Origin of the sequence: Peribacillus sp. NPDC006672, assembly GCF_050274955.1 — a bacterium.
Lineage (GTDB): Bacteria > Bacillota > Bacilli > Bacillales > DSM-1321 > Peribacillus.
In genome coordinates this window covers 57,672-115,342 of the sequence record NZ_JBNNOR010000008.1, presented here as the reverse complement: position 1 = coordinate 115,342, position 57,671 = coordinate 57,672, and the positions used below count along the sequence as shown (strand labels likewise).

The following is a 57,671-nucleotide window of genomic DNA, read 5'->3' as shown; positions in this document are numbered from 1 at the left end:
TATCAAGCTCATTCAACAGCTTCTTCCTGCTTTCAGACATTTGATCGAGTTGATTTTTGAACTCTGCAGGGAAACTGGCGGTTTCGGATTCTCTTTTATTCAACCACTTATTTTTCAACTTCATTGCAAATTCCCCAGGCTGGATCATTTGATCGATCTTATCGTTGTAATCTCTCAAAAGCTGTTCATATTCCTCAGGATTATCTATTTCTTTCAAGAGTTGAATATTTTCACCAACCCCAATCACCAATATCCGCCCGCCGACTTTAACAAGCTGGACAGAACGATTTGCACCAAGGCTCGTGCCGCCTAAATTCTCAACTGAATTTGCTTTTTGATACGATTTACTTTTTTTATTGATGAACTTTAATAGGATATATAGAATAGACACCACAAAAATAGTAGCAAATATCATCCTAAGAAATTCCCAAACGGTTATTCCAATTTTATCCGGATTCGAAGCCTGTTTGGTAGATTGCGAGTCTTTTGATTCATCCTCATCCACTTTTAAATCATCATGCTTTTTATAAACATCCTTCACCGTTTTATCAAGATCTTCCGCATGGGCCTGTATGGCCCCAGAGAAGAATACTGCAATCATCAATGAGACCTGAAGCCATTTTTTAATAAAAAACAATATGAAGACACCCTCTTAACTTAATGCTTTATTTATGGCTTCCAATACCCGGTCTGCCTGGAATGGCTTCACGATAAAGTCTTTTGCACCCGCCTGGATTGCATCAATGACCATGGCTTGTTGACCCATCGCTGAACACATAATGACCTTGGCTTGAGGATTAACCTTTTTAATTTCCTTTAATGCAGTAATTCCATCCATTTCAGGCATGGTAATATCCATCGTTACAAGATCAGGAAGCGTTTCTTTATATTTGACCACTGCTTGGGCTCCATCTGCTGCTTCCCCGACAATTTCAAAGCCATTTTTAGAAAGGATATCCTTTATCATCATTCTCATAAATGCTGCATCGTCCACAATTAAAATTCTATTAGCCATTATTCTCGTCCCCCAAATTATCTGATTTTATTTAATCGGTCACTTTGACTCATGATATCCGTAACACGTACGCCAAAGTTTTCATCAATCACTACAACCTCACCTTTTGCTATCAAGCGACTGTTTACCAGGATATCCACTGGCTCGCCGGCTAATTTATCCAATTCGATGATAGATCCGGAGGACAGCTCCAAAATATCCTTGACAGAGCGCTTCGTTCTCCCGAGCTCCACAGTTACCTGTAGGGGGATATCCATCAGCATGCTAAGGTTTTTCGTTTCAGCCTCTTGAAGCTGGAAGGGCTGAAAACTAGTGAAACTAGCAGGCTGAACATTTACCGGCTGCCCTGCTGGTACGGATGAAACTCCAAAATGTTGCGGCACATTCGGTATTTGGTTCGTAGGGTGGGTTTGGTAACCGCCTTGCCCAAAAGATTCATTTGCCGATTGATTAGACCCGGCGTCTTGGAATGGTGCCGGCTCCTGAGGTGGAATGTTTGTTACTGGATCACTTAGTACTTTTTCCATTTTCGTATCGGTCGGTTCACTTTCGCCCGTTCCATTCAATAATTCAGAGACTAACCCTTTAGCAAATTCTAAAGGCAACAATTGCATAATACTGGAATCAATTAAGTTACCGACACGGAGTCGGAACGAGATTTTTGCAAATAAATCTTCGTCTGGTATCGCATTTTCCCCTTCACCATTTAAAAAGTTAAGTAAATCTATGCTAGGAGGGGAAATATCCACTTTTTTACTGAAAATGGTCGACATCGATGTAGCAGCAGACCCCATCATTTGGTTCATGGCCTCCTGGACCGCACTCAATTGAATTTCTCCGAGCATGTCAGAAGGATTCTCCCCATCACCGCCAAGCATCAAATCTGCAATGATTGCAGCATCGCTCTGCTTGATGACCAGCATATTAATACCTGAGAAACCCTCGGTATATTGCACTTGAATCGCTACATACGGATGAGGAAATTCTTCCGCAATCTGTCCCCTTTCAATTAAGGTAACCGTCGGGGTGGTGATATCCACTTTCTGATTCAACAAAGTGGATAAGGCAGTAGCCGAACTTCCGAAAGAGATATTACCAATTTCCCCGAGGGCGTCGAGTTCCATCATTGATAAATAATCGTCAATCATAAGAGATTTCATCTCATCTTCTATATCACTTGTACCTTTTAAAAGAGCATCTATTTCGTCTTGTGAAAGCATTTCACCACTTACCATCTTCGTCTCCCCCTTTCAAAATATCAAGAATCTGGATAGCGTGTTTTTTTCCAACTTTTCCTGGCTGCCCATTGAATTTTGGGACTCCTCCAATTTTAATGGTCAAAGGTTCATCAATTGCCTTATTTAAATCGATGATATCACCAACATCTAGCAGTAAAAAATCCTGGATGGTGATATCGGTAGAACCAAGTTCGGAAATAATGGGAAGGTCTGCGTTTCGGATACGCTTTTCCAAAACCATGATTTCCTCTGGAATTTTTTCCTTTTGGGAATTTTCCAACCAATAATGAGCAGATAACTTTGGAATGATTGGTTCTAATACGACGTGAGGAATACAAATATTAATCATTCCACTCGTTTCGCCGATTTGTGTATTCAAGGAAATGACAACAACAGTATCGTTGGGCGAAACCAATTGAAGAAATTGTGGATTCACCTCAAACTCTGTCATCACCGGTTCGATTTCAACAATCGTTCCCCAGGCCTCCTGTAAATTTTCAAAAGCCTTCTCGAATAAATTCGACATGATTTTCGTTTCTATTTCCGTTAAACTATCTACCTTATTCACGCTTATGCCCCGCCCGCCCAAAACTCGATCCATCATGGAATAAGCTATATTCGGGTTGACCTCAAGAATGATTCGGCCATCCAATGGCGGCACCTCAAACACATTCAGGATGGTAATTTTCGGGATCGATCGAATAAACTCTTCGTATGGTATTTGATCTGCAGAAGCAACGGATATTTGAACATATGTCCTAAGTTGAGCCGAAAAGTATGTGGTCAGCAACCTTGCAAAGTTCTCATGTATCCTAGTCAAACTTCGGATTTGATCCTTTGAAAACCGAAGTGCCCTTTTAAAGTCATACACTTTCACTCTTTTTTCTATTTCTTCTTTCTTTAAATCATCTGCATCCATTTCACCTGTGGAAATGGCCGATAATAAAGCATCGATTTCATTTTGCGATAATATTTCCCCGGACATTAACACTCACCTCCAAAGCTTCCCCTTCTTATTTAATGAAGCAAGGAAGTTCTTATTGAAGAATCGAGGAAGTTATATAAACCTTTTCAACTTTTCCTTCTTCCATTAATTCATTCATTCTAGTCTTTAGCTCTTCTTGAAGCTTTTCCTTGCCTTTTTTACCGGTTAACACTTCCGCTTTCATTTCGGATAGTTCGGTAATAATGATATTTTTCACTTGAAAACTTCTTTTTTCCAATTCTTCTTTTGCTTTTTTATTTTCTGTTTGGACCATAAATGAGATTTTGATATAATCATTGCCAGCAAGATTCGTTGTAATTTCGGGAATTTCAACTGATGATTTGACAATATCGTCAATGCTAGGTTTTTCTTCTGCTGATGTGGGGTCAGATAACTTTGTCACAACCACGAATGCTATGACACCAACAAGCGTTATGGCCACGAATATAATCAACATAATTGAAAATAGATTTTTTTTCATGATTTTTCCTCCACATCATTACGAAAACCGAGAATATTCACGGTACGATAAAATTGTATAATAGCTTCAACCATTTCCTCTTCTTTCTCAAGCACAACGATTTTCTTACCATTTGTAAAAGTAATGGTGGTATCTGGCAATGACTCGACTGTATCTATGTACAATGCATTTATATGAAAGCATTTTCCATTGAGCCTTGTGACTTTGATAATGATATTTAGGAGCCAGAGCAATAAGCACCTGGCTCCTCCCCCCTTAACCTATCGTTTTAAGTTAACCAATTCTTGTAAAATTTCATCCGATGTCGTGATGATCCGGGAATTCGACTGGAAACCACGTTGCGCAACGATCATTTCAGTAAACTCTTCCGATAAATCTACATTGGACATTTCCAAGGAACCTGATGCAATCAACCCCCGGCCCTCACCTGCGGTATTGATGTTTGCAGTACCTGAGTTGATTGATTCCTGAAAAGTATTACCACCTGTTTTCGTCAAGCCTGATGGATTAGAAAACTTGGCAACGGCCAGTTGGCCTAATGTTGTGATCATACCGTTGGAATAAACGCCATTTATTTCCCCTGATGCACCAATATTAAAGCTTTCCAGTTTCCCTTCTTTATTACCATTTGGATTGACAAGAGCAGTCGTAGCACCTTTAGATTGATTAAGTTTCGAGAAATCAAAATCCAATTTGATTTTTTGAACGCTTTCATCAGCATCCGTATCCGGGTCATTCTCTTTGCCACTTGAAATGTTAATGGTTAGACCTTCCTTAGTTTTATCAGCTTCCACTATCTGACCATTAGCATCGAAATTAACAGAAGTGAACGGTTTTGGTTTAGTAGCTGAAGTATCCTCTAAATCAGCAGGTTCTTCATCAAAAACACCCCATTTACCATCACTATTTTTTTGGAAATAGATAGTTGCCGTTTGTTCTTTACCCTTTGCATCCACGACTTTTATTTGCTGACTAAATACGGTACCATCAATTGCGTCAGCAGATAGATTTTCACCTACTGATATTTTAGTAGTTGTTACACCAGGTAATATTGCATTGACGTTAACCGCAACGTCACCGAGAATATTTGATCGTTTTCCGTTTTCATCAACCTTGTAAGCTTGTACCTTCAACCCATTCGAGTTGACAAGCGTACCATTAGCATCTAGATAAAAGTTTCCTGCACGTGTATACGAAACTGCATCGCCTTGTTTGACAATGAAATAGCCATCCCCAGATATCCCCAAGTCAAGATCGCGGCCGGTCGTTTGCAAGCTTGACTGTGTATGGATGGTATCGATTGTAGCAATCGTGGAACCCAACCCAATTTGTTTAGAATTGGTTCCGCCTCTATTGGCTGTTGCTGCACTTGCCCCAGATACCGTTTGATTCATGGCATCGCTGAATGTTACACGGCTTTTTTTGAAACCATAAGTATTTACATTGGCGACGTTATTACCGATAACATCCAATTTTGTTTGTAAGTTTTTTAACCCGCTTATTCCCGAATACATTGAACGAAGCATGTAAAAGCTCCCCTTTCATATAGCGACTGCTTCTGTCATTCCACAGTCTAGGCTTCCTATTCTAGGTCCAGCCTATTAATCCAAAATTATAGTTCCATTGATGTTCGTAAAAATTCGAGATGATGCTTCATCCCTGTCCATGACTGTGATGACTTTGTTTTTTTTCGTGCTTACTATGAGTGCCGCATTTTCTGTAAGGATAAGAGATTCGGTCACGCCCATCTTTTTGGCTTCATTAGCTTTATCGGTTATTTTTTCCCAGGTTTGTGGTGGTATTTCTATATTTCTTTCATTTATCCGCATTTGAGCATGTTTACTAATGGTCAATTTTTCATTAGTGGAAACAGCTAATTGAAATGCTGTTGGAAACCTTGTTGGATCATCTGCCCTTGCCTTAACGGCAATTTTGTTTGTGCCATCATCTGAGCGGAATTTGCTTGAAAACCAAGTTTATTCATATTCCCGCCCATTAAGCTTCAGCGATTTTAATCAATTGCTCTGATGATAGCCTGTTGTTGCTTTCATCATCCACTTCAATTTGCAGCTTGCCATTATTCATGGACACAGCGATAACGACAGCCGATGCCTCTCCATTTTTTTCATCCATCCAGGAAACACGTTTGCCAATTAATTCACTTGCCGCCGTTAAGCTATTTGCCGAGGAACTTGTTTGTTTCATTTCTGAAATATTGGCGGGTACAAGCTTCGTGCCATCTTCTAAAATGAAATAAACACCATCACCTTTATATTGGATCGACTTCACGATGCCTGTTCCTTCTTCTACCGCAAGATCATCATCACCATCACCTAATTTATGCCAAGTGACTTCCTTACCGACAAAAGAGTTAAAGTTCATGATACTATTTTGTTGATTGATATCGATTATTTCTTCCAATTGGGCTCCCATATTCATCATTTGTTCCAGAGTAGAAAAAGTGGCCATTTGGGCGATGAATTCCGTGTTGTCCATCGGATTTGACGGATCCTGGTTTTGAAGCTGGGTAAGCAACAATTTCAAGAAATCATCCTTTCCTAATGCATCCCCGTTTTTTCTGTTTTCAGTTTGATATTTTGATAATAATAGTGACGTATCAATGGTCGTCATTTTAACACCTACACTTCCAGATTTAACAACGCTTCGGCAAGGGATCCCGTAAACTCACTATCCGTCTCATCATTGCTTTCTTCCTTACTCTCTTGTTGTTTATTTTGTTCATCCGCATCTTTCTGGCTGAATTTCTCGGGGTTAAAAGCATTGAAGGCCTGTGATATTTCTATTTTTTCAATTTGAATGTTCTGACCGCTAAAGGCTTGTTTTAAGCCATGAATCTGTTTCTCCAGCATATCTTTGGCCTGAGCAGTAGTAGCCATAATCTTGGCTGAAAGCAAACCATCCTTTTGAATCAACTCGATTCTAAGTGACCCTAGATGTTCGGGATTCAATCTGATCAAAAGTTTATTTACACCGTTGGTTCCGCTAAAATTAGCCTTACTCAAAATATTTTCAAATTGTTTAACAAACTCTTCTTGACTGACAGTTTGCTCACCTTTGGAAGCTGTCAAGACGAATTGCTCCAACTTTGTCATGAGCAAAGGCAAACCAGGACCTTGATGGTTACCGCTATCAGCATTTTGCAAAGTCACACCGCTGCTGCTTGTCCTGCCTTTACTTACCTTGTCACTCCCAGCTAATTGCAAGAATGCGCTTTTCAATGTTTCTATTGTTTTATTTTGCCCATTTTCCAAAATGTTGGATTGACGATGTTCTGATTTTGATTCTGACTGATTGGAAAGCATTTTCTCCAGTTTCCCCGTTATCCCTTCAAGCAGGTTTTTCATTTGTTTCTGTATGGCCGCTTCATCTTGTGTCATATCCTTACTCTCCGAGAGAAGATCTTGAATCTTAGCCAGTTTCAAAAGATTCACCACACCAGATAATGGGAGCTCATGCCATTCTTCTTCACTCAATTCAGTAACTTTTTTTAGGATTGTATATAGTTCCATGACATTGGCAGATAACAAACTTTGTGAATTCAGGCTGAAGTCATCCATTTCTTGTTCTACATCCATTTCCTCTATGCTCGCAAAGAAATCCGTAAGGGCACCCTCATCATCTCCGGCTACATTTTTTAGTACCTGTAATAGAAGGGTGCTGAATTCTTCATGGTTGTTTACAGAAATATCTTCAACAACACTCTCTTCCCCAGTATCACTTAACCTTTCAAGTTTCAAAAAACCAAGCAAGTCCTTTATAACAGACAATCGTTCTTCGGTGATGTCGCCTAAATCCGATGGAGCGGGAAGTTCTGCCACTAAGGCGGATTGAAGGACCGAACCAAACCCGGAATTGGTTTGCTGATTTTGCTTAATTGGTGCCTTTTGACTTAATGATGCCAAGGGGAGTAAAGAATTAATGGCTGAATTCATATATTATTCACCTCCTTAATCTTTCCTCTTAAGGACTTTGTTCAGTTAGTTTCTTCGTTAACCTTGCAGCATCAGCCGTTGTCATTTGCTCCAATACCTTAGCTAAAGTGGCTGCTTTCATACTTGAGAGAATCTCCACTGCGTCTTCATCATTCATTTCAGTAATGATAGGTGCAGACTTCTTAGGAGCCATGGTTTCATAAGTGCGGATTATATTTTTGAACGCCTGTTTACTACCATTCTGACTACCCTTAAGTTGATTCATTTCAGTTTGAAGCTGCTGTTTTTCCGCTCCTGCCTTTTTAATGGCCTTGTCACGTGTATCAATGATGCCCTCAAGCTTGCCTATCTCTTTTTCCTTGTTTTCAATCTCAGCTTCTAATTTTTCGAGCTTCATCGAAACTTTCTCATTTTCCTTGGCTGAATTACCGTTCTCTTCATCCTTATGACCCGATTCAATGAAGGGTATCTTCCCAGACATTCCCTTGGCCTTTTCCACAACATTGACACCTGCAACTGTAAAAACGATCAACGCTACAGTTACCGCAAAGATTAAAGAAATGAAGATGACAAGGAACCATTGGAACTTACTTATCTGGCTTTTTTCCAATTCTTCCAATCCATTAGATTCACTTTTTTTACGCATTCTATCACCTAACGCCTTTGCTTAAGAATTGCCGGATAGAAATTTCATCCATTTGTTTATTCTCGGCTTCCTTTATGACATCAAGGAATTTAAGAAAATCATTTTCTTTCATTTTCTCGTACTTTTTAACCTCAATATTTCTATCCATTAATATATCCCGTTGAACATTCATCTTGTATCGCGCTTCAATGACTTCCTGTTGACAATGGCTTAAGAGTTTTTCCAAGTTGTCCATAAATAACTGATGATGGCGAATTTCCTGAACGGATAATCCATTTCGCAGCTTTTCCTGTTGAAACTCAAGCAACTCTTCTTTTTTCTTTAAAAGCCTATATAACTTTTCTGCCACTTCTTCAAATTTTTTTAGCGCAGTATTATATTTAGCTAATGCATCGTTTTTTTCTTTTTCCTTAATGGTCAGGATCTTCTCGAATTTATATTGATAAATCATAACTAATCACCTTTCCCCATCAATTCGACAAGGGCGTTAATACTATTATCTTTTGGAGCTTTTTCATGGGTGCCTTGCTTTAAAAATGAAATGATCTCAGGATAGCGTGTAATGGAGTTATCAATTTGTTTGGAAGAGCCCTTCTTATACGCTCCTATATTAATCAAATCTTCAGACTCCATATAGGTTGATAAACTTGCCCTTAATTTTTCTGCGGAATTTTTATGTATGTCCCCAACAATATTGTTCATGACACGACTTATACTCTTCAAGACATTGAGCGCTGGAAACTGTCCTTTATTGGCTAAGTTACGGTCTAGTATGAAGTGACCATCCAATATTCCCCTAACAGCATCAGCAATCGGCTCATTCATATCATCACCGTCGACGAGAACCGTATAAAACGCTGTAATGGTACCCAGCTGATTTGTTCCCGTTCTTTCGAGTAATCTTGGAAGGATGGCAAAAACGGAGGGCGTATAACCTTTGGTCGTGGGCGGTTCTCCGATAGCAAGCCCAATTTCCCTCTGGGCCATCGCGACCCTCGTGACCGAATCCATCATCAGCATCACATTCAATCCCTTATCACGAAAATATTCGGCGATAGCAGTTGCCGTTAAAGCGCCTTTTATCCTCATCAACGCTGGCTGATCAGATGTCGCCACAACAACGATTGATCGTGCCAGCCCTTCTGGTCCAAGATCTTTCTCAATGAATTCACGAACTTCACGGCCACGTTCTCCAACAAGACCGATTACGTTCAAGTCAGCCGTCGTATTCCTTGCTACCATGCCAAGCAACGTACTTTTCCCAACACCGCTCCCAGCAAAGATACCAACACGTTGACCTTTTCCAACTGTTAATAAACTATCAATCGCACGTACTCCTACATCTATCGGCTCATTAATGGGAGGGCGTTTCATCGGATTTGGCGGATCTTGATCCACTGGAACGGTAGCTAAACCCTTTGGAAGCAATGAATCATCAATGGGATGTCCCAATGGGTCGACTACCTTGCCAATGAGCCCTCCTCCCACCTTTATCTCAAGGCTCCGTCCGCTTCCTTCCACGATACATCCCGGTGCTATATCACTAACAGCTGTAAATGGCATTAAAATAACCATTTCATCACGGAAACCGACAACTTCGGCTAATATTCGGTTTTTCTTTTTTTGTATACCTGTATAGATATAACAAACGTCGCCAACTGAGCTTTCAGGGCCTTGAGATTCTATCATTAACCCTACGACACGTTTGACCCGTCCATAATGTTTGAATGGATCAACTTCATCAACTAAGGGCAATAGGTCTCTAGTTTTCATCTTTACTCCCCTTCCACAGCAACTCAGTTAGTTTCACTTTTATTTCCTGCAGCTGACTGTCGACACTTGCATCTATCCTTCCATTTTCGGATTCGATAATACAGCTGTTTTCTTCAATTTCATCATCTGGAAAGATATACAACTCAGTATCTTTTGGAAATATTGCAATCAACTCTTCCTTATGAGATAGAATCGATTGATATTGGGCCGGGTGGATGTGCAATTGCACTTCACGGTAATCCCTCGCCTCTTTGATGGCTCTCTTGACGATGGATAAAAAAGACTCTTCATCTTTTTCAAGCTGGTGCCCGATAATTTTCTCCGCCACCTTCACGGCAAGATTCAAAATAACGATTTCAGATGATTCGATATGTTGACGATAATCTTTTTTAGAGGACTCCACCACTTCTTTTGCAAAAGCTATTTCCGCTGCAATCTCGTTATAACCCTTTTGGAAGCCATCTTCGACTCCTTGCTGATACCCTTCTTTTTGAGCTTGTTCAATAAACATTACTTTTTCTTGGTTCTCCCAATGTTCTCGGTCTTGCTGGATTTCAGCAGCTATCGCTTGGGCTTTTTGTTTAGCATCCATTAATAACGTTTCGGCTTCCTGTTTAGCATCCCTCAGAAATTCATCAGATTGAAAATGGTGAAGGTTTATCCCCTCATCTGCATTTTCATTTTGAAGAAAGTCAAACGGGCGAACTTTTATCGCTATCTTTTTGCTTTTCTCCTGATGAGCTTGCTGGGATTTTATAATCCTAGACAATGATATCATCCCCTCCGCCGCGGGCAATCACGATGTCCCCAGTTTCTTCCAGACGGCGAATAACAGCAACGATTCTCGATTGTGCTTCTTCTACATCACGCAAACGTACAGGCCCCATATATTCCATTTCTTCCTGGAACGTTTCCACCATACGTTTTGACATGTTTCGGAAAACGATTTCCTTCACTTCATCACTTGCCACTTTAAGAGAAAGTTTAAGGTCTTCGTTATCAGATTCCCTGACTACACGCTGAATCGCTCTGCCATCAAGGGTCACGATATCCTCAAAAACAAACATGCGTTTCTTGATTTCCTCGGCAAGTTCTGGATCTTGAATTTCGAGCGCTTCCAAGATCGTTCGTTCCGTCGAGCGGTCAACACCATTCAACACATCTACAACAGCTTCTACTCCACCAGTCTGTGTATAATCTTGGGTCACGGTCGCGGAAAGTTTCCTTTCGAGTATTTGCTCCACTTCATTGATGATTTCCGGCGACGTGCTATCCATCAAAGCAATCCTTCTTGCAATATCGGCCTGCACCTCTTGCGGAAGTTCAGACAATATTTGTCCAGCCTGTGCAGGATCAAGATAGGATAAGATTAAGGCAATAGTCTGCGGATGCTCGTTCTGGATAAAATTCAAGATTTGTCCAGGATCCGCTTTTCGTGCAAAGTCGAATGGACGAACCTGTAAGGAAGAGGTTAAACGGTTAATGATGGCGGTTGCCTGTTCAGAGCCTAGTGCCTTTTCAAGTACCTGCTTTGCGTATCCTATCCCGCCCTGCGAGATGTAATCCTGTGCTAAAGCAATATTATGGAATTCTTCCAGAATTTCTTCTTTATCATGGGAGTCCACTTTTCTCACCCCCGAAATTTCAAGGGTCAATCTCTCAATTTCCTCTTCAGAAAGATGCTTATATACGGATGCAGAAACATCCGGGCCTAAGGAAATAAGAAGGATGGCAGCTTTTTGTTTGCCAGTCAATCCGGCCTTTTTTTTTCTATCTGTCACTTTCTAAAGCCTCCTAGTCTTCTGCTATCCAGCTTCTTAATAATTTTGCAAATTCATCTGGCTTTTCTTTTGCAAGTTTCTCAAGTTGTTTTCTTTTTAAAGATGCTTCCGTTTCCTTCTCTTTGTTTAAATCAGGAAGGTCGAATGCGACTTCCTCTTCTTCGACCACGTATTCCTCTTCCAATTCAACTTGCTTTCGGGAACGGAAGAATAAGATTAAGAGAATGATAATGGCAAGTAAAAGCACTCCACCAACGATGTATGCCCATATTGGTAACAATGGACGCGTTTCATCCTTTGGCAACGTCATTTTTCCGTTAAACGGTTGAACGGAAATCGCAATTTTATTATTAAGCTCCTCGTCCGTTAGTTCTTCCCCTTCAGCTTTTTTCTCGATTGTCGTGCGTATTATCGTGCCTAGGATTCGTGTAATATCATCCACACTCTGTTGAGTTAAAGAATTCGGATCGTCAGCGGTGGGCGGTTCGACCATGACCTGAATACCTAAATCCTTAACTTTATATGGGCTTTCGACTATTTCCTTCTTGATTCGGTTCACTTCACTATTTATCGTTTCATCCACTTTTTCATAATCACCGGATCCAGTTGTGCCTTCAACATAGCTTGATCCTAATGAATCAGAGGAATCCTCACTTTGCGGAACGCCTCCTGCACCTGCTGCATCCCCACTATACGATTCATTGATCCTTTGCGCAGATATCTCGATTCCAGCCATATTTTCTTCATCGACCGGTTCAACTAAATTCTCTTCTCGGTTTTCTTGAGTGAAATCAATGTCTGTCGTGACAGAAACAACCACTTTGTCTCGCCCCATTATCGTTCCAAGCATATTTTGTACCTGTCTTTGAATATCGCGTTCTATTTCTTTTTTAATTTCATTTTGAGTAGCAAATGCGGACGCGAAAGATGAATTTTCATTTTCAAGGTCAAAGTACTCAAAGTCTTGGTTCATAATGACGATATTATCTGTAGGAAGATTCGGTACACTTTTTGAGACCAGATGATAAAGTGAGTTGATTTGACTTTCTTCAAATTTATAACCATGTTTCGTTTTCAATACAATTGATGCGGACGCTTCCCCAGTCGTATCACTGACAAAAACTCCTTTATCAGGAAGAGTGATCATTACACTGGCATCTTCTACTCCATCAATCTTTTTTATTAAACTGGCCAATTCCGTTTGCATCGAGTCCAGTTTTATGACGTTGAATTCATTTTCAGTCATTCCGATACCAGCACTTTGACTAAAAAAAGAATAGTCGATACTCCCCGAGTCCGGAATTCCTTCCGCTGCCAATTCCACTTTAAGTGAATCCAGGCTTTCTTCAGGAACCTTTATGGTCGTACCATTTTCAGAAACTTCGTTTTTAATCCCTTTACTGTCTAAATTTTCTTTGATGCTCCCTGTCTCCGATGGAGTTAAATTGGAATATAAGGGCACCAGCGTCGTACGCGTCGTTAAAATTGAAACAGCCGTAATGATGATGATAATTAATGCTGCTGATCCAATCATCATGATTTTTTGTTTTTTACTGCGGCTCATCCAGTATGCAGCCACTTTATTTTTAAACACTAGTACTTCATTCATTTAAATCCCCCGGTCAGTCTATGAATTTATGAGTAGGGGATTCGTTTTCCCCCTGATCATTTTTTCTCTATATTAATGAGGTTTAAAAATGAATGCTATATGCTCATTCTCATCATTTCCTGGTAGGCTTCTACAACCTTATTCCGAACCTCTAATGTAGCCTGCATGGTAACGCTGGCTTTTTGTGAAGCTATCATCACCGAATGCAGCTCAACATCATCTCCATTAACCAGTTTGGTTGTAAGGTCATCAGATGCCGTTTGTGTTTCGTTAACTTTATTTATTGATTCTTTTAATACGGACGCAAAATTTTGCTGTGCTTCGTATGGTGTATTAGTCTTGTTCTGATCTTTTTTCAGCACATTACCTGCATTGTTCACTGCCGAAAGAGAAACTCCCTCCATATCAACACTCTCCTCTCAAACTGTTATTTTCCGATTTCCAACGCTTTCATCATCATTCCCTTTGATGCATTTAAAACTGTCACATTTGCTTCATATGAACGTGTTACACTCATTAAATCGACCATTTCCCTAAGCGGGTCGACATTCGGCATTTCAACATAACCATCTTCATTGGCATCTGGGTGTTCCGGATTATAATCCAGTTCAAAGGGTGTTCTGTCTTTTACTATTCCAGTCACCTTTACTCCATTCCCGACCCCGTTAGTTTTTCCGGCTGCTGCATTTAAGAAACTTGAAAAACCTTCTTCCTTACTTTGCAGCACAACCGCTTTTCTTGTGTATGGCTTCCATGTTTTCGACTCCGCGTCATATTCCGCCCTGGTCGTATCGGCATTAGCCATATTCGCAGAGATTACATCCATCCTTAACCTTTGACTGGTCAAGCTAGATCCAGTCATGTTCATACTTTGGAAGATTCCCATCACTTACCTCCTCTAATTACATTTTCCAATGATTGAAACTTTCCTGAAAGCCTCTCAGAGACTGCATTATAATAAATCTGATTTGCAGCAAGATCCGTCATTTCCTTATCAACGTCCACACTATTTCCGTTATTGTTATATTGGACATTTTTCTGAAATACGATGGGAGAAGCATGCCCCCCTTCTGATTTGAAGGTATAATGTCTTTCATCTGTCCGATATGACTTTAGGGAAGATCCCAGTTCTGCTTTAAATGATTGTGTTTTGTCGACCTCTTTAGCTTTATAGTTAGGCGTATCCGAATTGGCTATGTTCTGTGAAATGACTTTTTGTTTTGTATTAGAATAATTAAGAGCATTTTCTAGTGATTGAAAAGTATTTGAAAATAGTTCCATATCGATCACCTCTTTCAATATTTAGTAAATAGTTGATTTATCAATAAATTAACCCAATGCATTCATTGTTTAATTTTAAAGAAACATAATAACTATGTCCATAAAAACACAAAGACTTTAGACCTATTACAGTCGAAAAATGTCACAATTTGCTCAAATTTGACGTTTTTCTTAGTATTATTCAATGATTAATATTACGTTATATTACATTTTATCAGGTTATTCTACATTTTAACCAAATTTTACTTGTATTAGCTTATTTAGCATATCGAAAAACGAACCAATATACCTGATACTTTAGAACTAATTTTAGCATTTATTTTCAAGAAATTATTTCCATTTATCTGATTCCACCCTTTAAAACAAAGGATTTATAAAAAAAACAATGGTACATGCACTTTTTCTTTTTCAAAGTGGCAATCCATTCGACAAATTCCTCTTTAATATAAAGAATGGCCGCCCCGTTCTATTATCACTGTTTGTATCATTTCAAAAATTATAATAATATATTTACCCTTTCATAAAAAACCCCACGCATATATTTCCATTTAAGATCTTTAATCCGAATTACCACTTCTTCCTTTCGCTCACCACTATAGCTTGTCAGTCCTAGACACCTTACCATTCAATTTACGCACAAAAAAGGCAGCCCTATTTAAAGGACTGCCTTTTTTGTTTATTAATTATTTTTAAGCTTCTCTAACTCAAGTAGGAATTTATCGTTCAATACTTTTATATAAGTACCTTTCATTCCAAGAGAGCGTGATTCAATTACTCCTGCACTCTCTAGCTTCCTAAGCGCATTGACGATTACGGAACGAGTGATACCTACACGGTCTGCAATTTTTGAGGCTACAAGCAGGCCTTCATTACCTTTAAGCTCTTCAAAAATGTGCTCAATAGCTTCCAATTCACTGTACGATAACGAGGAAATTGCCATTTGAACGACAGCTTTACTACGAGCTTCTTCTTCAATCTCTTCTGATTTTTCACGAAGGATTTCCATACCTACCACTGTCGCGCCATACTCAGCCAAAATTAAATCATCATCGTGAAATTTTTCTTGTAATCGAGCAAGAACCAATGTTCCTAAACGTTCTCCCCCGCCCATAATCGGTACGATCGTTGTTAATCCCGTTGCGAAAAGCTCTTTGTTTTCAACTGGGAAAGCAGTGTATTCGCTTTCGATATCAAGATTGGAAGATGTTTCGGGAATATTGAATAGGTTTTTTGTGTACACTTCTGGGAATTGTTTATCTTCCAACATTTTGTACATGCGTTCATTTTCGATTTGCTGACTTACTGCTATGCCTAGTAACTTCCCGCGGCGGCTGACAACGAAAACATTCGCTTCGATAACTTCACTTAAACTTTCGGCCATTTCCTTAAAGTTAACTGCTTTACCTGCTGCTTTTTGGAGCATTGCATTGATTTTTCTTGTTTTTTCTAATAAGTTCATTTGATTTGTTCCTCCTAAAAATACCATGGTTCACAATAACTATGAAGTTGTATTTCCGTAATTTTATTTTCATTGCAAATTATTACCAATTGTTTCTTGATTAAAGGATAAACTGGCTTAAATCTTTGTTCCGGGCGATAGAACCAAGCTTTCCTTCGACATATTGGGGAGTAATTGTAATCTTCTCCATCGTAATTTCCGGTGCTTCAAACGATAAGTCTTCAAGCAGCCGTTCTAAAATGGTATGAAGTCTTCTTGCACCAATATTGTCTGTGTTTTGATTCACTTCGAAGGCAACTTCAGCTATCTTACGAACAGCATCGTCAGAAAATTCAATTTCTATACCTTCTGTTTCTAACAAAGCAACATATTGTTTTAACAAAGCATTATCCGGTTCATGAAGAATCCGTACAAAGTCGTCTACTGTCAGTTTGTTCAACTCTACACGGATCGGGAATCTACCTTGTAATTCAGGGATAAGGTCGGAAGGTTTAGCAATATGGAAGGCCCCTGCCGCAATGAATAAGACATGATCCGTTTTAACTGAACCATATTTAGTCACGACTGTCGAGCCTTCGACGATTGGCAGAATATCCCTTTGGACACCTTCCCTTGAAACATCCGCTGATGAACTTCCAGACTGCTTACTGGCAATTTTGTCGATTTCGTCAATGAAGATGATCCCATTTTGCTCAGCTCCGTATACTGCCTCAGAAGTGACTTCATCCATATCAATCAATTTTGCCGCTTCTTCATTTGTTAAAACGATTCTTGCTTCACTTACTTTCAATTTGCGCTTCTTGCTTTTTTTCGGCATCAGGCTTCCTAAAGCGTCCTGCATGTTCATCCCCATTTGTTCCATTCCCGAACCTTGGAGCATATCAAACATCGAAGCAGCCTGTTCTTCCACCTCAACCGTAATCATTTCACTTTCCAGCTCACCATTTGCCAGCTTTTCGGCGACGATTTTCCTTTTTTCCTGCAAGCTTAAATCTTCGGAATTATCTTCCGAATCCTGTTCGTCTTGATTGTTATTGCCACCAAAAAAGACTTCAAGAGGATTCTTGAAATTACTCTGTTTTTTTGTTGATGGCACTAATAGCTCTATTAAACGGCGATTTGCATTTTCTTCTGCCCGTTCCTTTACGCTGGCCATCTTTTCTTCCTTCACGAGGCGTACGGAAGTCTCCACCAAATCACGAACCATGGACTCCACATCCCGGCCGACATATCCGACTTCCGTAAATTTTGTTGCTTCAACTTTTATAAAAGGAGCACCTACCAATTTAGCCATTCTCCGAGCTATTTCTGTTTTCCCAACGCCTGTCGGTCCAATCATTAATATGTTCTTCGGAACGACTTCATCACGAAGTTGGTCCGAGAGAAGGGAACGTCGGTAGCGATTCCGAAGAGCCACTGCCACTGCCCGTTTTGCTTCACGCTGCCCTACGATATACTGATCCAGTTTTTCAACGATTTGCCTCGGTGTTAAATTAGCTTTTTTTGACATTTGCGCTCCTCCTTACAACTCTTCCACGATTATATTCGTATTCGTAAATACACAAATTTCCGCTGCAATTTGTAAAGATGATTGAGCGATTTCCTTTGCCGATAAATGGTCACTTGAAAATCGCATTAATGCCCTGCCGGCAGCCAGTGCATAATTCCCTCCAGATCCTATGGCGAGAATCCCGTCATCCGGCTCAATTACTTCCCCGGTACCAGAAACGAGCAGCAAATGGTTCTTATCCATCACAACTAGCATGGCTTCCAGCTTTCTCAGTACATTGTCACTTCTCCATTGCTTTGCCATTTCGACGGCAGCACGCTGAAGATTGCCATTATACTCTTCAAGTTTAGCTTCGAACATCTCAAATAAAGTGAATGCATCTGCAACAGAACCTGCAAATCCTGCAAGGACATTACCCTTAAAGATTTTTCTTACTTTCCTTGCTGTATGCTTCATCACTACTGAATTTCCTAAAGTAACCTGCCCATCACCGGACATGGCACATTCACCTTTATGATGCACTGCAAATATCGTTGTCATAAAGTGTCCCCTTTCAACATTTAAGGCCGCGGATGTGTTGCATTGTAGACTTTTTTTAATTGGTCTTTTGTAACATGCGTATACACTTGCGTTGATGAAATTTTAGAATGACCAAGCAATTCCTGAACCGTGCGAATGTCCGCCCCATTATTCAATAGGTGTGTAGCAAAGGAATGCCTTAGCATATGGGGATGAAGACTTCCATCTGCGGCTGACTTTTTAATCAATTCATTCAATATATAGCGAACTCCCCTAGGTGTCAGAGGGTCTCCACGAAAATTAACAAATAAATAAACATGCGCCTTAGCGTCAGACGAAGTCATTTCCATCCTGGCTGTACGTATGTATATATCTATCGCTTCTTGAGCATATCTACCAACCGGAACGTAGCGATCTTTTTTTCCTTTTCCATGAACCAATACTGTACCTAAGGAAAGATCGATATCCTGCAATTTAATCTCACAACATTCACTTACGCGAATGCCTGTCGCATACAATAATTCCAGTAATGCATTGTTCCTTATTCCTATCGGTGAATCTTTATTTAAAGAAGAAAACAACTGTTTCATTTCCTTCTCATACAGAAAACGTGGCAGTCTTTGATCCTTTTTAGGTAAAGAAACAAGAGAAAAAGGATTATCCTTCACATCACCTTCACGTAATAAAAATTTATAAAAGCTCCGCAAGCAAGAAGTTTTTCTTGCTACAGTGCGCTTAGAAAGTTTTTTCTCATATAAATTCGTTAAAAACAACCGGACATCAAAATATTCAACAGACGTGATATCGACGATACCCTGTTCATTTAGGAACAGGAAAAATTCGTGAATATCACGTTTGTAATTTTCAATGGTGTAATGTGAACTGTTTTTTTCAATTTGTAAATATTCGATGAAGGATGATAATGCCTTTTTTTGATTAATCATGGAAACACCTCGCAAAGGCTAATAAATAGTATCATACTTTAAAACAGCAGGCAAATATTTTACAAATTTTTCACAAAGTTCTGAATTGTGTCCAAAGCGCGTTTAGCATGTGTTTCGTTCCGTTCTTTTTTTGATTTGATTCTCACTTCAAGGTCTGGAAGCAATCCGAAGTTGGCGTTCATCGGCTGAAAGCTCTTTCCATTTGTCGATGTTATATACCTTGCCATGCTACCCATTGTCGTCTCCGCAGGAAAAATGGTAGGCTCCAATCCTTGGACGATCCTTGCAGCATTGATACCGGCAACCAATCCAGATGCTGCTGATTCTACATATCCTTCGACGCCAGTCATCTGACCTGCAAAGAATAAATCGTCCCGATTTTTGAATTGGTACGTAGGCTTCAGAACATTAGGTGAGTTTATGAAAGTGTTGCGATGCATAACTCCATAACGGACAATTTCCGCATTTTCCAATCCAGGTATGAGCTGCAATACTTCTTTTTGCGGCCCCCATTTCAAATGTGTCTGAAAACCAACAATGTTGTAGAGAGTTCCTGCCGCATCATCTTGGCGCAATTGAACTACTGCAAAAGGGCGCTTTCCTGTTTTCGGATCTTCTAATCCGACAGGCTTCAATGGACCAAATAACATCGTTTTCTTCCCACGTGATGCCATCACTTCAATCGGCATGCACCCTTCAAAAAAGATTTCTTTTTCAAATTCTTTAAGTGGGACTGTCTCGGCAGCAATCAACGCTTCATAAAAGCGGTCAAACTCCTCTTCCGTCATCGGACAGTTCAAATAAGCTGCTTCCCCTTTATCATAGCGGGATTTTAAGTATACTTTATCCATGTTGATGCTGTCTTTTTCAAGAATTGGAGCCGCAGCATCATAGAAATACAAGTATTCTTCATCCATGATTTGCTTTAAGCTGTCAGATAGTGACTGACTTGTAAGCGGACCTGTTGCAATGACGGTAGGGCCATCAGGAATTTCCGTCACTTCTTCATTAATGACCGTTACATTTGGATGATTTTTGACCTTTTCCGTCACAAGACCAGCAAATTCATGGCGATCGACAGCTAAAGCACCGCCAGCCGGTACTGCACAAGCATCTGCTGCGGACATGATGACCGAATCCAGTATACGCATTTCTTCTTTTAATACACCAACCGCATTTGTTAACGTATTTGCCCGAAGTGAATTGGAACAAACAAGTTCAGCGAATTTATCGGTATGATGTGCTGGCGTTTGTTTTACCGGGCGCATTTCGTATAGATCGACTTTGATTCCTCTTTTAGCTAACTGCCACGCCGCTTCACTTCCAGCAAGCCCAGCACCGATTACACTTACTTTTGTTTCTTTCATTTTTCGAACCTCCATGTATAGATATGATAAGACAGGAGCATTTATCATTAAAATTGCTTTCATAAGTGTTTCATTTTTAACGATATCTATGTATTTATGCCCAAAATGCCCATTCCTGCTACGATAATTTATAAGCATATGCCGTCAATCCAGCATTCCATCTTTACTAAAAGGGATAACGGACGCAAAGAGGAATTATATCTTTAAAAGAATGCACTTGTCCACTGAATTTTACATCACATCACCTAAATAAAAAAGTTTCAAGCTTTATCCATTTTCTTCAAACAAGTAAATCCACACGTTACCATAATATCATATTTCGCTTAACATAAAGAAACTCGGCAAATGCCGAGTCAATTTATATTTAGAGTTTCTCAATTGTACATAGGGAAGGTAAACGAGTTCACGACTTTTCTATGCTTGAGGAGTTTCTTTGAAGTCACAATCCATGCACTGGACCTGGACTCCTTTTTTGAGTTTTTTCTCAACAAGTGTACCTTCACATTTTGGACAACTCCGCGGTAGCGGCTTATCCCAAGAAATGAAGTCACATCCAGGGTAGGTATCACACCCGTAAAATATACGGCGTTTTTTACTTTTCCTTTCAATGATGTTCCCTTCTTTACATTTCGGGCATTTCACACCTATTTCTTTAACGATTGGTTTTGTGTTACGGCAATCCGGGAAATTACTGCATGCCATGAACTTACCATAACGCCCCATCTTAAAGACCATCTCATGTCCGCATTCTACACAATCTTCACCTGCAGGCTCATCTTTGATTTCAATTTTCTCCATTTCGACTTCGGCTTTAGCCAAATGAACAGCAAATTCTTTATAAAATTCATCGATGACCTTAATCCATTCGATGCTTCCTTCTTCGACGCTATCGAATTCCTGTTCCATCTTGGCAGTGAACTCTGCATCAAGAATATCCGGGAAGAATTCACGTATCAATTCAAGAACGATCTCACCAAGCTCTGTTGGGATGAACCGTTTATTATCCAAGGTAACATAACCACGTTTTTGAATCGTATCCAAGGTAGGAGCATATGTAGAAGGACGGCCTATTCCCAGTTCCTCTAGGGTTTTGACAAGACGTGCTTCTGTATATCTGGGTGGAGGCTGTGTGAAATGCTGCTTAGGCTCTACATCTTTTGAAAAGAATTGATCTCCTTTTTTCACATCAGGGAGAGCATTTTCCTTTTCTTCCACTGAGTCATCGGATCCCTCAACATATACCTTCATGAAGCCCGGAAATTTAATTTTTGAACCATTGGCCCTGAAGATGACATCTCCGTTATGCAGGTCGATGCTCATCGTATCCATGACCGCCGAAGACATTTGACTTGAAACGAATCGCTCCCAAATCAACTTATATAAACGGAATTGATCTCTAGATAAGAACTCCTTGACTACACCCGGTTCACGTAATGTGCTTGTTGGTCTGACCGCTTCATGGGCATCTTGGGCATTAGTCTGTTTTTTCTCTTTCCGCTGCTCAACCTGAACATAATCTTTACCATAACTATTTTGAATGAAGGTATGGGCTTCCTGTTTCGCAACATCGGAAATCCGGGTCGAATCCGTTCTCATATAAGTGATTAACCCGACTGTCCCTTCCTTTCCAAGCTCGATTCCTTCATAAAGCTGCTGAGCAAGCATCATTGTTTTCTTTGCACGGAAATTCAATTTTCGAGCCGCTTCTTGTTGCAGGGAAGAAGTCGTAAAAGGTGCAGCTGGATTACGCCTTCTTTCCTTTTTAGCGACTGCCCCTATCGTAAATTCGCCGCCATTTAAAGAACCGAGTACTTTTTTGACGTCCTCTTCTGTATTTAATTCTTTCCGCTCACCGCCCAGGCTGAAAAAGGAACCTTCAAACTGTTCTTTTCCTTTTACAAAATCCGCCTTGATTGTCCAATACTCTTCCGGGATAAAATCTTTGATTTCTTTCTCCCGGTCAATGATCATCCGTACAGCAACCGATTGGACCCGTCCCGCACTTAAGCCTTTTTTCACTTTTTTCCACAAAAGCGGGCTGATATTGTATCCGACCAAACGATCCAAGATCCTTCTTGCCTGTTGGGCATCAACCAATTTCATATTTATTGGCCTCGGTGATTTAAATGATTCTTTGATAGCCTCTTTCGTGATTTCGTTGAATACCACGCGGCAATCAGAATTAATGTCGACATCGAGACTGTGAGCCAAATGCCAGGCAATGGCTTCCCCTTCTCTGTCGGGGTCAGCCGCGAGATAGATTTTTTTCGCTTTTTTTGCAGCAGTTTTCAATTCTTTTAAAACCGGGCCTTTGCCGCGGATAGTTATATATTTAGGTTCATATTCATGTTCAACATCGACACCCATTTGGCTTTTAGGTAAATCGCGTACATGCCCCATGGAAGCCTTTACTTTATATTTTTTTCCCAAGTAACGTTCTATTGTTTTCGCCTTTGCAGGCGATTCCACAATCACTAAGTATTCTGACATCCAATAAATCCTCCTCAAAGAGGTAATATAAATCTTCACTATTATTAATCATTCAAAAATCATTTGTCAACACCTCTTTACTTTCCAAAGCATGTCATATTATTTATTTAATAGTATTTTGACAAGAGGTGCCATTTGCAAAACTTATAACAGTTTTACAATATTTTCAACCTTTTTGTCTAAAATTTCAACCATTCCTTTAAAAAAACACCTTTTTTTTCTATTTTTCCGTTTAATTCTCCGGCTATCTTCTATATTATATCGTTCAAAATTCTTCCTTAATCTGCTTAGAACTCAAAACAAGTTTGGCACCATCTTGAATCAATTGATTGGTCCCTAGTGATTCCGGACTCGTTACATTGCCAGGAAGCGCAAATACCTCCCTGCCATGTTCCAAAGCGGCTTGTGCCGTAATAAGGGAACCGCTTTTTTCTTTGGCCTCGACCACGAATACTCCCTTTGATAATCCACTAATGATTCGATTCCTAAGCGGAAACATCCAAGGTTCCGCTCTCATTTCCGGTGGAGTCTCAGATAAAAGTAACCCTTTATTGATGATTTCCCCGGCAAGGGAAATATTGGATTTTGGATATATTTGCAAAAGACCTCCTCCTAAAACCCCAATCGTATCTCCTCCTTCCTTCAAAGTGATTTTATGTGCCTCTGCATCGATACCAACCGCCACTCCACTTATGATCACAAATTTTTTCTTTACAAGAGGTAATAGAATCGTTTTTAAGGCCTCCAGTCCATACGAGGTTGGCTTACGTGTTCCAACAACACCTAGCGTGTTCCTCCTCGTTAGAAGCTTCTTATCGCCTTTAAAATAAAGAACCCATGGCGGATCGAATATTTGCTTCAGCAAAAAAGGATAATCATCATCGTAGATGGTCAAACAATGAATTTGGCAATCTTCGTATCGTTTAAGTTTATCGATGGTATTGAGTGAATGTAAATCTTTGAGAAAGAGGGTGAGCTTATTTGAAGGGATAGGGAGCATTTTTACCCATTCCTTGTGATTCATTGTGAAAAGGGAAGATAAGGACGGGTCATTTGACATGATAATTTGGATTGTTTTCCATCCTGCTCCGCGGCAATGATGGAGATGGATTAATTTTTCTGTTTTATTCAATTGGAAGCACCCCTAATCGGATATTTTTAAAGGTAGGTTGATTGTGATGGTCAATGTAATCGAAATGTGTATTCCGAGGAATTTGGAGTGAAATAAAGGCCGACCCAAAAAACAGGTCGGCCAAACTTAAATCAATGAGTTTTACAAGGTTCGTAGATTTCTTTTTCCTTTAGGACGGAGATCAATGTTTCACCCATTACGGATGGAGTCTCAGCAACTTTAATTCCACATTCGTTCATAACGCGGATTTTCTCGTCAGCTGTACCTTTTCCTCCTGAAATAATGGCACCAGCATGTCCCATACGTTTACCAGCTGGAGCTGTACGGCCACCAATGAAACCTACAACTGGCTTAGTCATATTTTCTTTCACCCAGATTGCCGCTTCTTCTTCTGCCGTGCCGCCGATTTCCCCGATCATGATCACCGCATGTGTTTCCGGATCTTCATTGAATGCTTTCAGTACATCAATGAAATCCGTTCCATTAACGGGATCCCCACCGATACCGACAGCCGTAGATTGCCCAATGCCTGCTTGTGATAATTGGTGAACGGCTTCGTACGTTAAAGTTCCAGAACGAGAAACTACACCTACATGGCCTTTTTTGTGGATATATCCTGGCATAATACCAATTTTACATTCTTCCGGACTAATGACGCCCGGGCAGTTTGGTCCGATCAAGCGAGTTTTTTTACCTTCCATGTAGCGCTTCACCTTGACCATATCCAGGACAGGAATATGTTCCGTGATACAAATAACAAGATCAAGTTCTGCGTCAACGGCCTCAAGAATCGCATCTGCAGCAAATGGAGCCGGTACGTAGATAACCGATGCATTCGCTCCGGTTTCAGTGACAGCTTCGGAAACTGTATTGAATACAGGTACCCCTTCCGCTTCTGTTCCGCCTTTACCTGGAGTGACTCCTCCAACTATTTTCGTGCCGTATTCCAACATTTGTTTGGTATGAAATAATGCTGTTGAACCAGTGATTCCCTGAACGATCACTTTCGTATCTTTATTAATATAAACGCTCATTATGTTCCCCCCCTGCCTATTATCCTACAAGTGATACTATTTTTTGTGCTCCATCTGCCATTGATTCAGCAGCCGTAATATTTAAACCTGACTCTTTAAGTATCTTTTTACCAAGGTCCACATTCGTACCTTCAAGACGAACAACAAGAGGGACATCCAGGCCAAGCTCTTTAGCAGCAGCTACGACGCCTGTCGCGATGATGTCACATTTCATGATCCCCCCGAAGATATTAACGAAGATGCCTTTAACATTTTGATCGGATAGGATGATTTTGAAAGCCTCTTTTACTTTTTCCTCAGTAGCGCCGCCACCAACGTCAAGGAAGTTAGCCGGATCTCCCATATAATGTTTAATGATGTCCATCGTTGCCATAGCAAGTCCGGCACCATTAACCATGCATCCGATATTTCCGTCTAGCGATATGTAACTAAGGCCATGTTTTGATGCTTCAATCTCTTTGGCATCCTCTTCATCCAGGTCACGATACTCCGCGATGTCTTTATGGCGGTAAATCGCATTATCATCGAAATTCAATTTAGCATCAAGTGCCATTACATTGCCATCACCCGTTACCACTAATGGGTTGATTTCAGCGATTGAGCAATCTTTTTCAACGAAAGCTGTATATAAGTTAACCATCAGTTTGGAAGCTTTATTTATAAGTGAAGCCGGAATATTGATATTGAATGCAATCCTACGTGCCTGGAAGCCAGTCAGGCCGACAACCGGATCGATTACTTCTTTGAAAATTTTCTCTGGTGTCTTTTCAGCCACTTCCTCAATTTCCGTTCCGCCTTCTTCAGACGCCATCAATACGACACTGTTCGTAGCACGGTCAAGGACCAGCCCGATATAATATTCTTTCGTAATGTCGCAGCCTTCTTCAATAAGTAAACGCTTAACTTCCTTGCCTGAAGGTCCTGTTTGATGGGTCACCAGCGTCTTACCAAGAATCTCTTCTGCATATGTACGTGCTTCATCAAGATTTTTCGCTACCTTAACTCCGCCGGCTTTCCCGCGGCCGCCCGCATGAATTTGAGCTTTGACGACAACAACTTCCGTACCTAACTCCTTCGCTGCTTCCACTGCTTCATCTACAGTAAAGGCAACCCGGCCATTTGGAACGGATACCCCGTATTGTCGCAATATCTCTTTTCCCTGATACTCATGGATATTCATTTCCCATCCTCCTTATCTACTAAAAAACCAACCTTGAAATTTAATGCGTGTTTTCTCTACCATATTACAACAAAATTCTACTTCGTGCATAATTTTCTTTCTCATAATTTTTAAAATATTATTATAATATACTTCCATATCCTTTTGTAAAATGGGAAAAACCTTCTTCACCGTTGTGTTTTTTCTTATTTAAATCATTTATTTTACCTCTGAAATTCTATTGCAAAAAAAGTTATTACAGCTATAAATCTATTAAAAACACTCCCGTGAAAGCCTTTTCACCATATTAACCCAGAGATCATTTCATGAAAAATTACGGTTATCCTTGTCTTGATTCAAAGGAAAAGCAAAAGGACAAAGCCGTGGCTTTGTCCTTTGCAAATAGTTTAGTATTTTTCTAATATAATGAAAATTCGTTGGTGATTTCCCTAATATTCTACATAAACCAACAGAAATCCGTTTGGTGAAATCACAAGGATAATCAGGCTCCTACCGATTCATGTCCTTGTCGACTTTATAAATGAATGCAAATACTTCCGCAACAGCTCCGTACAATTCTTCCGGAATCGTTTGATTTATATCCAATTGACCTAAAAGTGCAGCAAGCGACTCATCCTTTTGAACCGGTATATCCAGCTTCATAGCCCTTTCCAGGATATTTTCAGCCGTTTTACCTTTCCCCTTCGCCAATATGACGGGAGCTTTGGATGTCTTTTGATCATACTTTAAGGCAATCGCTTCTTTTCGCCTATCATTTTTCATATTCGAATATCCACTCCACTATATGAACCGGATTCTATAAAAGGAACGGATTTCAATCCGTGCTCCCTTTCTTTTCCATTCCCCATATTTACAAATGAAACCCCTGACAATCTGTAATCCATTTTTTCCAAATTCTCTCTCAGGAGTTCAAGATATTGATTAGCTGCCTCTTCAAGGACTGCACCATGCCCATTAATGACCGTCACCTTTATGATTCGATTTTGAACCTGCATATCGATGATAATCTCTTTAAGGCGTTCTAATTCTAAATAAAATAGGACACGGCAGTAATCCGGGTCTATCTTGCCATCTTTTGTTTTCCTTCCGCTCCATTGTAAAGTTAGGTCCGTTTGTGTAGAGCCCAGATTGAGTGGAAGTGTAAGGAGCAAATTCTGAACCGGCCCATTTTCCTGTGAAAGTATCTGTTGGGCAGTAATCCGATTTAGGATTTGTTCTGCGATTTCCTTAATAGCTGCCGGAGTTTGCTCATTCAGCAATTTAAGCAGCAGCGGTTTAAGTGTATCCAGATCCTTCGAGAACTCCATTTCATCTCCAGAAAGATTAACGAGTGCATGTTCCAGCTGAAGACCAAGGATCTTCGTCCACTCTTTTAGTTGGTGTGCAACAGATGGACCCATAGTGAAATCGATTGTTTGAAACTCATCTTCAAATACACGGGCAAGGACCAGCTTCTCATTATTCCTAACGTATTGGGCCTCAGGCAGCTGCTTAAGCGACTGAAATAGCAGTTCAGCCGTCTTACCCTTCGACTCAGCTACCTGCTCTCTATCCATATTCAAATAACCTAAAAGGTCATTCACTTCTACTTTTCCGCCTACTGCTTTTTTTCCGGCTGTTGCTTCTGTTTCTGTAAAAGTATTCTCAAGCAAATGAAAGGCAAGAGGGGAAAGTTTTTCTGCAGAAATTTTTTTCTGCATCGATTGGATATCAGTTGGCATTTTTGCCCCTTTATGTTCATAGCCGTTCAATATCCGATTTATATTAATTTCGATTTCGTCAATTTTTCCAAATGCTCCGCTTTTTGCCTCGGAAAGTAAATGTAATCCTCGGTGTAATTTTTCAATCGCTGAATTCTTAGGAATTCCGGACCTCGCCTCAGCTCCATCAATTAACTTTTCCAGAAAGACAGATTCTGTAATTCCCTTTGGGACGAAACCTGTCTTTTGAAGCAGGGAAAATGCGCCGGATTTCATTTCGGGTGTTGAATCCGAATCCAGCCAAATGGTCACTAGTTTTTGCAAACCGAATTGTTGAAGCTGACTCTGTTTAGCCACATGCAAGGAGTCCAATACCTTCATAAGCTTGATAGCCGTCTTCGTTTCCACCCCCCCATCCTGCAGGTGCTGCTTGAGGCCGCTTAGCAATTTGTGGAAAGGTTCGCCTTTGGCCTGTGAAAATAATGCATCAAATACATCTTTTACAAAAGGCAATTGCTGAATGAACATTGTTTTTATCAGAGGCAGACCAACTTCTGCATCATCAGCAGTTTTCAGCCATTGCAAAGCGGACTGAAAAGTTTCCTTGGTTATCGGGAGACGGTTTTTCAGGAGATATTCGGCAAGCTTTGCTGCCGCAGGTTCGGGCGTTATGCCGAGATGAGCGATCAATTGTGCAGCTGTGCCATCTAAGCTGGAACAGCTCAAATTCGGGGAATCTAAAGCTTTTAACACGACCTTCCCCTCATTTTGTGGCTGCATTTGAAACCAATACCTTTCTCCTGCCCGAAGCGGGATATCGAGAGTGGCAATCATTTTTTGATGGCCAATTTGTACCTCGGCCGTTTGGTTAGGAAAAACCTTATTCACTTTCCCGAAAAGGATTTGACCGTTTTTCAAACTCGCAGTTCCTTGTATTTCAATTGGTGAAGATACGGGTTGACCGCTTGTTATGGATTGCATCACTCATCCTCCCTTAGTCCTTCGTTCGTGCAGCGATTTCCTTAACTGGTGCAAAACTTCTTCTATGCCAAGGTGTAAGCCCGTGCTTCTCGAGCACTTCTAAATGTTGGCTTGTCCCATATCCCATGTGCTTTTCGAAACCATATTCCGGATATTCTTCACCATACTCCTTCATCATCCTGTCACGAGTCACTTTCGCTATAATGGAGGCCGCTGAGATGGTAATGCTTCTTGCATCCCCCTTTATGAGTGAAAGCTGCGGAATCGGCACATCCAGTTCCATCGCATCAATCAACAAATGATCGGGAAGTTCTGACAGATCGTTCACCGCGGCCACCATTGCCTTTTTCGTAGCTTGATATATATTGATTTCATCAATTACTTCGCTATGTACAACACCCACACCTATGGATAGTGCTTCCTTAAAAATCATCTCATAAAACTGTTCCCTTTTTGATTCTGGAATCTTTTTAGAATCATTCAGTCCTGGCAAATAAAAAGATTCCGGCAAAATGACGGCACTTGTCACAACTGGTCCTGCCAAAGGTCCTCTTCCTACTTCATCGATACCTGCAAGAATGGAAAACCCCTGTTTACGCAATTGCCGTTCAAACTCCGTCATTTCCGTGAAAGTATCCTTTACTTGTTGCTCTTTTTCATAGGCTCTTTGCCATTTGCTCACTAAGTCGGTTACTCCCTTTCGGCTGTCTTCCCGGCATTCTTGTAGAAATAAATCTTCTGGCTCTCTTATTGTCTTTAACTTTAAGGAGATTTCCTTAATGCTCAATGCAGTTTTCATCATTTATCACCCATCATATTAATTATCGGCAGTCTTGCTCCTTTTCTACAGTTCAAACAAAAATACGGAGCGGAAAAGAGACATCAAAAGTAAAAAACCTTTTCGACATCCAACTCCAACTCCGTATCAACCCTTTTCACCGACCTTCTTCAAAAATCAGGTCAGTGTCTTGTAATCTTTACTTAATGTTATTCGGGGATATTATCCTCTTCATAATCCTTAGGGACCTCAAACGTAAGAGGGCCCATCTTTTCTGAACGGATTTCACGTACGACCAACTCTGCGGTTTTGTCATAATCAATGAAGCCACCAGATGCTAAACATCCCCTGAACTTTCCGACGGCATCGAACAGTTCAAGCGTTTCCTGAGGAATTGCATCCAGGTTATAACGGGATTTCAATCTATCCGGATATTCCTTTTCCAAAAAGCGCAGACCGTATAACGAGACCTCGTGCAAGTTTAAGATCGTATCCTTGATCGCTCCCGTCAATGCAAGCTTCAGGCCCACTTCCTGATCCTCAAATTTAGGCCAGAGAATACCCGGCGTGTCCAACAGTTCCAATTCCTTACCAACTTTTATCCATTGCTGCGCCTTCGTAACCCCAGGTGTATTCCCTGTTTTGGCAATGTTCTTTTTGGCAAGTCGATTGATTAAAGTTGATTTCCCTACATTCGGAATCCCGACTATCATGGCGCGGATAGCTCTTGGCTTTATTCCTCTTGATTCCATCCTGTCATACTTCTCTTTTAAAAGTTTTTTAGAAGCAGCTGTAATCTGGTTTAAACCGTTTCCTGCCTGCGAGTTAATGGCAATCGCTGTTTTCCCCTGCGATTTATAATATTCAAGCCACATATTCGTCTTTACCGGATCAGCCATATCAGCTTTATTCAAAAGGATAACCCTCGGTTTATGCTGTATGATTTCATCAATCATTGGATTTCGTGAAGATGCCGGAATCCGGGCATCCACAAGTTCAAAGATGATGTCGATCAGTTTTAATTTCTCTGTTACTTCCCGTCTTGCTTTGGCCATATGGCCAGGGAACCACTGTATTGTCAATGGAATCCACCTTCCTACTATTCCGCCAATCGAAAGTCTTCAATCGGCCAATAAACTAATTTAGTTTTTCCTAACACTTTATCGTAAGGAACGACGCCAACGCCAATATAGCGACTATCCTTACTAACACGGCGATTATCCCCTAAGACAAATAGATGGTCTTCAGGCACCGTTCCTTGTTCTATGACATCACTTAATGTAAAAGGTTCCGTCAAAGCCCCGCCATCAATCAATTTTTTTTTATTTTCATCCAAGTATGGCTCATCATAAGCTTTTCCATTCACGTAAAGAGTATCATCTTTATATTCCACTTTATCCCCTGGCAATCCGATGACCCGCTTTATGTAATCTTTGCCTTCTGGAGCTTCAAAAACGATAATGTCGAATCTTTTCGGTTCACCAATCGAATAGGAGATTTTATCAACGAGCATGCGGTCCGTATCCTTTAATGTCGGCATCATGGAATTACCGTCCACAACAATAGGAGCCAGGAGGAAATAACGAATCAGTGTCGCAGCTATAACTGCGATTATGACCGCCTTTGTCCATTCCCACAATTCATTTTTCTTTTTCGCCATCCTTACCCACCCTTTTAGAAAGCATATCAACAATTATTTTAACATGTTGCGGACCCTATAGCGAGCAGGATTCTATATAGTTTTCACAGTATGTGTGCATTAATGGTTTCTTAAAGTGCAAAAAGGGAGCCTGATAAACAAGCTCCCTTTTTGATACTGTTTGGTTATTCACCTTATGTGGATCATGGTAAACCCGCATGAAGATATTCGAAGAATTAACGACGAATTTCTTTAATACGTGCTTTTTTACCACGAAGTTCGCGTAGGTAATAAAGTTTCGCACGACGTACTTTACCGTGACGGATAACTTCTAGTTTCGCAATTTTTGGTGTGTGAACAGGGAAAGCACGTTCTACTCCAACGCCGTAAGAGATCTTACGCACTGTGAAAGTTTCACTAACTCCGCCGCCACGACGTTTGATTACAACGCCTTCAAACAACTGGATACGTTCGCGAGTTCCTTCAATAACCTTTACGTGTACACGTACTGTGTCACCAGGTCTGAATGATGGAAGATCTGAGCGAAGTTGTTCTTTTGTGATTTCGTTAATAAGATTTTGCATCGATTTCAACTCCTCCTGGACGCTCTTGCAAATACTTATTGTTTGCAGCGGAACATCGTTATAAGACTGAGCATTTTGCCCAAGTCACAAGGTATATCCTATCATACTATAAACGTCGATGCAATAGACATCAGTCTTCTTTTTTAATCTCGGACAATAATTTTTTTTCAAGTTCCGATAGTTCATAACTATCGAGCAAATCAGGACGTCGCATCCACGTTCTGCGCAGAGATTCCTTCATCCGCCATTCATCGATTTTTTTATGATTACCGGATATTAGCGGATCGGGAACTTTCATCCCCCGAAAATCTGCAGGTCTAGTATAATGGGGATGCTCTAACAAACCAGAAGAATAGGAATCAAGAATCGGGGAGTCAACATTTCCTAGAACGCCGGGAAGCAAGCGCACAACGCTGTCAATAATGACCATTGCGCCTAATTCCCCGCCTGTAAGAACAAAGTCACCAATCGATATTTCATCCGTGACGACATGCTCCCGAATGCGCTCATCGTATCCTTCATAATGCCCGCATATGAAAATGAGATGTTCTTCATTTGCAAACTCTTCAGCTTTTTTCTGCGTGTAACGCTCTCCCTGAGGACAAAGCAGGACTACCCTTGGGGTTAGCTCAGCTTGTCCTTTTAAAGCTTCCACAGCATCAAAAATCGGTTGTGCCTTCAATACCATTCCGGCACCTCCGCCATAAGGATAATCGTCTACCGTCGAGTGCTTATTATCTGCATAGTCTCGAAAATTGGTCACCTTATAGCTGACAGCCTGCTTTTCCGCAGCCTTTTTTAAGATTGACGAGCCAAATACCCCTTCGAACATTTCTGGAAAAAGCGAAAGCACATCGATTTTCATCAGTCTAAAAGTCCTTCCATCGGTGTAATGATGACCTTTTTAGCGGAGATATCTACTTCTTTTACAATTTGTTCAATATACGGAATCAGAATATCCTTACTGCCAGCTTTTTTAATGACCCAAACATCATTGGCACCAGGCGTAAGAACCTCAATGATTTCCCCAACTTCCAAACCTTCATCCGTAAATACAGAACAGCCGATGATTTCATGGAAGTAGAACTCACCTTCGTCCAATTTACCAAGCTGTGCTTCCTTGACTTTCAGTACCCCGTTTCTAAAAGCCTCGACCTGTCCGACGTTATAATAGTTCTCAAACGTCAATAGGTTAAAGTTTTTATGGGTACGATGTGACCTGATGATAAGCGGCAAAGGCTTTTTCTCAGTGTCCCTAAATAAATGCAGTGTATTACCCACTTTGAATCGTTTTTCCGGAAAGTCTGTTGAAGAAATGACACGCACTTCTCCTAAAAGACCATGTGTGTTGACAATTTTACCTACATTAAACCATTTTTCCATTCTTTCACCTCTAACGAATTTCCGAGACGATTCCATCTTTAATGACAATAGTCTTCGTTGCCATAATATCGTCCCAATCTGCCCCAATTTCCACATCAATGATACTTTGAACTTCCCGTTCCTTCAATTCGCTTCCGGTGGGAAGGATCTCCAACTGCTCCATTTGAAATTCAAGCAGTTTAATTTTTTCTTGCCTCTGGTTTATTTCTTTTTCGAAATGAGCACGGAGACTAGCAGGCTGGAGATTTCTTGTTTTTTCAAGCTTTTTCAGTTCAAAGCGAAGCTGTTCGCTCTCTTTTTGAAGCTGAAGGCGTTTTGACTTGTACTTCTCGAGGAGCTGATTCTTGCTGGATTCCGTTAATACTTGGTTAACGATTACATTTTGGAGAATTTTCATTCCAGCACCTCCTATTATCTATGATTTCTTATTTCCTTCAAAAAATATGTATGATGGGGTAATCTTTTTGAAAAAGGGGGTCATTCTCTTAAGTATAACGTAAATCGATAAAAGATGCGTCTTAAAAAGGCGTAAAGTTTAAACTCCGGGTCAGATCCAAATAGGATCAAAGTCGGAATTTCACTTTCTTGAAGTACAAAAAAAGGAGGGGTATTAGCCCTCCTTATTCGGAAATCTCCAAATAGATTTTCTTCTGCTGTGAAGATCCTGCTGCATATACCACAGTCCGAATCGCCTTAGCAACACGCCCTTGTTTACCGATGACCTTGCCCATGTCCTCTTTATGAACGGAGAGGATATAAACAATCCGGTCGGACTCTTCCTTGGAGGTCACGATGACCTCTTCCGGATAATCCACAAGTGCTGAAACAATCGTTTCAATTAGTGCTTTCATCAACTACCGTCGATTACTTGCTGTTTTTTGCAACATGGAATTTTTCCATGATGCCTTGTGTTGAGAATAAGTTACGAACTGTATCAGATGGTTTAGCTCCATCTTGTAACCATTTAAGAGCAAGCTCTTCGTTGATGTCAACTTTAGCTGGTTGAGTCACCGGGTTATAAGTTCCTACCACTTCAATGTAACGTCCGTCACGTGGTGAACGAGAATCTGCAACTACAATACGATAGAAAGGAGATTTTTTAGCTCCCATACGTTTTAAGCGAATTTTTACTGCCATTTTAAATAGCACCTCCGAATAGTTTCACACAAGATAGTATAATATCAAATGTCTTGTATGTTTGTAAAGGTTTTTTTCTTAACAGGTAAAAAAAGTGTTGAAACACATGGCTTTAACCCGTATTTCTCCTCAGTTTCAACCTAAAATTAACCTTACATGAACGGGAATTTAAATCCCTTTTTCTTGCCTTTTTGCATGTTCGTAACCTGTTTCATCATCTTTTTCATTTCTTCGAATTGCTTCAATAGACGGTTCACTTCTTGAATCGATCTGCCGCTTCCTTTGGCAATCCGTTTCTTACGGGATGCATTCATGGTTTCTGGATGTTCCTTTTCCTGCGTCGTCATTGAACGGATGATAGCTTCGACATGACCGATCTGTTTCTCATCGATCTGAAGGTTATCCATCCCTTTCATTTTGTTCGCACCGGGAATCATTTTCAGAATATCATCAAGCGGACCCATATTCCGCACCTGACCAAGCTGATCAAGGAAATCATCAAAGGTAAAGGTGGCTGTACGCATCTTTTTCTCTAATTCTTTCGCTTTTTCTTCATCTACATTGGCCTGTGCTTTTTCGATAAGGGTCAATACATCACCCATGCCGAGGATACGCGAAGCCATCCGTTCTGGATGGAATGCTTCAAGTGCATCCAATTTTTCTCCCATACCGACGAATTTAATCGGCGTGTTGGTGACTGAACGAATCGAAAGTGCCGCACCACCACGTGTATCCCCATCAAGTTTCGTAAGTACGACTCCAGTCAGGCCTAACTGTTCATTAAAGCTTTGGGCTACATTGACCGCATCCTGACCTGTCATCGCATCGACAACCAGGAAGATTTCATCGGGTTTTGTCAATTCTTTGATATCCTTCAGTTCACCCATCAAGTTTTCATCAACATGAAGGCGGCCTGCGGTATCAATCAACACATAATCATGATGTTCTTCCTTAGCTTTTTCAATCGCCTGTTTGGCAATTTCTACAGGGCTGACCTGGTCCCCAAGAGAGAAAACAGGCATGCTTAATTGTTTGCCAAGTGTTTCAAGCTGCTTAATCGCCGCCGGACGGTAAATATCAGCCGCAACGAGCAATGGCTTGCGGTTGTATTTTTTTCTAAGAAGATTGGCAAGCTTTCCGGTGGTCGTCGTTTTACCAGCACCCTGAAGACCTACCATCATAATGACGGTCGGTGGTTTCGAGGCAACGGCAATCTTGCTTTGTTCGCCGCCCATCAGCTCCGTCAATTCTTCCTTAACTACTTTAATTACCTGTTGACCGGGGGTTAAGCTTTTCAGCACTTCCTGACCTACCGAACGTTCACTAACACGTTTTACAAAATCCTTCACGACTTTAAAGTTAACATCCGCTTCAAGCAGGGCCAATCGAACTTCACGCATCATTTCTTTAACGTCCGCTTCGTTGACCTTACCTTTTCCACGGATCTTTTGCATCGTGCTCTGCAGTCGGTCGGCCAATCCTTCAAATGCCATATTGCCGCCTCCTAATCCAACTTCTCAAGCGTTGTGATTGCGTCTAGCAGCTTCTCTTTTGAAAAGGAATCCTTTTCTATGAGCCCCTTCATATTCGCAATCCACTGGTTACGCTCTTGAAATTTTTGAAATAACAATAGCTTTGCTTCATATTCCTCAAGCATCGCTTCTGTTCTTTTTATATTATCATAGACTGCCTGCCTACTGACTTCGTATTCATCGGCAATCTCGCCAAGAGAGTAATCATCCAGATAGTAGAGGGACATGTAGCTCTGCTGCTTCTCTGTTAACAACGATTGGTAAAAGTCATACAAATAATTAATCCGCGTTGTCTTTTCAAGCATCTTAGCAAGCCTCCCTGCTGTTAAGTGAAAACCCTTTACAAGTTTATATTGTAAAGCCTTGTTTATTTGATGTCAAGTTAAACTCCTTACCACTTGTTTGTAAAGCTTTATTTTTTTCGTTTTCTTGCTTCTAGAAGTTCACAGTGACTCCTGTAATGATGTAGGTGCCTCATTCAAAAATGGCAAAAAAACCAGAAGAGAAAAATCTCTTCCGGGCATTTTTTTCTTAAACCTCTTCTTTATCAATGATATCAGCAAAGAGGCCATAAACATATTTCTCTGCATCGAATTCCTGAAGATCGTCCATTTTTTCACCAAGCCCGACAAATTTAACGGGAATGGCCAGTTCATTGCGAATTGCCAAAACAATTCCACCTTTTGCCGTGCCATCAAGCTTTGTTAAAACAATACCGGAAACATTGGTCGCTTCTTTGAATGTCTTGGCCTGAATAAGTGCATTTTGTCCGGTTGTTGCATCTAGAGCAAGCAACACTTCATGTGGTGCACCAGGTATTTCACGTTCAATTACACGCTTCACCTTTTCCAATTCCTTCATTAAATTCACTTTATTTTGTAAACGTCCAGCTGTATCACAAATCAGGATATCCGCTTTACGTGCCTTAGCAGCCTGAATGGCATCGAACATAACAGCGGCAGGATCAGAGCCTTCTCCTTGCTTGATTACACTGACACCGACACGCTCTCCCCATACCTCGAGCTGTTCAATTGCACCGGCACGGAACGTATCCCCGGCTGCCAATACGACAGACTTGCCTTCTGCCTTGAATTTATGAGCAAGTTTACCAATTGTCGTCGTTTTGCCTACCCCATTAACCCCTACGAACAAAATGACCGTCAAACCTTCTTCTTGTATATTCAGGCTTGGAGTCCCTTCTTCATCACCTTGGTAGATTTCGACAAGCTTTTCGGAAATGACGGATTGCACTTCCCTCGTATCAGAGATATTGCGAAGCTTGACTTCCATTTTTAATTGATCAATTAGTTCCATCACAGTATCAAAGCCTACATCAGCCTGTATCAGGATTTCTTCAAGTTCTTCAAAAAAGTCCTCATCCACTTTCCGATAACGGGCAACGAGTTCATTAACTCTTCCAGTAAACGAATTCCTCGTCTTTGTCAAACCTTGCTTGAATTTTTCCCCTATGGATACCTCTGCTTCAACTTCTTTTTCTTTTTCTTCCTGGGTCGTAAATTTCTCTTTTAGCTTTTTGAAAAAACTCATTGTCCCACTTCCTCTAATAATGAATTTAAACTTCAATAAAGTTTTCTGATTCTTCCATCCGAACGGAAACAAGTTTGGAAACGCCTGACTCCTGCATCGTAATGCCATATAGTACATCAGCCTCTTCCATCGTGCCTTTACGGTGAGTAATCACGATAAACTGTGTTTCCCTGCTGAACTTCCTTAAAAATTGGCTAAACCGGACTACATTGGCCTCATCAAGGGCTGCTTCGACTTCATCTAGAATACAGAAAGGCACCGGCCGCACTTTCAGAATGGAGAATAAAAGGGCTATGGCTGTCAGTGCCCGTTCTCCTCCGGATAAGAGACTCAAATTCTGCAGTTTTTTCCCAGGCGGCTGTGCAATGATATCTACCCCTGTATTTAGTAAATCATCCGGATTCGTCAGTTTCAGCTCAGCTCTGCCTCCGCCAAATAATGCTTTGAATACTTGTTCGAATTCTTCACGGATCGAATAAAAGGTATCCGCAAAGCGCCGCTTCATTTCATCATCCATTTCATCGATGACTTGGAATAATGTATCTTTCGCCTGTTGAAGGTCTTCCTTTTGACTAAGGAGGAATTCATAGCGTTCAGCTACACGTGCGTATTCATCAATCGCACCTAAATTTACCGTCCCTAATTCCTCGATTGCAAGCTTGATGAGCTTCACCTTTTTTTGGGCTTCTTCTGCAGGCATCATCAATGGATACTGTTCTTTAGCACCTTCAAAGGAAAGCGTATATTCTTCTCTCAAGTGATCGAGACGATTCTCCAATTCCAAATCGAGACGGGTTAATTTTACTTCTTCGTCCTTTATCACTTCAACAATGCCTCTATAAAGTCGGTTTTCTTCTTTCAAGGTCCGTTCAAGTGTTTCAACTTCTGTTAGAAGCTCGTTTTTCTCCTGTTTTTTTATGGTGATCCCTTCAATTGCCCCATTTTTATCGAGCAATTTCTGCTTGGCCATATCTTCCAGGGTCTCTTCCCCGCTTGAACTGTCTGTCATTTCATTGGTCAGGAGCCCCAAATCATCTTTGTTTTCGTCAAGCCTGCTTGTTTCCTTTGATAGATCCGATTCAATGCGTTCCATCTTCTCTTTTTGGTTTTGTAGCTGCCCACGCTTAGAGGCCAGTGTTACCCTCAGTTCATTCGTTTCTTCGGCAAGGCTCTCTTTTGAGGATTGTTGGGATTGCTTTTGTTCCGTCATGTCGGAAATCAGCCGGTCAAGCCCTTCAATTTCCATTTTACATGATTCCAAAAGCTCTTCCAGCTCTTCAAGTCTTGCCGTTTTTTGCTGTTGTTCTTCTAAATATGAATTTTTATCCAAATCATAAAGATGCAGCCGTTCATTCACATTTCTTTCCTGTAGCTCCACTTCACGAAGTTCGCCCTTCAGGGTTTGTTCTTGTAATCGAAGGCTTTCCCCTGTTTTTCTAGTTTGTTCAAGCGTTTGCTCTTGAACACCCACATCCACTTTGAGCTGTTTGACCTGCTTTTCTAGCTGATTCGTTTTCGCTTCCATGGCGGCTAGTTTTTGATGGAGCTCTTCCAATTCCGTTTTCCTCGAAAGCAGGGAGGTCGTTTTTTGCTTTAACGCACCACCAGTCATTGAACCACCTGGATTGACGATATCCCCTTCGAGGGTTACGAAGCGGAAACGGTGCTGCATCATTTTCGCCAAGTCATTTGCACCCTTTAGATCTGTCGTGATAATGACAGTCCCTAACAGGTTTTCCGCAATTGCTGCATGCCTGTCATCATATTGAATCAATGAGGAGCCCGTTCCCACAAAAGCTGAGTGGCTCTTTAGCATCGATAATTGGCTTACTGAAATCTCTCTTGCCTTAATGACTGATAAAGGCAAGAACGTCGCACGTCCATACCTATGTTTCTTCAAGAAGGAAATGGCTTCTCGTGCATGCTCTTCGCGTTCCACGACCACATGCTGCATCGCTCCGCCCAGAGCCGTTTCGATGGCCGTTTCATATTCTTTTGGAACCTTTATCAATTCCGCAACTGCCCCTTCTATGCCTCGAAGGGTTTCTTTCGCTTTTAAAACTTCTTTAACTCCCTGAAAAAAGCCTGCATAATCCTCTTCCATTTCTTCAAGAAGTTCCTTACGTGATTTTGCCTGTTGAAGGAATTGATAGGCCTTATAAAGGGTGGTTTCTTGTTTTTGATACGTATCCTTTGCCGCATTCAATTTATTCTGCTGATTTCGGAAATAAGAGACATGCTCTTCAAGCTGCTTGGTCACATTGTCCATTAGCTTTGAATATTCCACTTTTTTAGCAGTGATATCCATTCGCTCGGTTAAAAACTTTTCATTTTCCATATCAAGTTTAGCATTTTTATGTTCCTGCTGTGTTAGCTGCTGGACCAGGTACTGTTTTTCGTTTTTAGCTGCTGCCTGCTTGTTCAACCACTCGATATAGTCACTCTTTTTCACTTCAATCATCGCTTCGATATCACTATTGAATAGGCCTAAGCTTTTTTGTTTTTCATTTAAGGTTTCCTGTAACCCTTTCACTTCCGAGTTCAGGGCATTCAGGAGTTCAGTTTCTCGTTCCTTTTGCAGGGACAAGCGCTCGACAGCAGCCTCACCTTCCACAATCGCTTTTTCAAGCTGTGACTTGTTTTGGGCGGCATTTTTTTTCCGTTCTTTCAAAACTTCTTTACGGCCTTCAAGCTTTTCAAGTTCTTCACTGGCATTCAGGAGAATTTCCTGAAGTTCATTGATCGATGTCTCAAGAGTCGCAAGACTATCCCGAAGCTTTTTGAGATGCGCTTCCCTGTCATGAAGCTGCCCTGCCATTTGCTGTTCCATTTCATTATGTTTTTCAAGTTCCTGGGATAGGTTTTCCCATTTTTCATAAAGTTCTTCTATTTCAAAAACGGTTAAAGCTACTTCTATTTGCTCAAGCTCTTCTTTCTTCTCCAAAAATTCCTTGGCGAGGGAAGACTGAATTTTCAACGGTTCCACTTGCCCCTCCAATTCATGGAGGATATCATGGACACGGTTTAAGTTATCCTGAGTTTCCGTCAGCTTCGATTCCGCTTTTCGTTTTCTTGTTTTATATTTCAGGACACCTGCTGCTTCTTCAAAGATCACTCGTCTTTCTTCTGCCTTACTGCTTAGGATTTCTTCCACTTTCCCTTGGCTGATTATGGAAAACGCTTCACGCCCAAGACCAGAATCCATGAAAAGATCTATGATGTCTTTCAGTCGGCAACCTTGATTATTAATGAAAAATTCACTTTCTCCCGATCGGTATACCCGTCTAGTCACACTGACTTCATGAAAATCAATCGGCAGGGAATTCGTCTCGTTATCAAGGGTCAATGAAACTTCCGCAAAATTCAACGCTTTCCTCGTGTCACTTCCCGAAAAGATGATATCTTCCATTTTTGCTCCACGCAGCGATTTCGCAGACTGCTCTCCAAGTACCCATCGGACTGCATCGGTCACATTACTTTTGCCGCTCCCGTTTGGTCCAACCACTGCCGTGACTCCAGGTACAAAATCAATCGAAATTTTCTCTGCGAAAGATTTAAATCCTACAACGTCCAAGCGTTTGAGGAACATGACCTTTCCTCCTCTACTGTTCAACTATCTTGTTGATTTTTTTTCTTTTAAAACGATCAATGCATGCTCGGCAGCATGCTGCTCCGCTTCTTTTTTTGACTTTCCTATACCAGAGCCCAGTTCTTCCCCATTCAGAGAAACGGTCGAAACAAACTCCCGGTTATGGGCTGGTCCTTTTTCCTGCAAGATCTTATATTGCAGGACACCGATAGCATCACGCTGGATCAGCTCTTGAAGCTGGCTCTTATAATCCATCACATGAGAAAAAGCACCCTCGTCTATCTTCGGAAATACAACCTTCTTCAAAAACTGCACTACTGGCTCTAATCCTTGGTCAAGGTACAAAGCCCCAATATAGGCTTCGAAAACATCCGCAAGCATGGCAGGGCGTTCTCTTCCGCCTGTCATTTCTTCCCCTTTTCCGAGTAAAACATATTCCCCGAAAGAAAGGCTATTGGCAAAAGCGACAAGTGAAGGCTCGCACACAATGGCTGCCCTTAATTTGGTAAGTTCACCTTCGCTCATCATCGGATATTTTTGATATAAGTATTTAGAGATGGTCAGTTCAAGTACAGCGTCTCCCAAGAATTCAAGCCTTTCATTATCTTCATAAGGCTTACGGCGATGCTCATTCACATAAGATGAATGTGTAAAAGCTTGTTTCAATAAATTTTCATCCTGAAAATGAAAACCCAGACTTTCCTGCAACTGTTTAAATTTATTATCCTTGATTGATGGTTTACGATTATTTCCGTTCCTACGCATCACACAAAACCCTCCACAACGGTTCAAAAAGCATATTTTTCCAATATATAAAAAGAAACCTGGCAGGAATTCCTGTCAAGCTTTCCTATGTACATCATACATTATAATCCGCTTAAAGAAAACTAACGGCAAAAGACCACTGCAATGCAGGCGGGGCTGCCTAGGGCATGCTCATTCCCTTATATCTGCCGCTGCATCATACCTTCTTTAAGAATAAGAGAAAGCCCCGTTAAAAAACGGAGCTTTTAGTCAAACGACAATACATTACATAGTGCTTTGTATGTAATTCACAGCATCACCTACTGTGGCGATTTTTTCAGCGTCATCGTCCGAAATTTCCATATCAAACTCGTCTTCGAATTCCATGACTAGTTCAACTACATCTAGGGAATCGGCACCAAGATCTTCTTTGAAAGAAGCTTCAAGTTTTACCTCTGATTCTTCTACGTTCAAACGATCTACAACGATTTTCGTTACTCTTTCTAATACATCTGCCAATTTGTTCACCTCCCCTCAGAACATTATAAATTAATTTCGAAAAAAATCAAAGAAAACTTACATGACCATGCCGCCATCTACATTAAGAGTTTGTCCAGTCATATATTTACTTGCCTCAGAAGCGAGGAAAGACGCCACTGCAGCGATATCTTTAGGGTCACCGAACCGTGCAAGCGGAATTTGGTCCAACATGGCTTTTTGGACATCTTCAGGCAATTCCCCAGTCATATCCGTCGAGATGAAACCAGGAGCAATCGCATTTACCGTAATCCCTCTTGAAGCCAGTTCCTTTGCCGTAGTTTTGGTCAGGCCGATTACACCAGCTTTGGCCGCAACATAATTTGCCTGACCTGCATTACCGCTGACGCCGACGATCGATGCCATATTGATGATCCTGCCGCTACGTTGCTTCATCATTTGTCTTGTGACCGCTTTTGTGCAAAGGAAAACACCTTTAAGATTCGTGTTGATCACTGAATCCCATTCCTCTTCTTTCATTCGCATCAATAGGTTATCTCGTGTGATACCGGCATTATTAACCAAAATATCCACTCTGCCAAACTGTTCGATAACTTCTTTGATCATGCTTGTCACCGAGTCACTATTTGCAACATCGCATTGGATGGCAAATGCTTTACGACCCAATGCATTGATTTCATCCACCACTTCATTCGCTTTCGTTTCACTGCCAGAATAGTTGATGGCAACGTCGGCTCCTTGACGGGCAAGTTCTAATGCAACTTCCCTGCCAATACCTCTTGACGCTCCCGTTACAAGTGCTTTTTTACCTTCAAGGATCATGCTTTTGCCCCCTTCAATGTTTCAATTGTTTTAGTTAGAGTTTCTATATCGGATACCGAGTGAATTTGAACGGTACGATCGATCTTCTTTATTAATCCACCCAATACTTTCCCCGGGCCTACCTCGATGAACGTATCTACTCCCAATTCAAGTAGACTTTTCACACTGTCCTCCCAGAGTACTGGTGAATACAGCTGTTCGATTAATTTTTCTTTTATTTCAGCAGGTTCAGTAATGGGCTTAGCCGTTACGTTAGAAATGACAGGAATTTGTGCCTGTTTTAAGCTTACCTCATCAAGGACACCCTGTAACTTTTCTGCCGCTGGTTTCATCAATTCCGAATGGAACGGTCCACTCACTTCAAGAGGAAGAGCCCGTTTAGCCCCATTTTCCTTGGCTTTTGCACTTGCAAGTTTAACCCCTTCTGAAGTGCCAGAAATGACGATTTGGCCAGGACAATTAATATTGGCTAATTGAACGGACTCCCCTTTGGCCGTTATTTCAGAAGTCACTTCAGATAGGGCTTCACGGTCCATTCCCAATATCGCAGCCATTGAGCCTTGGCCATTCGGTACTGCAGCTTCCATGAATTCACCGCGCTTACGCACAGTATAAACGGCATCTTCAAAAGAAATTGCACCTGATGCTACTAAAGCCGTATATTCACCTAAACTATGCCCAGCTGTATAATCAGGTTTGATTCCCGCTTCTTCCAACTCCTTGACAAAGGCATAGCTCGTGGTCAATAAAGCTGGCTGTGCATTATAGGTTACCGTTAATTCTTGTTGTGTGCCATTAAAGATCAGTTCGGAAAGTGGAAAATCAAGTTTTTCATCAGCTTTTCGAAAAATATGCTGAGCACGCTCGTTTTCCTGAAATAAGCCATGACCCATTCCTATTGACTGTGAACCTTGTCCTGGAAAGACAAAAGCAATTTTACCCATCTGTTACTCCCCTGCCTCTTTGATTTATTATTGTTTTTCTATCGTCTTCGCAATGGTCGATATGACGTCATTCCCCACCATATCGCGAGTCTGGCGTATCGCATTATATACCGCGTTCGCATCTGAAGAGCCATGCGCCTTTATGACAGGGGCCTTCAAACCGAATAGGCCAGCACCGCCATACTCCGAATAATCCATTTTAATTTTAATGCCCTTTAGTTCCGGTTTGACCATTGCTGCAGCCATCTTACTCTTGAAGTTGCTCATCAAGGCCGTTTTCACCATTTTAAATACACCCATAGCAGTACCTTCAAGTGTCTTCAACACCATATTTCCCGTGAAGCCGTCCGTAACGACAACATCTGCCGGTCCATTTAGGAGGTCCCTGGCCTCTACATTACCTATAAAGGATATCTCCGATGATTGCTGTAGCAATGTAAAAGCATGCTTAGTCAGTTCATTCCCCTTTTTTTCTTCTGTTCCGATATTCAGGAGTCCGACACGTGGCTTTTCAATTCCCCGCACTTTTTGAGCATAAACAGATCCCATTATGGCGAATTGCAGCAGATGCTCCGGCTTCGCATCAGAGTTCGCACCTACATCCAGAAATACAAAACCTTTACCATCGATTGTCGGAAGGGTAGGAGCCAATGCCGGACGTTCAATGCCTTCTATCCTTCCAACAACAAACAAGCCTGCAGCCATTAGCGCACCCGTATTGCCTGAAGAAATGCATGCATCGGCTTCTCCATCAGCCACTTGTTGTGCAGCCAATACCATCGAGGCACTTTTCTTGCGGCGAACCGCACGAACCGGTTCATCGGTACTTAATATTTTTTCATCAGTATGTACAACCCTTATTCGGCCATGTTTCGTTAAGTTTTGATTAATCTCCGCTTCATTGCCCACCAAGGTAATTTCCACATCGGAAAAAGTCTCGACAGCTTTCATCGCTCCTAAAACCTGTGCCTTGGGAGCATTATCGCCACCCATTGCATCTATCGTTATTTTCATTTTCTTTCATCCTTTACTAGAAAGTTAAGAGCGATACATTTCGAACTCGCCTTTAAAAACCAGTTCATTACCAACGTAGCTTCTGACTTCCACCACGGAACGATCGTTGGTGTGGTCCACGTTTTTAACCTTCGCTTTAGCTACCACTCTTTCATTTTCCTTTACAGAACGAGTAAATAAAATGGATGCTTTTGCAGTTAATGCCAGTTCGTCATTAATGACCGCTACAGCCAATGAATTTGCTTGGGCAAAAAGATGATGTCCCCTTGCAATTCCATTCCGCTTAAAGACATGCTCTTTATTTATATCCAAAATCGAAATAGCATTGTCATCTAAATTAAGATCAATTACTTCCCCGATGATTTCATCCAAAGGCAAAGCCCTGATTTCGTCACTGAATTTCTTCTCAGCCACGCTTTTAATACGTTCACGCAGTTCCGGTATCGATAATTCAAGACGGTCAAGCCTAATAGTCTGGACGCTCACCGAATATTTTTCAGCCAGCTCCTCATCCGTTACAAAAGGATTCTGTTTAATCGTTTCGATTAATAATTGCTGGCGTTCCTTCTTACTTCTCCGCATTTGAAGGTCACCATCCGTAGTATTATGACTAGGTACTAATAGTAGTATATATATTTTAAAAACAGATTGCAAGATATTGTGGAAATTCTCGCAATCTGCTACTCGATTTTCATTACTTTAGTCCAGTTTTTCTCCCGTAAACACCCCTGTACCCTCTAAATAGGTACGTAACGGTGCATACTCCCGGGAATGCCAGAAGCTTTGGGAAGCAATCAGTTTAGCGGCGTCCTCGCGCGCCACTTCCAAGGTCCTGTAATCGTGGACCATGTCAGCCACTTTGAACTCAGGGAGACCGCTTTGCTTTTTGCCAAAGAAATCCCCTGGGCCGCGAAGTTCCAAATCTTTCTCGGAGAGGACAAAGCCATCGTTTGTTTCTGTCATGATTTTCATCCGTTCTTTTCCGACCTCCGTTTTCGGGTCAGCCAGGAGGATGCAAAAGGATTGATCACTCCCCCTTCCGACTCTCCCCCGTAACTGATGCAACTGTGAAAGCCCAAAGCGCTCCGCATCATAAATGACCATTACCGTTGCATTAGGGACATTCACCCCAACTTCAACAACCGTTGTGGAGACAAGGACTTGTGCTTCATTGGCACTAAACTGCTGCATGACTTCGTCTTTTTCATCCGCGGGGAGCCGCCCATGCATGAGTCCCACTTTATACCGGTTGGCAAAGTATTGCGTCAGCATGGCATGGACATCAAGAACATTTTGCAAAGAATCAAGCTTTTCCGATTCCTCAATCAATGGACAGATGACGTAAGCCTGCCGCCCTTTTTTAAGTTCCTTTTCAACAAAAGTCAATATCCGGTCAAGCATTTGATGTTTTGCCCAATACGTTTCGATCGCTTTGCGTCCAGCCGGCATTTCGTCTATCGTTGAGACGTCCATTTCCCCAAACACTGTAATTGCCAGCGTTCGCGGAATCGGTGTTGCCGTCATGAAAAGAACATCTGGATTTGCACCTTTTTCACGAAGGATCCGGCGCTGCTCCACCCCGAAACGGTGTTGTTCATCCGTTATTACAAGACCAAGGTTCCGAAAATTCACTTCATCCTGTATCAATGCATGTGTTCCTATCAAAAGATCAAGCTCCCCGGACTCTAGCAATTGCAATAGTTCCTTGCGCTTTTTGCCTTTTACCGAACTTGTCAACAATGCGACCTTTACTCCACTTGGTTCCAACATGGCCTTAAGGGAATGTGTATGCTGCTCAGCCAAGATTTCCGTCGGGACCATAAGTGCACCTTGAAAACCTGCGGTAATCGTCGCCTTCAAGCATATGGCGGCAACCACCGTTTTTCCTGAACCGACATCCCCTTGAAGTAGGCGATTCATCCGATAGGGAGATTTCATGTCATTCAATATTTCCTCGACGACCCTTTGCTGAGCGTTCGTCAATGGAAAAGGGAGAGTCTCAACGAAGGCCGCCACTTGCCCCGCATCAAATTCCTGACCAATTCCTTTTGACTGTTCTCGCTGCACTTTACGAAGCGCCTGCATTTTAAGTTGAAACAATAAAAATTCTTCATATACAAAACGGCGTCGAGCCTTTTTTACATCATTAGCCGAAAGAGGGAAATGCATGGTACGAAGAGCATCGTTACGCGGCATCAGTTTGTATGTCGCCAACAATTGCGGGGGCAGATTTTCTTCTATCATTGCTCCATACTGAGAAAATGCATTGGAGATAAAGCGGCGTAGCCCTTTAACAGTGATGCTGCCCTTTACTGAATACACCGGTTCGAACTCTTTCTCCCTGCTATGATCACCAACGTGGCATTCCGAGCCTGTAATGGTTTGGCGATGACGATCCCATTTCCCAGTTACAGTTACAGTTTCGCCTATTGCTAGCTTGGGCTTCAGATATGGCTGATTGAAAAAAATGACATTTATTAAATATCTCCCAGTCAATAATTTAATCGTAAGTCTGGACTTTTTCTTCCCAAAGTATCCTAACGTGGGCACCGTATGAACCTTTCCTTCTACGGTAACCCGCTCATCATGCTCGACCGTTTCTAAATCCCTCAATCGATAATCCTCATAGCGATATGGAAGGTGCTCAAGGAGATCCGCGACGGTATGGATCTCCATTTCCTCCAAAGCTGCCGCTGTTTCGCCCCCAATGCCTTTTACTGCTGTTATGGGTTCCTGTAAAGTGGAGTTCACTTCTTATTCAGCGGTAAGCCAAAGATTTTCGCTTCCAACTCCCGTCCAGTCGGTGTAGCCGCTAAACCTCCTTGTGCAGTTTCTCTAAGAGCCGATGGCATCGTTTGCCCGATTTTGTACATCGCATCAATCACTTCATCACACGGTATGCGGCTTGTGACACCCGCTAGCGCCATATCTGCCGCAACCATAGCATTGGCTGCCCCCATGGCATTCCGCTTCACACAAGGCACTTCCACAAGCCCAGCAACAGGATCACATACAAGACCTAGCATGTTCTTTAAGGTTATTGCCATCGCTTCTGCACTTTGTGCCGGTGTCCCTCCAGCCATTTCAACAATTGCTGCCGCTGCCATGCCCGAAGCAGAACCGACCTCCGCCTGACAGCCCCCTGCGGCTCCAGAAATCGAAGCATTATTCGCTACAATAAAACCAAATGCCCCTGCTGTAAATAGGAACTCAATTTTCTGTTCCCGATTCGGTTTTAATTTGTTTTGCAAAGCAAACAGGGTTCCAGGCACAACACCCGCAGATCCAGCAGTGGGCGTCGCACAAATCGTTCCCATGGCTGCGTTCACTTCGTTTGTTGCCACGGCTTTGCTGACCGCATCCAACAGCATCTCACCGGATAAGGAATTTCCGGATTTAATGTAATTCTGAAGAAGGACTGCGTCCCCGCCCGTTAGGCCGGAAACGGATTGTACACCTTGGAGTCCCTTTTCAACAGCCTGTTCCATTACATCAAGATTGACTCCCATCTGGTGGATGATTTGTTCACGGCTTTTTCCCGTTACTTCTATTTCCTGTTCTATCATCAGTGTTGATATTTTTTTCTGCTTTGAGTCAGCCAATTCTACTAATTCCGCTACATTTCGAAACATGGTACCTTCTCCTTCCTAAGTGGAAACGATTGCCCTATCAATCAACAATCCTCGCTACTTGAGTGATATTGGGGAGCGCTGTTATTTCGTTGATGACTTGATCCTCTAAGTTATGATCCACTTCAATGGTCATCAAGGCCATCTTCCCTTTCTCTTTACGGGAGACTTCCATCTGTCCAATATTGATTTGATGCTTGGCTAAAATGTTTGAAACATTGGCAATGGCACCAAATCGATCATCATGAACGACGAGAATGGCAGGATTGTGGCCGGATAGCCTCAATTTAAACCCATTCAGTTCGACAATTTCAATTTTCCCCCCGCCAATCGATATACCGACAAGTTCCAGTTCACCATCATCATCCCCTACCGTTATTTTTGCTGTATTGGGGTGTTCCGGCACGGCTTCTTCTTCACGAAAAGTGATTTTCATTTTCTTTTTCCGGGCTATTTCCAGCGATTCTTTGATTCTCTCATCAAATGTATCAAAATCAAGTAAGCCTCCTACAATGGCTACATCGGTTCCATGGCCTTTATAGGTTTTGGCAAACGATCCGTAAAAAGAAATATGGGCCCATTTCGGTTCCCGGTCTAATAAATGCCTGGCAACCCTACCGATTCTTGCAGCCCCTGCTGTATGGGAACTAGAGGGACCAATCATAACAGGACCAATTATATCGAATACACTTCTATATTTCATGAATCGCTCCTCCTTTTAGAACTGAACCCAAGGGAAACACTGGGAGTTAGTTTAATAATAACGCCAAATTTATTGTAATTCCATTCATGCTGTCCGTAATCCTTCATTTCACAAAAATAAAACTGCATAGCCTAATGACTTATGCAGTTTATTGCCTTTTATTTTTTTCAGGATCCTTCAAATAAAGATTCGATGAAGTCTCATTTATCTTATGATACTCTTCTTATTCAATTGAAAAAATAAAAGAATATAAAGGTTGTTTCCCATTATGGACTTCAACTTCAACGTCTTCGAATTTCTCATTACAAAACGCAACAAGACCTTCGACATCTTCTGCCGTTGCATCCTCTCCATATAAAATGGTAAGGATTTCGGATTCTTCGTCAATCATATCGGAGATAAGGTCTTTTGCCGCTTGAGTCATGTCTTTATCCTTGACTTTGATGGTTCCTTCAGCGATTCCCATGAAGTCCCCGGTCTCAATTGCAAGGCCGTCAATGTTGGTATCCCGGACAGCATAAGTAATCTGGCCCGTTTTCACATGCGAAAGGGCTTCAATCATCGCTTTTTTATTCTCTTCAGCATCTAGTGAAGGGTTAAAAGCCAACAATGCTGCCATTCCCTGTGGTACCGTTTTAGTTGGTATAACAGTCACATGATCACCAAGTACATCTGCAGCTTGATTGGCCGCCATGATGATATTTTTATTGTTAGGCAAGATGATGACATGATCTGCATATGCCTCTTCAACCGCTTTAACAATATCTTCCGTGCTAGGATTCATCGTTTGTCCGCCTTCGATGACGGATTTAGCGCCGATGCTTTTGAATAACTCGCTTATGCCAGCACCCATAGCCACGGACACTACACCGTACTTCTCTTTGGTTGACGGTTTCGTTTGAAGCGATGATGTATTCGATTCACCTACTATCGCAGTATGCTGTTCACGCATATTATCGATTTTCAGTTTGATTAAACTACCATATTGCTGTCCATAATTCAGGCACGTGCCAGGCTGCTCAGAGTGAATATGCACTTTGACAACTTCATCATCTGAGATGACTAATAAGGAATCTCCGTATTCACTTAAATCATTTCGGAATTTTTCTTCATCAAACGATTTATTGGCAAGTTTATCACTTTCCAATCGGACCATGAATTCCGTACAGTAACCATACAAGATATCTTCCGTGTTCATATGCCCTTGTACGTTCATGTGATGTTCGGCATTAATCATGTCATCCATGCTTGGGCCATTTGCGGATCGGACTGGAAGGGCCTCACCTTTCAGCACAGCAAGGAAGCCTTCATATACAAACACTAGCCCTTGCCCGCCGCTGTCTACGACTCCCACTTCTTTTAGGACTGGAAGAAGATCCGGTGTACGTTTTAATGAAGCATTGGCCTCCGTAACGATTTCTTCCATTACCTGAATAAGGTCTTGGTGGTTTGCAGCAGATGAAACCGCTTGCTTTGCTGCATCTTTTGCAACCGTTAAGATGGTTCCTTCAACAGGTTTCATTACTGCTTTATAAGCTGTCTGAACCCCAGCTTCAAAAGCTTGGGCGAATTCTTCACTATTGATTTCCGATTTATGTTCAATCGCTTTAGCAAAACCGCGGAAAAGTTGAGAAAGGATAACACCTGAATTCCCGCGAGCCCCCATTAGCAGTCCTCTTGAAAGGGACGTACCCACTTTCCCAATATGTTCCTGGACGTTATTTTGCACTTCCTTCGATCCGGAAGTCATCGATAAATTCATATTCGTCCCAGTATCTCCATCTGGAACAGGGAAAACATTCAACGCATCAACCATTTGGGCATTAGCCGCTAAATGGTTGGCACCTTGAATGATCATTTCTGCAAAGCGCTTTCCGTTTAAACTTGTAATTGACACAAAACTTTCCTCCTATTACTTAAGGGTTCGTCACACGAACACCCTGTACAAAAATGTTAACGGAATCAACAGCTAATCCTACAGTTTTGTTCAGAGTATATTTTACCTTTGATTGCACATTATGCGCAACTTCCGAGATTTTCGTTCCATAGCTTACGATAATATACATATCGATATGAACTTCTTCCTCTTCTTGACGGACTATTACACCCTTAGTAAAGTTTTCTTTTCTTAAAATTTCGGCAATGCCGTCTTTAAATTGTTTTTTGGAAGCCATTCCTATAATTCCGTAGCAATCCACAGCTGCGCCGCCTGCTACAGTAGCGATAACATCATTAGAGATATCAATTTGTCCATATTTCGTTTGTAATTCGATAGACATTTTCTTTTCCCTCCCAAAAAATCAAATCAACTAAAGACATTTTACTATAATGTCTATGGTTTTAAAAGTAAATGTCGTACGGTACTTTATATAATTCATTTTTAAAGTATGTATGTCAAGGTATTTTTCTTGAAAGTAATTAACTGAAGTATTGCATTCTCACGGTAGGTATGATAAATTATTAAAGTATTTTACAAAGACTTAAGACGACTGCGAAAAACTTAAGCTTGTTGTAGTTAGGAGGGAATTTAACATGGCACGTAAATGTGTAATCACTGGAAGAAGAACTCGTTCTGGTAACAGCCGCTCTCACGCAATGAACGCTAGCAAGCGTACATGGGGCGCTAACCTTCAAAAAGTACGTATTTTAGTTGACGGTAAACCTAAACGTGTATACGTTTCTGCAAGAGCTCTTAAATCGGGCAAAGTAGAACGCGTATAATGTTACGGCATCCTCTTAGGATGCCTTTTTACTTGTAATGGCCGGCATTTTAATGGGGATGGTTTTTATTTCGATGATTAGGTCTAATCTGCATCAAGAAATGAAGTCATTACCCATTAATGGATGGCCAACCCCTTTCATCATCCCCCAGAAATCCCGAAGAATAACACCTCCCTGAATTTGAGAGGTGTCATGGAGATAAGTATCAGCCTTTTTTAAACGCTCCGAGCATAGCCCTTACCAAACTGCCCAGAACTTTTGGCAATTTAATCGTATAAAATTTCATCATGCCCCTCCTCTTTGCATCCCACAATTAAAGATGAAGTGGAATTTTTCTATTACAACATAAGCTTTTAAGCGGATATAGGATGATCGAAAATTATATCCGAATCTGCTCTAAGCATGAATTTTAATCACTGCTTCTTATCACCATTAATATGCCTTTCTCAAATGAAACATTCCCAGATTCGGAAATTAGTTCATTGCTGATGCAAAGCGTCGAACCCATTTCCAAGCTTGCATCACTCAGCGGGTATTTGAAGCCTGATAGTGTAATGCCGCTGACTTCCGCCGTTACTGGGAGTAATGACATGTATTTCTTATCTTTCAAAGCAGTGACCTCATATGAACCCGCTGTCTTCACTGTGAATATATTTTGCTGATCGACTATGTATATATCAATGTCTTCATGATAAGGGAGGACACTTTCTTTTTGGAGCAGCTGGATATTACCAATAAAATGGTCCATTCTTCCCCCTGTAGCGCCCAGAATGTGAATTTCACTTGGTTTTTGCCCTAGTGCCCATTTAAATGCAATTTCTAAATCCGTTTCATCCTTTTCTGAAGAAAATAGATTGATTTGCTCCAGTGTTTGCTCGATTTTCTTATATTCACCTTCCGAAACTGAATCAAAATCCCCAAAACCGCACTTAGGTTCGATACCTTTTTCAAGTAAGGCCCATACTCCTCTGTCAACCCCGACCCAAAGATCAGTCATCTCTTTATACATTGTTAAATCCGGCCACAAACATTCTGGACCTCCAGCCATTATACTGATAATCATGGTAATCATCCTTTTCTATGTATATTCATATCCAAGATGCCTTTTTATAATTGATAAAAAAAGCCGATCACTATCATATGAATACGATAATGTCGGCTTTATATCACTTTCCCCGAATCTTTTGAATTGCTGCTTGTCTATCTTCTTGATTATATATCGCTGAGCCGGCCACTAGGACTGTCGCCCCTTGTTCAATACATAGTTTAGCCGTTTCTTCGTTTACTCCACCATCAATCTCTATTTCCAGATTTTGATTATACTTTTCTGCCATCGCCTTCACCTCGGCAATTTTGGGCAGTACGGATGTAATGAACTTTTGCCCGCCAAAACCCGGGTTAACTGTCATCAACAATACCATGTCAATATCTTCGATTATAGGTTGGATCAAGGAAGCTGGTGTGGCTGGATTAAGCACCACTCCTGCCTTTACACCAAAAGATTTAATCAATTGGATCGTCCGATGCAAATGAGCGCAAGCCTCTAAATGTACAGTTATATAATCGGCTCCCGCTTTCGCAAATGCCTCGATATAACGATCAGGTTGTGCGATCATTAAGTGAACATCAAGCGGAAGTTTCGTCACCGGTCGGATAGCATCGACGATTAATGGACCTATCGTAATATTCGGCACGAAATGTCCATCCATGACATCTATATGGATTAAATCCGCTCCGCCCCTTTCTACATCAAGAATTTCTTCTCCTAATTTTGCAAAGTTAGCTGATAAAATGGATGGTGCGATTTTAACCATTTTAATACCTCGGCTTTCTATCTCTGATTTCCTCTAAGAATTGCATATAATGCTCATATCGATAAAGTGGAATTTCCCCGGCATCCACCGCTTCCTTCACAGCGCACTTCGGTTCTTTATCATGCAAGCAAGCCCGAAATTTACAGTCCTCCCCATGCTTATGCATTTCCGGGAAGCAATAGGATAACCGTTCAGCTTCCATTTCCATGAATTCAAGTGAACTGAATCCTGGTGTATCCGCGACAAGCCCAGAGCCAATGTGAATCAATTCAACATGGCGGGTGGTATGTTTCCCACGTCCTAGGTGTGACGAAATATCATCCGTCTTTAAAGCCAATTCAGGATTGATTGCATTCAGCAAAGACGATTTCCCAACACCGGACTGACCAGCAAATACACTCGTTTTTCCTTCTAAATACGGCACTAGTCCTTCAATGCCTCCAGCGGTAACTGAAGATGTCTCCAGTACAGTATAGCCAAGTTTCTGATAGTCCTTGATATACTGAGACAATTTCTTTTGGTTTTCAGAAGTAACCAAGTCAAGTTTGGTCACTACGATAATGGGTTCGATCTCGTTATCTTCTATTAGTACGAGAAATCGATCAAGCAAAGCTGGACTGAAATCAGGTTCTACTGCCGAAAAGACTAGGATGGCTTGGTCTACATTTGATATTTGCGGTCGGATCAATTCATTCTTTCGCGGTTTTATTTCGGTAACGGTCCCATCCGTTTTATTTTCCGCTTGAAAAACAACATAATCTCCTACAAGTGGAGTTACCTTATTTTTCCTGAACACTCCCCGTCCCCGGCATTGATAGACCTCTTCTCCATCAAGGACATAATAAAATCCACTTAATGCTTTGATAATTTTTCCTTCGGGCATAACCACACTCCTAATTATTAAATTTATTCTGGATAAGAGACGGCTTGGTCGATGATGACCTGATTGTCCCGCATGACTTTATATCCTGCTTTCTTATCTGGGGAAACCGTTAATTCGATCGTTCGCTTGGCATTTTCCACGATAAAGAATGTTTCTTTAGGCTCCGTCATGCTATTGTTGATATCCTCAATGAAAATTTGTATCTTTTGCGCTTTGCCCGGCTCAACCGGATCATACTCGATTTTGATATCCTCCGTTACATTCTTAGGAGGAATCTCTTCTTTCCCTTTTGAAAGGACCACATTCACCGTACTGCCCTTTTCCACCTTCGTAGCAGGTTCTGGTGACTGGGAAATGACAAGCCCCTCTGCAACGGAATCATCATAGACTTTATCTTCCACCTTAATCTTTATTCCACTGTCATTAGAGTAATCATTGAGTCCAGCTTCATTGAAACCTGTTAGGTTCTTCAAGCTCAATAAATCTGCCCCTTTACTTACCGTTAACTTAAGATCTGTTTCGGATGGTACGATTTTGTTACCTTCCGAAGGAGTTTGTTCTATAATCGTACCTGCTGCACTGTCATCATATTCTTCGGTCACGACAATGTCCTTGAAGCCTATTTTTTCAAGGAAGGATTCGACATCTGAATACTTCCTGCCTTTATAGCTGGACAATGAAATCGTTTCTTTACCAACGCTTTGGTAAATATCGACTTCTGTGCCTACCTTGACCGTCTTACCTTCTTTAGGGTTGGTTTTGATCACAAGGTCCGCTTCAACCTCTTCATCTTCAATCTCAATCGTATCTCCGATGACCAAATCCAATTTAAGCAATTCAGTAATGGCATCATCCAATTCTTTCCCTTTAAGGTCAGGGATTGTCACTTCCTTCGAACCAAGGAGGGAAGGTAAAACCGTGACAGATAGAACAGCAAGCAGGGCAAGTGCTAAAAAGGTGGTCACCAAAATGGCAGGCATTTTCTTTCGTTTTTTATCTTTTTGTCCCGACTTCGTTTTTTGTTTTTTCTGTTTCTTTGGCTTCTTTGGTTTCTTTTTCGATTTACTCGCTGCTGCTGATTCACTTTCCCCATCATCCGCATGGACTAAAGTATTCTTTTCCGGACCTCTAATGATAGTCTCATCTATGCTTGAAAGCTGATCGTCCGTAATGACGGGGATGGCTTTGGTTGCATCATGATCTTCAGGAATCGCAAAAGGCAGTTCATTTGAACGTTCAGGATTAAGTGACGTCCGAATGTCATCTTCCATTGAGTCTACGCTCTCATAGCGGTAATATGAATCTTTGGCTGTCGCTTTCAAGATAATATTTTCCACACTCTGAGGTATTTCAGAGTTCCAGCGTTTTGGCGAAGGAGTTTCCGATTGTAAGTGTTTAAGAGCTATCGAAACGGCAGATTCACCCGAAAAAGGCAATCTCCCAGTCAGTAATTCAAACATGACGATGCCAAGTGAATAAATGTCCGACTTTTTATTGGCCATCCCGCCTCTGGCCTGTTCTGGAGATAAATAATGGACAGAGCCTAAGACTGCGTTAGTCTGAGTTATATTTGTTGCACTCAGGGCCAATGCAATTCCAAAGTCCGTAATTTTGACGGTTCCTTCTTTATCAATCAAAATGTTCTGTGGCTTGATGTCACGATGGATGATCCCATTATGATGGGCATGAGAAATAGCTGCCGTGATTTGCTTCATGATATCCAAGGCTTTATCAACTGGAATAGGATAATATTTTTGTATGTATTGCTTAAGTGTAAAACCGTCAACGTATTCCATTACAATATAATAGATGGAATCTTCTTCACCGACATCATAAATGCTTACGATATTGGGATGGGCCAAACTGGTTGCCGATTGAGCTTCCCGATTGAAGCGCTTGATGAACTCTTCGTCATTATTAAAATCCATGCGAAGGATTTTCAATGCAACATCCCTATCTAAAATCATATCTCTTGCAAGGTAAACATTCGCCATACCGCCGCCACCGACCATCTCGATCAGTTTATAACGGCCGTTGATTCTTCTGCCAATCAACATTCAATTCACCTGCTTTCACTTTCTTCAGTAAATTGAACAAGCACAAGAGTGATATTATCTTCCCCACCGTAGTGATTGGCCTTATTTATTAATGAATTCGCCTTTTCTTCAAGTGGCTGCCCATTGGTTACCGTATCTTCAAGTTCCTGTTCACTCACTTTATTCGTCAAACCATCCGAACAAAGCAATAGTAAATCATTTTCCTCAAAGATGACCGTCGTAATGTCCATTTCCACTTGCAATTCTGTCCCCAAGGCTCGTAATAAAACATTTTTTCGTGGATGGTTCTCGGCATCTTCCTTCGAAATCTGCCCAGAACGGACCAGTTCATTAACAAGTGAATGATCTTCCGTTACCTGCTTAAAACCGCTCTCATTATACAAATAACATCGGCTGTCCCCGATGTTGGCAATGGTAGCAAACTTGTCGGTGCAAATGGCTGCAACAATCGTTGTCCCCATGCCCTTACATTCGGTATTTGCTTCGGCATGTTCAAAAAGCAACTGATTGACCAAGACGATTTGCTGTTTCAGCCAATCCTCGGCATCATTTGCCGTTTCGATCCCGCTTGATA

The 57,671-nt window shown here is 41.4% G+C and carries 61 protein-coding genes (2 of these 61 cut by a window edge); 1 reads left to right on the top strand and 60 read right to left on the bottom strand.

What is annotated here, in order from left to right; translation table 11 throughout:
* The 54 genes from ACQKKK_RS14765 to ACQKKK_RS14500 form a co-directional block, all read right to left on the bottom strand.
* Window positions 1-637, bottom strand: the 5' portion of a protein-coding gene (locus ACQKKK_RS14765; protein WP_427616867.1) for a flagellar biosynthetic protein FliO. It extends 23 nt beyond the left edge of the window; 637 of the gene's 660 nt are visible here — the first part of the coding sequence; its start codon is at window positions 635-637; its stop codon lies off the left edge, out of view.
* Between the two features lie 15 nt (window positions 638-652).
* Window positions 653-1,015, bottom strand: coding sequence for a response regulator (locus tag ACQKKK_RS14760; RefSeq protein WP_427616866.1), 363 nt, complete (start codon window positions 1,013-1,015; stop codon window positions 653-655).
* A gap of 17 nt (window positions 1,016-1,032) precedes the next feature.
* Window positions 1,033-2,250, bottom strand: a complete 1,218-nt coding sequence (fliY, locus tag ACQKKK_RS14755; protein WP_427616865.1) for a flagellar motor switch phosphatase FliY — start codon at window positions 2,248-2,250, stop codon at window positions 1,033-1,035.
* Window positions 2,237-3,238 carry a flagellar motor switch protein FliM gene (gene fliM / locus ACQKKK_RS14750; RefSeq protein WP_427616864.1) on the bottom strand — a complete coding sequence of 334 codons (1,002 nt, stop codon included), beginning with the start codon at window positions 3,236-3,238 and terminating at the stop codon, window positions 2,237-2,239. The genes fliY and fliM overlap by 14 nt, the downstream gene beginning before the upstream one ends.
* A 52-nt stretch (window positions 3,239-3,290) precedes the next feature.
* Window positions 3,291-3,719 (bottom strand): flagellar basal body-associated protein FliL, encoded by a 429-nt coding sequence (fliL, locus tag ACQKKK_RS14745; RefSeq protein WP_427616863.1) that lies wholly within the window; start codon window positions 3,717-3,719, stop codon window positions 3,291-3,293.
* A complete protein-coding gene (locus ACQKKK_RS14740; RefSeq protein WP_125161988.1) occupies window positions 3,716-3,931 on the bottom strand; it encodes a flagellar FlbD family protein in 216 nt (71 codons plus the stop codon). The genes fliL and ACQKKK_RS14740 overlap by 4 nt, the downstream gene beginning before the upstream one ends.
* A 48-nt stretch (window positions 3,932-3,979) precedes the next feature.
* Window positions 3,980-5,245 carry a flagellar basal-body rod protein FlgF gene (gene flgF, locus ACQKKK_RS14735; RefSeq protein WP_427616862.1) on the bottom strand — a complete coding sequence of 422 codons (1,266 nt, stop codon included), beginning with the start codon at window positions 5,243-5,245 and terminating at the stop codon, window positions 3,980-3,982.
* 75 nt (window positions 5,246-5,320) lie between these two features.
* Window positions 5,321-5,572: a TIGR02530 family flagellar biosynthesis protein gene (locus ACQKKK_RS14730; protein WP_427616861.1), complete on the bottom strand. Its 252-nt coding sequence runs from the start codon at window positions 5,570-5,572 to the stop codon at window positions 5,321-5,323.
* 142 nt (window positions 5,573-5,714) lie between these two features.
* Window positions 5,715-6,350, bottom strand: coding sequence for a flagellar hook assembly protein FlgD (flgD, locus tag ACQKKK_RS14725; RefSeq protein ID WP_427616860.1), 636 nt, complete (start codon window positions 6,348-6,350; stop codon window positions 5,715-5,717).
* Between the two features lie 8 nt (window positions 6,351-6,358).
* Window positions 6,359-7,672, bottom strand: coding sequence for a flagellar hook-length control protein FliK (locus ACQKKK_RS14720; protein WP_427616859.1), 1,314 nt, complete (start codon window positions 7,670-7,672; stop codon window positions 6,359-6,361).
* 28 nt (window positions 7,673-7,700) lie between these two features.
* Window positions 7,701-8,318 carry a MotE family protein gene (locus tag ACQKKK_RS14715; RefSeq protein ID WP_427616858.1) on the bottom strand — a complete coding sequence of 206 codons (618 nt, stop codon included), beginning with the start codon at window positions 8,316-8,318 and terminating at the stop codon, window positions 7,701-7,703.
* Between the two features lie 4 nt (window positions 8,319-8,322).
* On the bottom strand, window positions 8,323-8,769 hold the full coding sequence (fliJ, locus tag ACQKKK_RS14710; RefSeq protein WP_427616857.1) for a flagellar export protein FliJ: 447 nt from the start codon (window positions 8,767-8,769) through the stop codon (window positions 8,323-8,325).
* Between the two features lie 2 nt (window positions 8,770-8,771).
* Entirely contained in the window at window positions 8,772-10,091 is a 1,320-nt protein-coding gene (gene fliI, locus ACQKKK_RS14705; protein WP_427616856.1) for a flagellar protein export ATPase FliI, read from the bottom strand.
* Complete coding sequence (gene fliH / locus ACQKKK_RS14700; RefSeq protein ID WP_427616855.1) at window positions 10,081-10,860, bottom strand: flagellar assembly protein FliH; 780 nt, start codon at window positions 10,858-10,860, stop codon at window positions 10,081-10,083. Before fliH ends, fliI begins: the two co-directional genes overlap by 11 nt.
* Window positions 10,853-11,872, bottom strand: a complete 1,020-nt coding sequence (gene fliG / locus ACQKKK_RS14695) for a flagellar motor switch protein FliG (protein ID WP_427616854.1) — start codon at window positions 11,870-11,872, stop codon at window positions 10,853-10,855. Before fliG ends, fliH begins: the two co-directional genes overlap by 8 nt.
* A gap of 13 nt (window positions 11,873-11,885) precedes the next feature.
* Window positions 11,886-13,481 carry a flagellar basal-body MS-ring/collar protein FliF gene (fliF, locus tag ACQKKK_RS14690; protein ID WP_427616853.1) on the bottom strand — a complete coding sequence of 532 codons (1,596 nt, stop codon included), beginning with the start codon at window positions 13,479-13,481 and terminating at the stop codon, window positions 11,886-11,888.
* A 95-nt stretch (window positions 13,482-13,576) separates the two neighbouring features.
* Window positions 13,577-13,885 carry a flagellar hook-basal body complex protein FliE gene (gene fliE, locus ACQKKK_RS14685; protein WP_427616852.1) on the bottom strand — a complete coding sequence of 103 codons (309 nt, stop codon included), beginning with the start codon at window positions 13,883-13,885 and terminating at the stop codon, window positions 13,577-13,579.
* Between the two features lie 23 nt (window positions 13,886-13,908).
* Complete coding sequence (flgC, locus tag ACQKKK_RS14680) at window positions 13,909-14,367, bottom strand: flagellar basal body rod protein FlgC (protein WP_427616851.1); 459 nt, start codon at window positions 14,365-14,367, stop codon at window positions 13,909-13,911.
* Window positions 14,367-14,762, bottom strand: coding sequence for a flagellar basal body rod protein FlgB (gene flgB, locus ACQKKK_RS14675; RefSeq protein ID WP_427616850.1), 396 nt, complete (start codon window positions 14,760-14,762; stop codon window positions 14,367-14,369). The genes flgC and flgB overlap by 1 nt, the downstream gene beginning before the upstream one ends.
* Before the next feature lie 679 nt (window positions 14,763-15,441).
* Window positions 15,442-16,221: a GTP-sensing pleiotropic transcriptional regulator CodY gene (codY, locus tag ACQKKK_RS14670; RefSeq protein WP_427616849.1), complete on the bottom strand. Its 780-nt coding sequence runs from the start codon at window positions 16,219-16,221 to the stop codon at window positions 15,442-15,444.
* Window positions 16,222-16,321: 100 nt separating this feature from the next.
* Window positions 16,322-17,731 (bottom strand): HslU--HslV peptidase ATPase subunit, encoded by a 1,410-nt coding sequence (gene hslU / locus ACQKKK_RS14665; RefSeq protein ID WP_427616848.1) that lies wholly within the window; start codon window positions 17,729-17,731, stop codon window positions 16,322-16,324.
* 12 nt (window positions 17,732-17,743) lie between these two features.
* Window positions 17,744-18,271 (bottom strand): HslVU peptidase proteolytic subunit, encoded by a 528-nt coding sequence (hslV, locus tag ACQKKK_RS14660; protein WP_054396900.1) that lies wholly within the window; start codon window positions 18,269-18,271, stop codon window positions 17,744-17,746.
* 20 nt (window positions 18,272-18,291) lie between these two features.
* Entirely contained in the window at window positions 18,292-19,194 is a 903-nt protein-coding gene (gene xerC, locus ACQKKK_RS14655) for a tyrosine recombinase XerC (protein WP_427616847.1), read from the bottom strand.
* A 59-nt stretch (window positions 19,195-19,253) separates the two neighbouring features.
* Window positions 19,254-20,561 (bottom strand): FADH(2)-oxidizing methylenetetrahydrofolate--tRNA-(uracil(54)-C(5))-methyltransferase TrmFO, encoded by a 1,308-nt coding sequence (gene trmFO / locus ACQKKK_RS14650; RefSeq protein WP_289317168.1) that lies wholly within the window; start codon window positions 20,559-20,561, stop codon window positions 19,254-19,256.
* A 414-nt stretch (window positions 20,562-20,975) separates the two neighbouring features.
* Window positions 20,976-23,051 carry a type I DNA topoisomerase gene (gene topA / locus ACQKKK_RS14645; protein WP_427616846.1) on the bottom strand — a complete coding sequence of 692 codons (2,076 nt, stop codon included), beginning with the start codon at window positions 23,049-23,051 and terminating at the stop codon, window positions 20,976-20,978.
* A gap of 265 nt (window positions 23,052-23,316) precedes the next feature.
* Window positions 23,317-24,183, bottom strand: a complete 867-nt coding sequence (gene dprA / locus ACQKKK_RS14640; RefSeq protein WP_427616845.1) for a DNA-processing protein DprA — start codon at window positions 24,181-24,183, stop codon at window positions 23,317-23,319.
* A gap of 131 nt (window positions 24,184-24,314) precedes the next feature.
* A complete protein-coding gene (gene sucD / locus ACQKKK_RS14635; protein ID WP_061462396.1) occupies window positions 24,315-25,217 on the bottom strand; it encodes a succinate--CoA ligase subunit alpha in 903 nt (300 codons plus the stop codon).
* Window positions 25,218-25,236: 19 nt separating this feature from the next.
* A complete protein-coding gene (gene sucC / locus ACQKKK_RS14630; protein WP_427616844.1) occupies window positions 25,237-26,397 on the bottom strand; it encodes an ADP-forming succinate--CoA ligase subunit beta in 1,161 nt (386 codons plus the stop codon).
* A gap of 489 nt (window positions 26,398-26,886) precedes the next feature.
* Complete coding sequence (locus ACQKKK_RS14625) at window positions 26,887-27,159, bottom strand: EscU/YscU/HrcU family type III secretion system export apparatus switch protein (protein WP_061462394.1); 273 nt, start codon at window positions 27,157-27,159, stop codon at window positions 26,887-26,889.
* Window positions 27,156-29,078, bottom strand: coding sequence for a hypothetical protein (locus tag ACQKKK_RS14620; protein WP_427616843.1), 1,923 nt, complete (start codon window positions 29,076-29,078; stop codon window positions 27,156-27,158). Before ACQKKK_RS14620 ends, ACQKKK_RS14625 begins: the two co-directional genes overlap by 4 nt.
* A 13-nt stretch (window positions 29,079-29,091) precedes the next feature.
* On the bottom strand, window positions 29,092-29,877 hold the full coding sequence (locus ACQKKK_RS14615) for a ribonuclease HII (protein ID WP_427617060.1): 786 nt from the start codon (window positions 29,875-29,877) through the stop codon (window positions 29,092-29,094).
* 188 nt (window positions 29,878-30,065) lie between these two features.
* On the bottom strand, window positions 30,066-30,938 hold the full coding sequence (gene ylqF / locus ACQKKK_RS14610) for a ribosome biogenesis GTPase YlqF (protein ID WP_125161832.1): 873 nt from the start codon (window positions 30,936-30,938) through the stop codon (window positions 30,066-30,068).
* Between the two features lie 17 nt (window positions 30,939-30,955).
* A complete protein-coding gene (gene lepB / locus ACQKKK_RS14605; RefSeq protein WP_427616842.1) occupies window positions 30,956-31,516 on the bottom strand; it encodes a signal peptidase I in 561 nt (186 codons plus the stop codon).
* A gap of 215 nt (window positions 31,517-31,731) precedes the next feature.
* Window positions 31,732-32,079, bottom strand: coding sequence for a 50S ribosomal protein L19 (gene rplS / locus ACQKKK_RS14600; protein WP_034313702.1), 348 nt, complete (start codon window positions 32,077-32,079; stop codon window positions 31,732-31,734).
* A 130-nt stretch (window positions 32,080-32,209) separates the two neighbouring features.
* Window positions 32,210-32,944, bottom strand: coding sequence for a tRNA (guanosine(37)-N1)-methyltransferase TrmD (trmD, locus tag ACQKKK_RS14595; protein ID WP_427616841.1), 735 nt, complete (start codon window positions 32,942-32,944; stop codon window positions 32,210-32,212).
* Window positions 32,944-33,462, bottom strand: coding sequence for a ribosome maturation factor RimM (gene rimM, locus ACQKKK_RS14590; RefSeq protein ID WP_427616840.1), 519 nt, complete (start codon window positions 33,460-33,462; stop codon window positions 32,944-32,946). The genes trmD and rimM overlap by 1 nt, the downstream gene beginning before the upstream one ends.
* 10 nt (window positions 33,463-33,472) lie before the next feature.
* Window positions 33,473-33,859 carry a YlqD family protein gene (locus tag ACQKKK_RS14585; RefSeq protein ID WP_061462384.1) on the bottom strand — a complete coding sequence of 129 codons (387 nt, stop codon included), beginning with the start codon at window positions 33,857-33,859 and terminating at the stop codon, window positions 33,473-33,475.
* Between the two features lie 223 nt (window positions 33,860-34,082).
* A complete protein-coding gene (locus ACQKKK_RS14580) occupies window positions 34,083-34,313 on the bottom strand; it encodes a KH domain-containing protein (RefSeq protein WP_048684915.1) in 231 nt (76 codons plus the stop codon).
* Between the two features lie 13 nt (window positions 34,314-34,326).
* A complete protein-coding gene (gene rpsP / locus ACQKKK_RS14575) occupies window positions 34,327-34,599 on the bottom strand; it encodes a 30S ribosomal protein S16 (RefSeq protein WP_053345299.1) in 273 nt (90 codons plus the stop codon).
* Between the two features lie 152 nt (window positions 34,600-34,751).
* Window positions 34,752-36,092, bottom strand: coding sequence for a signal recognition particle protein (gene ffh / locus ACQKKK_RS14570; protein WP_061462383.1), 1,341 nt, complete (start codon window positions 36,090-36,092; stop codon window positions 34,752-34,754).
* Between the two features lie 11 nt (window positions 36,093-36,103).
* Window positions 36,104-36,436, bottom strand: coding sequence for a putative DNA-binding protein (locus tag ACQKKK_RS14565; protein ID WP_061462382.1), 333 nt, complete (start codon window positions 36,434-36,436; stop codon window positions 36,104-36,106).
* Window positions 36,437-36,662: 226 nt separating this feature from the next.
* Window positions 36,663-37,679, bottom strand: a complete 1,017-nt coding sequence (gene ftsY, locus ACQKKK_RS14560) for a signal recognition particle-docking protein FtsY (protein ID WP_125161819.1) — start codon at window positions 37,677-37,679, stop codon at window positions 36,663-36,665.
* A 25-nt stretch (window positions 37,680-37,704) separates the two neighbouring features.
* A complete protein-coding gene (gene smc, locus ACQKKK_RS14555) occupies window positions 37,705-41,268 on the bottom strand; it encodes a chromosome segregation protein SMC (RefSeq protein ID WP_427616839.1) in 3,564 nt (1,187 codons plus the stop codon).
* 24 nt (window positions 41,269-41,292) lie between these two features.
* Entirely contained in the window at window positions 41,293-42,033 is a 741-nt protein-coding gene (rnc, locus tag ACQKKK_RS14550; RefSeq protein WP_427617058.1) for a ribonuclease III, read from the bottom strand.
* A gap of 264 nt (window positions 42,034-42,297) precedes the next feature.
* Window positions 42,298-42,531 carry an acyl carrier protein gene (locus ACQKKK_RS14545; protein ID WP_034313729.1) on the bottom strand — a complete coding sequence of 78 codons (234 nt, stop codon included), beginning with the start codon at window positions 42,529-42,531 and terminating at the stop codon, window positions 42,298-42,300.
* Between the two features lie 57 nt (window positions 42,532-42,588).
* The gene (gene fabG, locus ACQKKK_RS14540) at window positions 42,589-43,332 is read right to left on the bottom strand and encodes a 3-oxoacyl-[acyl-carrier-protein] reductase (protein ID WP_427616838.1); all 744 of its coding nucleotides are present in this window, start codon (window positions 43,330-43,332) and stop codon (window positions 42,589-42,591) included.
* Window positions 43,329-44,276, bottom strand: a complete 948-nt coding sequence (gene fabD / locus ACQKKK_RS14535; protein WP_427616837.1) for an ACP S-malonyltransferase — start codon at window positions 44,274-44,276, stop codon at window positions 43,329-43,331. Before fabD ends, fabG begins: the two co-directional genes overlap by 4 nt.
* Window positions 44,277-44,303: 27 nt before the next feature.
* Window positions 44,304-45,290 (bottom strand): phosphate acyltransferase PlsX, encoded by a 987-nt coding sequence (gene plsX, locus ACQKKK_RS14530; RefSeq protein ID WP_427616836.1) that lies wholly within the window; start codon window positions 45,288-45,290, stop codon window positions 44,304-44,306.
* A gap of 24 nt (window positions 45,291-45,314) precedes the next feature.
* Window positions 45,315-45,872 (bottom strand): transcription factor FapR, encoded by a 558-nt coding sequence (gene fapR / locus ACQKKK_RS14525; RefSeq protein ID WP_089362437.1) that lies wholly within the window; start codon window positions 45,870-45,872, stop codon window positions 45,315-45,317.
* A gap of 117 nt (window positions 45,873-45,989) precedes the next feature.
* Complete coding sequence (recG, locus tag ACQKKK_RS14520) at window positions 45,990-48,041, bottom strand: ATP-dependent DNA helicase RecG (RefSeq protein WP_427616835.1); 2,052 nt, start codon at window positions 48,039-48,041, stop codon at window positions 45,990-45,992.
* Window positions 48,038-48,922 carry an L-serine ammonia-lyase, iron-sulfur-dependent, subunit alpha gene (gene sdaAA / locus ACQKKK_RS14515; RefSeq protein ID WP_427616834.1) on the bottom strand — a complete coding sequence of 295 codons (885 nt, stop codon included), beginning with the start codon at window positions 48,920-48,922 and terminating at the stop codon, window positions 48,038-48,040. Before sdaAA ends, recG begins: the two co-directional genes overlap by 4 nt.
* A 37-nt stretch (window positions 48,923-48,959) precedes the next feature.
* Window positions 48,960-49,622 (bottom strand): L-serine ammonia-lyase, iron-sulfur-dependent subunit beta, encoded by a 663-nt coding sequence (sdaAB, locus tag ACQKKK_RS14510; protein WP_427616833.1) that lies wholly within the window; start codon window positions 49,620-49,622, stop codon window positions 48,960-48,962.
* Window positions 49,623-49,845: 223 nt separating this feature from the next.
* Window positions 49,846-51,519 (bottom strand): DAK2 domain-containing protein, encoded by a 1,674-nt coding sequence (locus ACQKKK_RS14505; RefSeq protein WP_427616832.1) that lies wholly within the window; start codon window positions 51,517-51,519, stop codon window positions 49,846-49,848.
* A 19-nt stretch (window positions 51,520-51,538) separates the two neighbouring features.
* Window positions 51,539-51,901, bottom strand: a complete 363-nt coding sequence (locus ACQKKK_RS14500; protein ID WP_061144584.1) for an Asp23/Gls24 family envelope stress response protein — start codon at window positions 51,899-51,901, stop codon at window positions 51,539-51,541.
* Window positions 51,902-52,154: 253 nt separating this feature from the next.
* Between ACQKKK_RS14500 and rpmB the strand changes: the two genes are divergently transcribed.
* Window positions 52,155-52,343, top strand: a complete 189-nt coding sequence (gene rpmB / locus ACQKKK_RS14495) for a 50S ribosomal protein L28 (protein ID WP_034313767.1) — start codon at window positions 52,155-52,157, stop codon at window positions 52,341-52,343.
* Window positions 52,344-52,548: 205 nt separating this feature from the next.
* Here the strand turns inward: rpmB and spoVM are convergent, their stop codons facing one another.
* The 6 genes from spoVM to ACQKKK_RS14465 form a co-directional block, all read right to left on the bottom strand.
* Window positions 52,549-52,629, bottom strand: coding sequence for a stage V sporulation protein SpoVM (gene spoVM, locus ACQKKK_RS14490; protein WP_034313769.1), 81 nt, complete (start codon window positions 52,627-52,629; stop codon window positions 52,549-52,551).
* 123 nt (window positions 52,630-52,752) lie between these two features.
* On the bottom strand, window positions 52,753-53,406 hold the full coding sequence (locus ACQKKK_RS14485) for a thiamine diphosphokinase (RefSeq protein WP_427616831.1): 654 nt from the start codon (window positions 53,404-53,406) through the stop codon (window positions 52,753-52,755).
* A gap of 103 nt (window positions 53,407-53,509) precedes the next feature.
* Window positions 53,510-54,157, bottom strand: coding sequence for a ribulose-phosphate 3-epimerase (rpe, locus tag ACQKKK_RS14480; RefSeq protein ID WP_427616830.1), 648 nt, complete (start codon window positions 54,155-54,157; stop codon window positions 53,510-53,512).
* A gap of 1 nt (window position 54,158) precedes the next feature.
* Entirely contained in the window at window positions 54,159-55,040 is an 882-nt protein-coding gene (gene rsgA, locus ACQKKK_RS14475; protein ID WP_427616829.1) for a ribosome small subunit-dependent GTPase A, read from the bottom strand.
* Window positions 55,041-55,063: 23 nt separating this feature from the next.
* Entirely contained in the window at window positions 55,064-57,097 is a 2,034-nt protein-coding gene (gene pknB / locus ACQKKK_RS14470; RefSeq protein ID WP_427616828.1) for a Stk1 family PASTA domain-containing Ser/Thr kinase, read from the bottom strand.
* Window positions 57,098-57,102: 5 nt separating this feature from the next.
* On the bottom strand, window positions 57,103-57,671 hold the 3' portion of the coding sequence (locus ACQKKK_RS14465; protein WP_427616827.1) for a Stp1/IreP family PP2C-type Ser/Thr phosphatase. It continues 181 nt past the right edge of the window; the window shows 569 of its 750 coding nt (coding positions 182-750); the start codon falls outside the window, past its right edge; the stop codon is at window positions 57,103-57,105.

What these genes read in the sequence shown, in the direction of transcription:
- ACQKKK_RS14760 (WP_427616866.1), bottom strand. Translation starts at nt 1,015, where the DNA reads ATGGCTAATAGAATTTTAATTGTGGACGATGCAGCATTTATGAGAATG.
- fliY (WP_427616865.1), bottom strand. Translation starts at nt 2,250, where the DNA reads ATGGTAAGTGGTGAAATGCTTTCACAAGACGAAATAGATGCTCTTTTA.
- fliM (WP_427616864.1), bottom strand. Translation starts at nt 3,238, where the DNA reads ATGTCCGGGGAAATATTATCGCAAAATGAAATCGATGCTTTATTATCG.
- fliL (WP_427616863.1), bottom strand. Translation starts at nt 3,719, where the DNA reads ATGAAAAAAAATCTATTTTCAATTATGTTGATTATATTCGTGGCCATA.
- flgF (WP_427616862.1), bottom strand. Translation starts at nt 5,245, where the DNA reads ATGCTTCGTTCAATGTATTCGGGAATAAGCGGGTTAAAAAACTTACAA.
- flgD (WP_427616860.1), bottom strand. Translation starts at nt 6,350, where the DNA reads ATGACGACCATTGATACGTCACTATTATTATCAAAATATCAAACTGAA.
- ACQKKK_RS14720 (WP_427616859.1), bottom strand. Translation starts at nt 7,672, where the DNA reads ATGAATTCAGCCATTAATTCTTTACTCCCCTTGGCATCATTAAGTCAA.
- ACQKKK_RS14715 (WP_427616858.1), bottom strand. Translation starts at nt 8,318, where the DNA reads ATGCGTAAAAAAAGTGAATCTAATGGATTGGAAGAATTGGAAAAAAGC.
- fliJ (WP_427616857.1), bottom strand. Translation starts at nt 8,769, where the DNA reads ATGATTTATCAATATAAATTCGAGAAGATCCTGACCATTAAGGAAAAA.
- fliI (WP_427616856.1), bottom strand. Translation starts at nt 10,091, where the DNA reads ATGAAAACTAGAGACCTATTGCCCTTAGTTGATGAAGTTGATCCATTC.
- fliF (WP_427616853.1), bottom strand. Translation starts at nt 13,481, where the DNA reads ATGAATGAAGTACTAGTGTTTAAAAATAAAGTGGCTGCATACTGGATG.
- fliE (WP_427616852.1), bottom strand. Translation starts at nt 13,885, where the DNA reads ATGGAGGGAGTTTCTCTTTCGGCAGTGAACAATGCAGGTAATGTGCTG.
- flgC (WP_427616851.1), bottom strand. Translation starts at nt 14,367, where the DNA reads ATGGGAATCTTCCAAAGTATGAACATGACTGGATCTAGCTTGACCAGT.
- flgB (WP_427616850.1), bottom strand. Translation starts at nt 14,762, where the DNA reads ATGGAACTATTTTCAAATACTTTTCAATCACTAGAAAATGCTCTTAAT.
- codY (WP_427616849.1), bottom strand. Translation starts at nt 16,221, where the DNA reads ATGAACTTATTAGAAAAAACAAGAAAAATCAATGCAATGCTCCAAAAA.
- hslU (WP_427616848.1), bottom strand. Translation starts at nt 17,731, where the DNA reads ATGTCAAAAAAAGCTAATTTAACACCGAGGCAAATCGTTGAAAAACTG.
- hslV (WP_054396900.1), bottom strand. Translation starts at nt 18,271, where the DNA reads ATGACAACGATATTTGCAGTGCATCATAAAGGTGAATGTGCCATGTCC.
- xerC (WP_427616847.1), bottom strand. Translation starts at nt 19,194, where the DNA reads ATGATTAATCAAAAAAAGGCATTATCATCCTTCATCGAATATTTACAA.
- trmFO (WP_289317168.1), bottom strand. Translation starts at nt 20,561, where the DNA reads ATGAAAGAAACAAAAGTAAGTGTAATCGGTGCTGGGCTTGCTGGAAGT.
- topA (WP_427616846.1), bottom strand. Translation starts at nt 23,051, where the DNA reads ATGTCAGAATACTTAGTGATTGTGGAATCGCCTGCAAAGGCGAAAACA.
- sucD (WP_061462396.1), bottom strand. Translation starts at nt 25,217, where the DNA reads ATGAGCGTTTATATTAATAAAGATACGAAAGTGATCGTTCAGGGAATC.
- sucC (WP_427616844.1), bottom strand. Translation starts at nt 26,397, where the DNA reads ATGAATATCCATGAGTATCAGGGAAAAGAGATATTGCGACAATACGGG.
- ACQKKK_RS14625 (WP_061462394.1), bottom strand. Translation starts at nt 27,159, where the DNA reads ATGAAAAATGATAGGCGAAAAGAAGCGATTGCCTTAAAGTATGATCAA.
- ACQKKK_RS14620 (WP_427616843.1), bottom strand. Translation starts at nt 29,078, where the DNA reads ATGCAATCCATAACAAGCGGTCAACCCGTATCTTCACCAATTGAAATA.
- ACQKKK_RS14615 (WP_427617060.1), bottom strand. Translation starts at nt 29,877, where the DNA reads ATGAAAACTGCATTGAGCATTAAGGAAATCTCCTTAAAGTTAAAGACA.
- lepB (WP_427616842.1), bottom strand. Translation starts at nt 31,516, where the DNA reads ATGGCGAAAAAGAAAAATGAATTGTGGGAATGGACAAAGGCGGTCATA.
- rplS (WP_034313702.1), bottom strand. Translation starts at nt 32,079, where the DNA reads ATGCAAAATCTTATTAACGAAATCACAAAAGAACAACTTCGCTCAGAT.
- trmD (WP_427616841.1), bottom strand. Translation starts at nt 32,944, where the DNA reads ATGAAAATCGATGTGCTTTCGCTTTTTCCAGAAATGTTCGAAGGGGTA.
- rimM (WP_427616840.1), bottom strand. Translation starts at nt 33,462, where the DNA reads ATGGAAAAATGGTTTAATGTAGGTAAAATTGTCAACACACATGGTCTT.
- ACQKKK_RS14585 (WP_061462384.1), bottom strand. Translation starts at nt 33,859, where the DNA reads ATGAAAATTCTCCAAAATGTAATCGTTAACCAAGTATTAACGGAATCC.
- ACQKKK_RS14580 (WP_048684915.1), bottom strand. Translation starts at nt 34,313, where the DNA reads ATGAAAGCACTAATTGAAACGATTGTTTCAGCACTTGTGGATTATCCG.
- rpsP (WP_053345299.1), bottom strand. Translation starts at nt 34,599, where the DNA reads ATGGCAGTAAAAATTCGCTTAAAACGTATGGGAGCTAAAAAATCTCCT.
- ffh (WP_061462383.1), bottom strand. Translation starts at nt 36,092, where the DNA reads ATGGCATTTGAAGGATTGGCCGACCGACTGCAGAGCACGATGCAAAAG.
- ACQKKK_RS14565 (WP_061462382.1), bottom strand. Translation starts at nt 36,436, where the DNA reads ATGCTTGAAAAGACAACGCGGATTAATTATTTGTATGACTTTTACCAA.
- ftsY (WP_125161819.1), bottom strand. Translation starts at nt 37,679, where the DNA reads ATGAGTTTTTTCAAAAAGCTAAAAGAGAAATTTACGACCCAGGAAGAA.
- smc (WP_427616839.1), bottom strand. Translation starts at nt 41,268, where the DNA reads ATGTTCCTCAAACGCTTGGACGTTGTAGGATTTAAATCTTTCGCAGAG.
- rnc (WP_427617058.1), bottom strand. Translation starts at nt 42,033, where the DNA reads ATGCGTAGGAACGGAAATAATCGTAAACCATCAATCAAGGATAATAAA.
- fabG (WP_427616838.1), bottom strand. Translation starts at nt 43,332, where the DNA reads ATGATCCTTGAAGGTAAAAAAGCACTTGTAACGGGAGCGTCAAGAGGT.
- fabD (WP_427616837.1), bottom strand. Translation starts at nt 44,276, where the DNA reads ATGGGTAAAATTGCTTTTGTCTTTCCAGGACAAGGTTCACAGTCAATA.
- plsX (WP_427616836.1), bottom strand. Translation starts at nt 45,290, where the DNA reads ATGAAAATAACGATAGATGCAATGGGTGGCGATAATGCTCCCAAGGCA.
- fapR (WP_089362437.1), bottom strand. Translation starts at nt 45,872, where the DNA reads ATGCGGAGAAGTAAGAAGGAACGCCAGCAATTATTAATCGAAACGATT.
- sdaAA (WP_427616834.1), bottom strand. Translation starts at nt 48,922, where the DNA reads ATGTTTCGAAATGTAGCGGAATTAGTAGAATTGGCTGACTCAAAGCAG.
- sdaAB (WP_427616833.1), bottom strand. Translation starts at nt 49,622, where the DNA reads ATGAAATATAGAAGTGTATTCGATATAATTGGTCCTGTTATGATTGGT.
- ACQKKK_RS14500 (WP_061144584.1), bottom strand. Translation starts at nt 51,901, where the DNA reads ATGTCTATCGAATTACAAACGAAATATGGACAAATTGATATCTCTAAT.
- rpmB (WP_034313767.1), top strand. Translation starts at nt 52,155, where the DNA reads ATGGCACGTAAATGTGTAATCACTGGAAGAAGAACTCGTTCTGGTAAC.
- spoVM (WP_034313769.1), bottom strand. Translation starts at nt 52,629, where the DNA reads ATGAAATTTTATACGATTAAATTGCCAAAAGTTCTGGGCAGTTTGGTA.
- ACQKKK_RS14485 (WP_427616831.1), bottom strand. Translation starts at nt 53,406, where the DNA reads ATGATTATCAGTATAATGGCTGGAGGTCCAGAATGTTTGTGGCCGGAT.
- rpe (WP_427616830.1), bottom strand. Translation starts at nt 54,157, where the DNA reads ATGGTTAAAATCGCACCATCCATTTTATCAGCTAACTTTGCAAAATTA.
- rsgA (WP_427616829.1), bottom strand. Translation starts at nt 55,040, where the DNA reads ATGCCCGAAGGAAAAATTATCAAAGCATTAAGTGGATTTTATTATGTC.
- pknB (WP_427616828.1), bottom strand. Translation starts at nt 57,097, where the DNA reads ATGTTGATTGGCAGAAGAATCAACGGCCGTTATAAACTGATCGAGATG.